The following is a 57,671-nucleotide window of genomic DNA, read 5'->3' on the forward strand; positions in this document are numbered from 1 at the left end:
TCCCAAGGGCTCAAAAGTCTATTATCACGTTACGAAACTTTGCGTCATCAATCTTAGTTGAACCGCCGTATACCGAACGGTACGTACGGTGGTGTGAGAGGTCGGGAGTTAATCACTCCCTCCTACTCGATTTATGGAATGCGTTTTGCGATTATCATATTTATGGACTATGCGCTCTATAGAATACGTTGAACGCTCTATCGGACGGCTTAAGCGCTCTATGCGACACGCTAACCGCTCTATCGCACGTGTCGACCGCTCTATGCAGACGTTCAACCGCTCATACGATTATTCCGTTCGACTTAATAATCCGGCATTCATTCCCGCCAGGCGCCCTGTTACAAGAGCGGCGGTAATATTATAGCCACCCGTATAGCCGTGAATATCTAAAATCTCTCCACAGAAGAACAATCCGATTTTTTTACGTGAAGCCATCGTCTTTGGCTCTACTTCTTTTACTGAAACGCCGCCGCCCGTAACGAATGCCTTCTCAATCGGTTGCGTGCCTGTAATATGTACAGGGAACGTCTTAAGAAGTTTTGCGAGTGTACGTATAGCCTCACGCTTAATATCTATGCCGATTTCGGTTTCCTCGATTTCCGCTTTCTTCAATAAAAATAGCAACCAACGTTCAGGTACGAGACCTTTCAATGAGGTTTTTACTTGTTTCTTAGGTTCGTCTTTTAAAATTTTCGCGATAGTTTGTGTCAATTGTTCTTCATGTTGATCAGGTAGTGAATCAATTTGCAGCAAGACAGGCTGTTTGCCGTTTTTCATCTGCTCTTTGACCACATATTGGCTGCAGCGTAAAATCGCTGGTCCACTTAATCCGAAATGGGTGAAGAGCATGTCCATCTGATGGGTAACAAGCGTTTTCCCTTTTTTATTCAATACAGACACTTTGACGTCACGTAACGCCAGACCTTGTAAATCTTTCGAGACAATAAATGGTTCGCGCGACAGTAACGGAACTTCTGTTGGATACAATGTCGTTACGGTATGGCCCGCCCGTTCAGCCCAAGGGTATCCGTCACCCGTGCTGCCTGTTTGTGGAACGGCTTTGCCTCCGACTGCAACGACTACTGCATGAGCACGTACTTCTTCACCGTCTTCTAACCGAACACCGAGAACCTTTTCATCATCCATTAATAATTTCTGAACTCGACTTTCCAAGCGTATGTCCACGCCTAGTTCATCCATCTGATTTAATAGGGCGTTGATGACATCTTTAGACTTATTTGAAACGGGAAACATCCGTCCGTGATCTTCTTCTTTTAACGGAACGCCAAGGCCTTCGAAGTAGTGGATGATATCTTGGTTGTTAAAGACAGAGAACGGTCCATATAAAAACTTACCGTTTCCCGGAATATGTTTAATGATTTCTTCTTGTGACAGTCGATTTGTGACGTTACAGCGACCACCGCCTGAAATGGCTAGTTTATTGCCAAGTTTACGTCCTTTTTCAATCAATAAAACCCCCTTTTTTTGTTCGGCTGCTGCAATGGAGGCCATTAACCCTGAAGGTCCGCCACCAATTACGATTACATCATACATTGTAGAACCACTCTTTCATTTCATTTTGTCTTTCATTATACACCATATGGGCATCGTTGCTTTTTGATTTGGACTTGAGATAAAGATTGTGCAAAAGCGTGTCGAGGGGTAAACTATACAAGAATCTCTTTAGGAATGGAAGGAATCAATTATGGCATCCAATTTATTGAAAGGCACGGCCATTTTAACGATTGGCTTATTTTTATCGAAGGCACTCGGCTTACTCTATGTAATTCCGTTTTATGCAATCGTTGGAGAAAAGAGTGTCGGTCTCTATCAATATGCATACATACCTTACAATCTAGCACTGGCGGTCGCGGTATCCGGGGCTCCGCTCGCCATTTCAAAGTTTGTCTCTAAATACAATGCGTTAGGCGATTATGCGACCGGACGGAAATTAATGAAATCGGGCATGCTCGTCATGTCTTTAACGGGCCTGCTGTCATTTCTTGCGTTGTTCTTCCTAGCGAATCCGATTGCGGAACTCGTCATCAAAGATGAAGAACAGATTTTCACGGTTCAAGATATTGCAACTGTCATTCGTTGGGTCAGCTTTGCTTTGCTGGCAGTACCGTTACTTAGTATCGCCCGTGGATTTTTGCAAGGTTATCAAAAGTTCGAACCGACTTCTGTTTCCCAATTAATTGAACAGATTGTACGCATCATTGTTGTGCTTGTCGGAGCTTTTGTGGTCGTCAATGTACTGGATCTATCGCCGAAAATCGCTGTCCAGTTTGCCGTGTTTGCTGCGTTTATTGGAGCACTCGCCGGGTTATGGAGTCTTTACTATTACTGGAGAAAATATCAGGATGAATTTGATTATTTGTTATCGAATAGTCCGCCAGCGAGTTCGGTGTCGTTGAAACAAATTTATACGGAAGTCCTCGCGTACGTATTACCATTTGTATTGGTCGGAACGATTAATCCAATTTATCAATTCGTCGACATGATCACTTTCAACGGCGCTATGAAATCAATCGGCCTTTCAAGTGTATCTGATTTATATTTAACAAAGCTGAATTTTTTAACACATAAGATCGTGATGATTCCCGTGATGGTCGCAACTGGATTTTCTATGGCGCTCATCTCCATTATCACAAAGGATTATACGTCTAACAATCAAAAGGGCGTCACACGATCACTCGATCAAACGTATCAGATCATGCTGTTCTTGACGATTCCAATGGTTATTGGGTTAATTGTCTTGAACAGTGAAGTCTATCAATTCTTATATGAGTACGATGTAGCGGGAGCGAGTGTCTTAGCTTCCTACGCACCGGTAGCGATTCTATTTGCGATGTTCACCGTAACGGCTGCCATCTTGCAAGGAATTGATCATCATAAATGGATTGTCTTCACTTCATTGCTCGGATTGCTAGTGAAAATGCTCATCAACATTCCGCTGATTAAATTGTTTGAAGTGAACGGCGCAATTATCGCCACCGCCATTGGCTACTCGGTAGCAGTGTGTATCAATTTGTACGTCATTAAAAAAGCCTTGAATTATAAATCTGAAATGGTCATCAGACGCTTGTTTTTAATATTGGCTTTCAATGCAGTAATGTTTGCTGGTGTTTGGCTGACGAATAAAGGCTTGAATATGGCGCATATTCCAGTGGGACGTTGGCAAGCTTTGTTGTATGTCATGATAGGATCAGGTGTCGGAATGGTGATTTATGGATTCTTGGCTATCAAATCAGGACTAGCACAACAATTATTTGGAGATCGTCTAACACGTATGATGAGACGCTTTGGACTTGGAGGATAATCAATGAGACTGGATAAATTATTATCAAACACAGGCTATGGTTCACGTAAAGAAGTTCGACAACTCTTGAAAAAAGGAATGATTCGGGTCAACGGGGCAGTGATGAAAGATCCTGCCCAGCACGTGGATCCAGATTCAGACGCGATTTCATTGCTAGGTGAAGAAGTCGTCTATAGAGAATTCATCTACTTGATGATGCATAAACCGCCTGGCGTCTTATCTGCGACGGAAGACAACCGTGATCAAACAGTCGTTGATTTGCTTGCGAGCGAAGATCGGCATTTCGAACCGTTTCCGGTAGGTCGCTTGGATAAAGACACAGAAGGGTTATTACTTCTGACAAATGACGGGAAACTGGCGCATAATTTATTGTCACCGAAGAAAGAAGTGCCGAAAACGTATTATGCGAGAGTGGCTGGAATAGTAACAGAAGAAGATGCAGAAGCTTTTGCGCGCGGGGTGATTTTAGATGATGCCTATGAAACGAAGCCTGGCATTCTACACATATTGCATTCTGCTGAAGAGTCGGAGATTGAACTGACGATTACAGAAGGTAAGTTTCATCAAGTGAAGCGGATGTTTGAAGCGGTAGGGAAAAAAGTGGTGTATTTGAAGCGGTTAACGATGGGACCGCTTGAATTGGATCCAGAATTGGAACTAGGTGAATACCGTGAGCTAACAGAAGCGGAATTGCTACAACTAAAAGAAGTAGATCGTTCCAAGCAAAAGGGCTGATGCAAAAGCATCAGCCTTTTTGCGTTGTAAATTTGTATATAGGAGGCTACATCAGGAAGATAATTTCACTTTCTTGGACGTCGTCGTCCATTCGCCGCGGACTGAGCTCTTAATCAATTCATTGTACTCCAGAACATTTAAGTCACGTTGTGCAGTGCGGGGTGAAATATTGAATTCCTCCGCCACGGCCTCCGTTGTTACTTTTCCGTTATCCCGAATGAACAGATAGACATCTTTGATACGAATTAACATGCGATCGGTAGCTGGGTTCATTTAAGAAACCACTCCTTCATCTTCATATTTTCACGCCAACATTTCAAAGGAAGATTGTTGGGGTATTCTTTGATATTACCTTTCCTGATTCGCTCCTTTTATCTACGCTATGCCAGAATAATAAGTGAATGATTCTGACAATAGTAGTATAACGTATTTTATATAAAAGCGCACATGTTTTCGCTTATACTTTTGAATAAATTAGAATAAATAGTTTACTAGTTACTGAGTTAGCTGTTCTTAAGAGATGAATAGAAAAAATGGCTCTCACTCTAATAAGGTCTAATTGATTTTATGTCATAAACATGTGAAAATAGAAAAAGAGGAAACTGGCGGTAATTTGGCTTGAGGTTTCATATAGGAAGGGTGGCGGTTGTGTGATCTATTTCAAAGATGGGGAATACCTAACAGAAGATAAAATGAACGTCTCGGTGAATGACCGTGGGTATGTTTTTGGCGATGGCGTCTATGAAGTAATTAAAGTATATGATGGCGCATTGTACACAGCGAAAGAGCATTTGGAGAGATTACTTGAGAGTGCAGAAAAAATTCGTGTGAGCCTGTCGTATACTATCGATGAGCTACTCGAAATCGTACAAAGGCTACAGTCGGATAATCAAATATCTGTCGGACATATTTATATACAAGTCACTCGCGGTGTGGCGCCACGTGCGCATCATTTCCCGGAAGACAGTGTCCCTGTCATGATTGGCTATGCCGTAGAAAATGCACGTCCTATGCAATTTCTTCAACAAGGCGCTGCGATGAAGTCTGTTGAAGATATGCGTTGGCTTCGTTGTGATATTAAGAGTTTGAATCTCCTCGGCAATGTCATGGCGAAACAAGAGGCGTTTGATCATGGATGTCAAGAAGCGTTGTTCGTACGGGACGGGTTGGTACGTGAAGGCTCTTCTTCCAATGCATTTGGTATTAAGGACGGTATCCTGTATACACATCCTGCTAACCATTTCATACTTAACGGAATTACTCGTCGTGTCGTATTGCAAATAGCAGAGAAGTTAGCGATTCCAGTTAAAGAAGAAGAATTCACATTGCCACAAGCGTTAGAAATGGATGAATTTTTCTATACGTCTACGAATGCTGAAATCACACCGGTTATCACTATAGATCAGCAACCTATAGGACAAGGAGTTCCGGGGCCGTTGACGAGAAAGTTACAAGAAGCATTTGAGGCGCAAATTCCGAAGTTAGTGGCGGCTGGTCATCATAAGGAAAGAGAATCAAATGGCCCAGCTAATTAAACTTGCGGATTATATTTCGCGGTACGAGAATGATCTAACCCGTTATCCGACACAATTCATCCGTCTGAAGCGCTACCAATGGAAACGTATTAAAAAACAATGGGAGCACGGTGTGGATATATATGCGGAGCAAGCGGCTACTTTTTCTAAGGATGTGGAAGTGCCTTCGAAATGGTATACGGTATTATTCAAAAAATGGCGTAAACAACCAGATGTGGAATTGACACAAGCGTCCGCTATTTCTGAACAAGCGGTAGAAGATCAAGAGAATGATTGGGATTTTCAAGCTTCTATTTCAAGTCAACCTTCGAATGTTGAACAGTTAAAAAAGGCTTATCGTGATCAATTGTTTCAATTCCAATTAAAGTGGGCTAGTTCTACATTGTATGACCGATCCCGTGTAGATCCAAAGTATTTCTCTGATCCATTGTTGAAGCAACTGACACTGCGTTTACCTGATAGCTTCTTGTTGCTTTATTATCCAATCGTCAAAGTCAATAAGGCACCTGTCGAGTTGGACATCATCTTATTAGCTCCTACTACATGCTATTGCATCACAGTGCTAGAAGATGAAAGAATGGCTGCGTACATAGGTAGTGGCGAAAGGTTTTGGCTGAAGAAGTTCGGTGAAGAACAAGCGAAGGTGCTGAATCCAACGATAGCGCTTAGTAGAATGGAGAAAGTGGTTTCATCATTTTTCAGAGCAGCGAAAGTGGAAATCCCGATCAAGAAGCTGATTGTATCGAGAAATGGCTATATTGACTATCCTGGTACTCCGTTTGAGGTTACAACCATTGATCGCAAAACATATGACCAATGGCTGACAAAGTTATGCAGTAATCCAAGTCCCATGAAACATACGCAATTTAAAGCCGCACAAGCAATATTGGATCATGCACAAACTACAGCGATGAGTCGGTTGTTTGATGCAGAAGAAATCATAGAAGAGCAATAGAAAAGAATTTACTGAAAAAGAGAGAGTGTACTGATTATGCGTTTACGAAATAAGCCTTGGGCTAAAGATTTCATGGCGGAGCATCCGGATGTATTGATTTTGGATCCGGAAGGCAAAAAGAATCGTTGGACTGAAGAATTCGGGAACGATGCGCCAATCCATATTGAAGTGGGTACAGGTAAAGGTCAATTTATCATTGGAATGGCATTAGCTAATCCGGAGATTAACTATATTGGCATCGAACATTTCGATAATGTCATTGTATCCGCCTTAGAGAAAGCGATTGAAGCGGAAAAACCTTCGAATCTACGTTTGATGCGTGTTAATGGAGAAGAGTTGGAATCCATTTTCGCGGATTCGGAAATTCATCGTGTCTATTTAAACTTTTCTGATCCATGGCCAAAAGATCGCCATGAAAAGCGTCGATTGACACATCCGAATTTTTTAGCGAAATATGAAGGTGTTTTGAAGACGAATGGAGAAATTCACTTCAAGACAGATAATCGTTTGCTGTTTGAATATTCCCTTGTTTCCATGACGAATTATGGGATGAAATTACTATCCGTTTCACTCGATTTACATGCAAACATGCCTGAAGACAATGTGTTAACCGAGTACGAAGAAAAGTTTTCAAGTAAAGGTCAGCCGATTTATCGTCTGGAAGCACAATATCAAAGCGAATTCTGATTGATAAGAGATTAAAAGCTGTTGGACATTGTACTTTTCTGCTGGAGCTCTAGGGCTCAGTGGAAAAGTACAATGTCCATACAACAGTTACTAAAGGAATGTAGGGAGGAATTATTTTGGATCAACTAACTTTTCATGATATGAAACTAACGTGGTTAGACGGAGGCGTAAACTTTTTAGACGGAGGTGCGATGTTCGGTGTCGTTCCGAAGGCTCTATGGTCAAGGCGCTATGAAACAGATGAAAACAATTTAATTGAACTACGAACAGACCCCATCCTCATTCAATATCAAAATAAAAATTATTTAATTGATTCCGGTATCGGAAAAGGTAAGTTGGACGACAAGCAAAAGCGTAACTTGGGTGTCCGTGCCGAAACGCGTGTAGAGGAAAGTTTAGAAGAGCTTGGCATGACGCCTGATGATATTGATGTTGTGTTAATGTCCCATCTTCATAATGATCACGCGGCAGGTTTGACACAGTGGGAAGATGATCAGCTGGTGTCTGTATTTAAAAATGCCAAGATCTATACTTCACAAGTTGAGTGGGATGAAATGAGAGAACCGAATATTCGCTCACGCAATACGTATTGGAAAGAAAACTGGGAGCCAATTCAAAGTCAAGTTGAGACATTTGAAGAGGAGATTGAAGTAGCACCAGGTATTAAGATGATTCATACGGGCGGTCATAGTGACGGCCATTGTGTAATTAAGCTAGAGCAAGGCGGCGAGACGTTAATTCATATGGCGGATATTATGCCGACGCATGCACATACGAATCCTTTGTGGGTACTTGCGTATGATGATTATCCAATGGACTCGATTTTTGCAAAAGAGCGCTTAATGAAGGAAGCGCTTCCAAATGAGTATGGGTTTATTTTCTATCATGATGCGGTGTATCGCATGGCGAAGTTTAGTGAAGATGGGAAGACTATTGTAGATAGCTTGCCTCGTACTCGGTGAGAATCTGACGTTTGGGTTTAAGTACGAGGTAAAGTTCAAGTTATTGGTGAGCTAGAGGGCGCCGTTGATCTACGTTCCAGGCGGACGCTTTCCGCGGGCACGGCTTCAATCTCCTCGTCACTGCGTTCCTGCGGGGCTTTCAGCTCGTGCTGTTCCCGCAGCAGTCGCCGCCTGTAACGAAGATCAACTAGTATTGTTTTCTTTCTTTAGAACGCTGATTTTATAGTAGTGATTAGAGATAAAAGGCAAACCCTAAAATTCGTAGGGTTTGCCTTTTTGCTTAGGAAAATAATATTTGAATAAATAGTAATCCAGCCAAATACTACCTGAACTGCTTTTCTCACAAATCTTAGAGAAGCGTTATACGATTCGCACTCAACATGCATCCAAATAAAAAAGGCCATCGCAAGAAGTGGAAGCTTCTTGGATAGCCTCTTCGGTTAAATTAAGAAGTTGATTACTGACGAACTAGCTCAACGACAGTACCTGTTTTCGCATCGGCTGCGAATTCAAATTGCTCTAGCTTGCCGTCTTTCATGCGAGAAACGCCACCACGGTAAACATCCATAGAAATCACGTGATTTGTGTAAGGTTCTGGTTTCATAACAATCCACGAACCGTCGATTGGTCCTTCTTCTTTAAATGCATCTTTTACTTTTTTCAATACGTTATCAGCAGGTACTTCTTCATTGTAACGATTAAATGCCTCATTCACTACTACGCCTGCAGCAACACCAGTTAAAATTCCAGCTAAAAAGTCTTTTACTCTCATGGCTAATTGCAGCCTCCTTCGCAAATCTTTTCTTATAGTGTAACATAGTTTAAAAGTACATGGCGATTCAAAAGCGTTTCCAATTTTACTAATCGGCAGAATATGGCACTTTTGTGTAAAGTACATTCTTAACCTAATTAGTATTCATCTGTTTGCTATGTGGATATACTACACATAGACAATAAAAAAGTGAGGGATTTAGATGAAAAATGAAACATTGGCGTTATTTCGTACATTGACTGAACTTCCGGGCGCACCTGGTAATGAATACCGTGTCCGGGCTTTTATGCGCGAGCAGTTGGCACAGAACTCGGATGAGATAATTCAAGATGGTCTCGGTGGCGTGTTTGGTGTTCGGCACGGAAAAGAAGACGAGCCGAAAATTATGGTTGCTGGACATATGGATGAAGTCGGCTTTATGGTAACAGGTATTACAGATAACGGAATGCTTCGTTTTCAGCCGTTAGGAGGCTGGTGGAACCAAGTATTATTGGCACAACGAGTCCAGATCATCACGGAAGATGCGGAAATTCCCGGTGTGATCGGTTCGATTCCACCGCACTTGTTGAGTGACGCAGAGCGCAGCAAACCAATGGATATCAAAAACATGCTGATTGATGTTGGCGCTGACGACAAAGCAGATGCTGAGCGTTTCGGCATTCGTCCCGGTCAGCAAATCTTGCCGATTTGTCCGTTCACACCGATGGCTAATCCAAAAAAGATTATGGCCAAAGCATGGGATAACCGCTATGGTTGCGGTCTTGCCATAGAGCTTTTGCAAGAAGTAAAAAATGAGACGTTGCCGAATACATTGTATTCAGGGGCAACCGTTATGGAAGAAGTCGGCTTACGTGGCGCGCAAACGGCAGCACGTATGATAGATCCTGATCTATTCTTCGCACTCGATGCAAGTCCTGCAAATGATGCAAGTGGCGATAAAAAAGAATTTGGTCAATTGGGCCAAGGAACGTTGCTACGTATTATGGACCGCTCGATGATCACACACCGTGGTATGCGCGAATTCATTTTAGATACTGCTGAAACTCACAATATACCGTATCAATACTTTGTATCCCAAGGCGGTACGGATGCAGGGCAAGTACATGTAGCCAATAACGGCGTGCCAAGTGCTGTCATCGGTATTTGTTCTCGTTACATCCATACTGCGGCTTCCATTATCCACACAGATGATTATGCAGCAGCGAAAGAATTAATTACAAAACTAGTAAAAGCATGTGATAAAACAACTGTGGAAACTATTAAACAAAATTGCTAAACGACTAGAAATGAAATGAGGATGTGGAATGGAATTTGTTCTGGGCTCTGAAAATCAGGCGAAAAAACGTGCGGTAGTTCGGGTCGTTGAACGTTACGTGGAGAACAGTACCATTTCTTTTGCGTCCGTTCAGTCAGGCGTCAGCGCACAGCCGATGAGTGAGGAAGAAACGCGGCAAGGTGCCATCAATCGTTCGATCACTGCAGCAAAGAATGCTTTTGGTATAGGTTTAGAAGGCGGGGTTCATATGCTTTCCGGCACGATGTATCTCTGCAATTGGGGCGCCCTCACCACGCCGGAAGGCAAAATGTTTACTGCCGCGGGCGCACAAATCCCTTTACCGGACGAATTAGCTGATGAAATTCGCCGTGGCAAAGAGCTAGGTGATGCAGTGGATGCCTATTTCAAAAAGCAAAATGTACGCACGTCAGAAGGGGCTATGGGTATGTTGACGGCACAACTTGTACCAAGGGATGCGTTATTTGAACATATCATGCAATTATTGATTGGCCAGCTCTTGTATAGCACGTCGCTACAAAGCTGACGATTGCAATAGCGTCGGGGTGCGATTAGAATAGGACTGATAGAAAATTGAACGAAAGTAGAGAAGGGGGGAACCTGAATGTTGCGAAGTGGAAAGGTTTTCTTGCTGTTGCTACTGGCTGTCGTGTTGGTAGGATGTAATCAGAAAGTGGAAGTCCGTACTGACGATGCATTTGTTTCAGCGAAAAAAGTATTTGAACTAAATAGCAAGAAACCAAATCAAACGGTGGGCGATATTGAATTCTATAAACCGCCAACTCTACGAATGGATAAAGAATCAACTTCCCAAAAGATTGTTTTAACTAAACGAAATGATTCATTTTATCTAACAGTTAATCCGAATGAAAAGAAAAATAGTCAAGTCTATTATGACGTACTGTTAACGGATGAACCGGATGATTTAGTAGGTGCACAAACATTTTCTAAAGATGAAGCATTTGGCTTTGTTGCGGTCATACAAAAAGGTGAGAAACAAGTAGAGTTAATCGCTAACGTAGGCGGAGCGAAAGTTGAAACTGTGACGGATGAAGAAAACACCAAAGCGTATTTAGAAATGATGATGGAAATTGCTCGTTCGGTTCAACATGACGACCAGTAAGTAATTTTGAGTAGTGAAGGAGAGGGTTAACGAATGGAAGCTGAAGATTTGGTAGAAGAACTAAAGAAACGCTTACCTAAAGAGAACTTTGATTGGCAATTTGACCGTCGGGCTGACAAATTGCGGATTGTCCACCATACTCTTCATAAAGGCATGGATATTTCATTACCTGAAATTCTATCCAAGTATGAACAGAAAAACGAACGTGCAATCGATGAAGTGGTGTATACCGTCCTAGAGACATTTCGCGCCATGGAGCAAGAACAGGCAAAAGGCTTCGCAGGAGAAAATACAATTTATCCTGTCATCCGTTCGACTTCATTTCCAACTGAAAGTTCCGCAGGACAAGCTTTCTTAACGAAAGAGCATACAGCCGAAACACGAATTTTCTATGCGCTAGATTTAGGAAACACGTATCGCCTGATTGATCAAGGGATGCTGTCCGATCTGCAGATGACAGAACAGGAAATTCAGGAAGTCGCAATGTTTAAAGTGAAGTCGTTACCGACAACGTATAAGCAAGATGTCGTCTCTGATAATATATTCTACTTCATCAACAATAACGATGGCTATGATGCGAGCAGAATATTGAATCAGCCATTTATGAGAGAAATGGAACAGAAAATACAAGGGCATATGGTCGTTTCCGTTCCTCACCAAGATGTGTTAATCATTGGAGATATAAGGAATGAAACAGGCTATGACGTCGTGGCGCAGATCGCGATGCAGTTTTTCACAACAGGTGCCGTACCTGTTACATCATTGTCTTTCATTTATGAAGATGGTAAGCTTGAACCGATTTTCATTATGGCGAAAAATAGATTGGCAAGAAGGGATCAGAAAAAATGAATATATTTTATAATCCAGAAGGTGTTGGCGACGTATTGTTCGTTCAACTTACAACTGAAAGACCGGCAGCAATTATTGTGGAAAGAAAAAATAATGTCGCTTTGATTAAAAATGAAGAGACAGAAACTGTAATCGCGTTCAATTTATTTGATGCATCCAGTTATTTCACTGTTTCAACAGTAGGTCAAGTAGAACTGACAGAAGAGCTTGGCGAACAAATACAAGAAGCTTTAGTGAAAAATGACATTGCGTTAGAATTGGAATTGGACTTCACTCCGAAATTCGTTATAGGCTATGTTGCTGAAAAAGAAAAGCATCCAAATGCAGATAAATTGAACATTTGTCAGGTAGACGTAGGGGAGGAAACATTGCAAATCGTTTGTGGCGCCTCTAATGTGGAAGCTGGACAGAAAGTGGTCGTAGCAAAAGTAGGCGCTGTAATGCCTTCAGGTATGGTCATTCGTGATGCGGAACTTCGTGGAGTCGCTTCGTCTGGTATGATTTGTTCTGCTAAAGAACTCAATCTGCAAGATGCGCCCGACGCAAAAGGAATTCTCGTATTAGAAGATGATAAGAAAGTCGGAGAGGCTTTCGAAGGTACGTTGTAAATATATCCATAGGAAAAAGCTTTTGCATAAGCCTCATTAGGCTTGTAGCAAAAGCTTTTTTGTATTATTGTTACAAAGGGTTACAAATCATCATTTTATACAGAAAGAACATAGAACTGTTTGATTTCCTCCTAGGTAACCTGTTAAAATGAAATGATTGATATGAAAAGAGTGATATATTTGAGCTGGCTACGGAATATGAAAAGACGCCTTCAGCAAATGCAAGAAGGCACTGAAAAAAATAACCCATTATTTGAACAACCAACTACTGAAAATATTAATGATAAAAATAACCTAAACCAAAAACCAAACGAAGGTCTTGATGAAGATAAAAAAACAAACTTTCGGTTTCCGATAGTTTCTGACTACGAAATTTATGGATGGGAACCACAGATCCATCATGATGAATATACGAAAGACTATTTACTAGAAGATGAAGCAACAGAAGAAGCATTTGAAATACTTCCTTTGGAACAGAATGAACGTTGGCCAGGTCGTTATGAGCGAGGTGGAAATGTCTACCGTGCAGAAGCAAAAAGAGAATTTGCCCAAATCATTCCACCTACATCGAATCCATTGCCTCTACCGTTTACCGGAAGAAAGCAAGAACGTACAATGCACTCGGAGCCGCAACGGATTGAGCCATATGAATCGCGACGTCCTGAACTAGAAGTACCATCTCGTCATCAAGAAGAACCTGTGAAAGTAGAGAGGCCTAAGATATTCAGAAAGCCATTTTCGCCTACGCACGTGCCTTCACCTATCTACGGATTGAACACTAGTTCTCCAATCAGTGAGGCTATGGAATCGGTCATAGAAAAGAAAGATGTGAAAGATCAAGAGTTACATGATCAATTTGAAGATCAAGACGAAGAATTGCCATTGTCCTTGATTTCCAACCAACAACCAAATAAAGCACCATTGTTTGCTAGTTCATCAGAAAAAAGACAGTCGGAGATGACCTCAGCGGAAGAACATACACAAGAAGTAGAAGAACCTAAATTGGAAGTATCTGAAGAACCTACGCAACTAGTGGAACAGACTGAAGAAACACAAGTGGAAGAGTCACTAGAAGTAACTATACACGACGATATACATGATGAAATCGAAGAAGCTGAAGTAACGATTGAGGAATCAGAAGAATCAAAAGAAGTCTTTGCACAAACGAGAAATATAGAGCAAGCGAAAACAGAAGTAGAAACAGAAGTAGAAATGTATGACGATGTTGCAACTGAAACAGAAGAAATTGTAGTAGATTCGGAAGCGCTTGTAACCGTTACGATAGAAGAAGAACAGGAAGAAGAACAACAAGAACAAGTAGAAATAGAATCCAATGAAGTAGAATTCGAAATGGATGATCAAGAGGGGCCAGTACAACCAGTTAAGAAAGAAAAAGTTGTGCCTTTTAATGTATTGATGCTTAAATCCGATAAAGAAAAATTAGCGGCTAGAGTAGAAGAACTCATTGCAGCTAATGCAGCGAAGAAAGAATTAGTAAAAGAAGCGTCAGTCGAAATCGATGCGGATCACCCTGTCGCGGAACAAACAGAATCGCTGGAAGATACACAATCAGTACAGCTAGAACAACAGAAGAATAGTGTAGAAATGAACGTGGAAGAACAGGATTCCATTGAAGAACCAGAATCTATTGCAGTAGAATCTCACGTTGAAGTAACCGAAATGGTCGCTACAACTTCTGAAACGATTGTAGAAGAACCTGAAGAGGAAATCATCGAAGAAGAACCACCACATTACGGATTCCCGACGATGCAATATTTGGCACCTCCGGAAGAAGAAATCGTTGATGAAGAGTGGCTTGCGACGCAGTCCGCTACGTTAGAAGAAACTCTTTCGTATTTCGCTGTACAGGCGACGGTTGAACAAGCTGTGCAAGGTCCTGCCGTCACGATGTTTGAGTTAACGGTGATGCAGGGGACAAAAGTAAGTAAAATTCGAAATCTTACCGACGACTTAAAATTGGCGTTGGCGGCTAGAGATATTCGTATCCAAGCGCCGATTCCAGGTACAAGTATGATTGGTATTGAAATTCCGAATCGCAAAACACGTGCAGTTCGAATTTCAGAGGTTATTGATAGTGATTCATTTATGAAATCAGACTCGCCCCTTGAAGCTGTATTAGGGCTTAGTTTGACAGGGGAGCCGCAAACAATTGATCTACGGAAGATGCCACACGGAATGATTGCGGGTGCTACAGGCTCCGGTAAATCCGTTTGTATCAACTCTATACTGATCAGTTTGTTGTATAAAGCATCACATCATGATCTGAAACTATTGCTCATTGATCCGAAAATGGTGGAATTGGCACCATATAATGGCATTCCACACTTGTTAAGTCCGGTTATTACAGATGTAAAAGCGGCGACTGCGGCATTGAAATGGGCAGTTAATGAGATGGAAAGACGCTATGAACTATTCGCGCATTCCGGAGTACGTAATATTGAACGCTATAACGAAATGGTCATGGCATCACGACGTTTCTCTTTAAAGATGCCTTATATTTTAGTAGTGATTGATGAGTTAGCAGATTTAATGATGATGGCACCTGCGGATGTAGAAGTGTCGATCAGCCGAATCACTCAGAAAGCTAGGGCGTGTGGCATTCATCTAATCATCGCAACTCAGCGACCTTCTGTTGATGTCATTACCGGAACAATTAAAGCCAATATCCCAACTCGTATAGCATTCGCTGTGTCTTCACAAGTAGATTCAAGAACTATTTTAGATTCAGTAGGGGCAGATCGTTTACTTGGTAAGGGGGATATGCTGTATTTAGGCAATGGCCAATCGGCTCCTGTCCGTCTTCAGGGGACATTTGTCACGGATGATGAGATCGAGCGTATAATAGAACATGTTCGTAATGAAGCAGAACCGAATTACTTATTCGGCCAAGATGATTTGCTAGCAGCCGCTGTCCGAGAAGAGGAATCGGATCCATTATTTGAGCAAGCCTGCAACTTTGTCATTGAGCAGGGGAGTGCATCCACTTCGTCATTACAGCGCCATTTCAGCATCGGCTATAACCGGGCGGCAAAGTTAATCGACCGAATGGAAGCAAATCAATTTATATCTGAGCAAAGAGGGAGCAGACCGCGCGACGTCTTTTTGACTGAACAAGCATTTGAAAGCTTCATGAAATAATGAATGCATAGTTCCTATCTAAAGGTTTGGTCGAACGCATGGTATACTATGACAAGAAATAATCTTCTTGTCCATTTCGGGACAATTGAAGATAAAAAGTGGGATGAAAGAACTCCCGGGAGGTTTCAATATGACATTGTTACATTTTACTGGTATCAAAGGATCGGGAATGAGTTCCCTTGCCCAGTTGCTACATGACTCTTCGTATGAGGTTCAAGGTTCTGATGTGGAAAAGTACTTTTTCACTGAAGACCCCTTACATGAACGAAATATAAAAGTACTGCCATTTGATGAAAATAATATTCAGCCGGGCATGAAAGTGATTGCAGGAAACGCATTTAAAGATGATCATCCTGAATTACTACGGGCAGCAGAACTTGGTATAGAAGTTATTCGTTACCATGAGTTCTTAGGCGACTATATGGAACAATTTACTTCCATAGGTGTTACGGGTACACATGGCAAAACGTCTACAACGGGCTTGCTTGCGCATGTATTGGGTGGCTTTGCGCCAACTTCTTACCTAATAGGGGACGGTACAGGTAAAGGTACCGAGAATGCGGAGAACTTTGTATTTGAAGCGTGTGAATACAAACGACACTTTTTGGCCTACCATCCAGACTATGCCATCATGACGAATATTGATTTCGATCATCCGGATTATTTCACAAGTCTGGACGATATTTTGAGCGCTTTCGGACAAATGGCGAGTCAAGTAAAGAAGGCATTAATCGCTTGTGGTGACGACGACAATCTTCAGAAACTTCAATGTCAAGTTCCGATTGTCTATTATGGCTTGGATTCATCCAATGACTTTTACGCAGCAAATATTGAAAAAGATCAAAACGGCTGTTCGTTTGATGTGTTCATTCGAAATGAATTCTATCACCGTTTCACCATTGTATTAACAGGCGATCATGCTATTAGAAATGCGTTGAGTGTTATTACACTATGTCATTATGAAAATATTCCAGCTGACATTGTAAATGAACGCTTTGCGACGTTTACAGGCGTAAAAAGACGTTTTTCTGTCTTGGAAGTAGATGACCGTGTCATTGTGGATGATTATGCACATCATCCTACCGAAATCCGTGCAACATTGGATTCGGCACGTCAAAAATATCCGAATCGTGAAGTGATTGCGGTATTCCAACCGCATACATTCAGCAGAACAGCAGCGATGTTAGATCAATTTGCAGAAAGTCTGTCTGAAGCAGATCATGTGTACTTATGTGACATCTTTGGTTCTGCACGAGAGAAAGTCGGTAGTTTAACGATTCACGATTTGATAGATAAAATCCCTAATTCTCAACATTTGAAGATAGAAGATATGTCAGATTTAGCAGCGCATAAACATTCTGTCATTCTTTTTATGGGAGCCGGAGATATCCAATTATATTTAAAACAATTTACTTCTGATATTACGAAAGAAGAAACAGCCTAATCTCTTTTATGAGAGGGCTGTTTCTCTTTTTTTTTTAGGTTTTTTGGTTTCGATAAAGGATATCACCCAGTTATGTCGAACAGGAGTATAGGACGAAAAGTTTAGAAACTCTCAAAGAGGGGTAAAGTTTTCGTAAGAATATGCTCTAGGAGGATAACGTAAGTGATCAATTTACTTTACGTTGCAGCAGTGATTGCCGCAATCGCATTTCTTATTCTTTGTGTAAGTCTGGCTATGACACTGGGGTCGTTAAAGACATCTTTACAGAGTGTCTCGCATACAGTAGGTGACTTATCAAAGCAATTAGAGGGAGTGACAACAGAAAGTACACAACTTCTTCAAAAAACCAATCAGCTGGCCGAAGATTTACAAGGAAAAGCGGACAAGCTGAACACTGTGGTGGATGCGGTAAAAGGAGTAGGTGACTCGGTGAACACTCTCAATCAATCAGTTCATCGGATCTCGAGCTCAGTAACTACAAAAGCCGAACAAAACAGTGACAAAATCGCGCAAGTCGTACAGTGGGGAACCGTTGCAGTTAATCTATATGATCAAGTAAAAGAACGGCAACCTAAAACGTCCGCTGGTTGGACAGTATACAAATCGCGCTCCTAGTACAAGCATTTTCCTTTAAAACATACAAAAATAGTTAATTCACAGGAGGAAGAAAAATGACAGAAAACAAACCGAACTATAACGACAACCAAGGTAACTACTCAAATACGTATGGCCAACCACAATATCCAGCGAACTACACGTATCGTTCAACTCATGATCTATATGATGAGGATAGCAACGGTACAGGTAGTTTCATTGCCGGCGCAATCATCGGTGGGGTAATCGGCGCTGCGACTGCGTTGTTCTTAGCGCCGAAGACAGGCCGTGAAATGCGTGAAGATTTCACTACACAGGCTTCACAATTAAAAGACAAGAGTATTGAATTGAGCTCAACGGCAAAAGATAAAGCGGTAGAGTTATCTAGCACAGCAAAAGACAAAGCAGTGGAATTTTCAAGTGCAGCAAAAGATTACACAGCTGACTTTACGGATACGGCAAAAGAAAAAACTGCAGCGTTCACTACAGCTGCAAAAGAGAAGACTTCTGAGTTGTCTCAAAACTTGCAAGAACAATCAGAACAGCTAGTTGACAAAGTGAAGTCTGTTAAATCAAAAACAAATGTTCCAATGGACGATGGTACTGTATCATCTGAAGGTGAAGAGGCAACTGATTATAAAAGTTCAAAAGAAAACAATGAAAAATCAGGGGAACTTTCAAAAGTAAAAGAAACAACAAACAAAAATGCAGATCAGGTTAAAACTGACAAATCTGCTAACCAAAAAAATGAGACTAAATCTCCTAATACAAATGCTTCTGCTAAAAAGAATACGAATCAATCTAAAGCTAACAACTCGTCTTCAAACAACAACAACAAAATTCATTCTAAATAATAGCGAAAACCTTCCTTCACGGGAAGGTTTTTTCTATGTGTACGATAAGTTAGAACAGCCATAAAGAAAAAGCTACGCCATGCGTTATTTCCGCACAGCGTAGCTTTTAAACAAATAGAATACGTAGTTGATCTCCACCGAATATCAATTCATTGAAGCCAATGGATTCGCCATTACGCATTAATTGATAAGCAGTGGTAGATTGAGACGGTAAGGAAAAATCAGTGAATGAAAATACATCACTGAATAGTATAGGAGAAGTGGGCAACGACTTGAACTCCACTTGGTCGTTAGCTTGTACTTGGTAGTCAAGACTAGCTCGTTGTCCATTTACATAAACGGCGGTTCGTGGTTTTTTGATCGTCACAGGCTCATCATTAAATGTTACATCGGCACGCTCTTCTAGAACGATATCTAAATCTCTTGCTATTTCCTTTAAGGAAAGGGAGGCAGGTTGACGCGTTTCAATGATATCGTTTGCGTGAATTTGATAGTCAGCAGAGACTTCTTGTCCGTTTGCGATGTAGAGGGTCTCGCGTTTCTTTAGGCGGTGGGGAGTTCCGTTCCATGTCACAGTGAACGAATCTGTCCCTGAACGGATAGGAGACGTTAGTACGTTTTTTATTCGATTCGCCGGATTCACCGTCAGTTCATCCCGATCCGCAATCTCAGTATCCATTGTAACCGTCTTTCCATTGAGCAAAATTTCACCCGTAACTGTCTGCGTCACTCCGTCGAGCTGATAACGTATCGGTTCAGGCGCATCTACTAAGTCTCTGACAGTCGCTGTGGCGTCTGTGCCATCTTTACCAAACAATAGCTCTATGCGGTCATGATCGTTAACAGGATCCTTAGTGCTGGCTTCAGTGCCGTTTAATAGGATGGTTGTAGATGAGCCGTGCTCGCCAGGAAGTGTTCTCCATCGCCCGTTTACTTTGACAGTTAGTGCGAGTCCGGGTCTACCGTATAACTGACGAGCAGTAACGCGGGCGGCAAGCAATGTATCGCCCACTGTAAGCTCTTTTAGTTCAAATAATCGAATGGCTTGGTCGTTGACTGTTAAGGTAATGTAATGAATGGGAGCTCTTTGTGCTGCAATCGCAATACCGATTGGCGTTACGAGTGCAGGAGAAGCTTCGATTTGGTCTGAAAGTGTAACTCCTGAAAGCGCATCGAGACTTCGAATCGCCACGCGGTTCTCAGGAAGGTCTAGCTGCATACTCACTTCTTTCGTCAGAGTAGGAGTTAACCCACCACCTCCCACAATCATTACGGCTTGTGGGGAAGAGTTGAGATTCAATCGTTTGATTTCATTTGCGATCGACAGTGCTACATGTTTCACTGAAGGTTTAATTACATCAATTACTTCTTCTGAAGGGATTTCTTGTTCAAATCCTAAAATATCTTGAAATGTCAATATGTCTTGATTATGAATTTGTCGTTTCATTTGTTCAGCAATAGGAAAATCGAGCAAGTAATGTGCACTTAGCGCTTCGGTCATTTCGTCTCCCGCAACGGGTACCATGCCATATGCTGTCACGGTATTATCTCTAACAATCGCAATGTCTGATGTACCAGCTCCAATATCGACCAATGCGATATTCAATCTTCTCATGGAAGGGGGAACGAGCACATGAATAGCAGCGATTGGCTCGAGTGTTAAAGCCTCCATTTCCAAATCGGCACGCTTTAACGCGGCAAGTAAGGATTCTACAACGACTCGTGGTAAAAATGTAGCAATGACTTCTACAGTCGCTGATTTCCCTTTTTGATCAATCAGACTACCGATCTTTTCATCTTGTAATTTGTAGTATAAAACAGAATACCCTACGCAATAATAGTGATCATCCTCTTGTGATTGATGAGCGGATAGTAATTTTTCTTGTGCATTTTGTACAGCGGCTAATTCCAATCGATTAATATCTTCATTGGACATTAATGTGCGATCTGAAATATCTACTGTCACAGTTCCTTCTGCTGTTTTCAATGAACGACCAGCTGCCGCAACACTGACGCGATGCAGAGGGCCATGAATGTGTTCCAGTTCTTCTTTTATTTCTTGAATTATAGACGCCACGCTTAAAATATTATGTATTTGTCCATCAATCATCGATCGCTCTTTATGTTCTTTAGAAATCAAGTCCACAATATGGAATGAATCGTTTTGTTCTTCTAGTACAATCCCTACAACGGTGCGAGTTCCGATGTCAAGAGCGAATAACTTAGTAGCCAGGATTTCCAACCTCTTTTCAAGTTTTTTTCTATGTGAAAATAGTGAATATATAATTATTCGATGAAATTGCGTGACTTTTCTAAGAGTATTCATTATACTAGGTCTATTATATAAAAATGTACCATAGATTCCGGTGTTAGAAAAGGAAGATATGTACGGGGAGGAGACAGGTATTATGAGCAAGCAAGATTTAGGTGAGTTGAGAGGTACTATCGATCAGTTGAACTTAGATATTCTAGAATTGATCAATGAACGTACAGGCGTTATCCAAGAAATTGGTAAGTTAAAAGAAAAGCAAGGTGTAAATAGATATGATCCGATTCGCGAACGCGAGATGCTCAACGTCTTAAAGAAGGCAAACCATGGCCCTTTACCAGACGGTATCCTTGAGCAGGTATTTAAATCTATTTTCATGTCGGCACTTGAAGTACAGCAAGATGAGCAGAAGAATGCATTACTCGTATCCCGTACTAAAAAACCTGAAGACACGATTGTTGACGTAAACGGCCATAAAATCGGAGACGGACATCCATCTTTCGTATTTGGACCTTGTGCAGTAGAATCTTACGAACAGGTTTTGGCAGTAGCCAAGTCCATTAAAGCAAAAGGATTAACGATGATTCGTGGAGGAGCTTACAAACCACGTACATCTCCATATGATTTCCAAGGTTTAGGTCTTGAAGGCTTAAAAATTCTAAAGCGAGTTGCAGATGAAACTGGACTTTCTATCGTCACAGAAATCATTACACCATCGCACTTAGAGGAAGCACTCGAATATGTCGATGTGATTCAAATCGGTGCGCGTAACATGCAGAACTTTGAACTGTTAAAAGAAGCTGGAATGGTCAATAAGCCAGTCCTTCTAAAGCGCGGAATGTCTGCAACGATTTCTGAGTTCGTCAATGCAGCTGAATATATTATTTCTAAAGGTAATACGGAGATTATGCTATGTGAGCGAGGAATTCGTACATATGAGACGGCAACTCGTAACACGCTGGACATCTCTGCTGTTCCAATCTTGAAGCAAGAAACACATTTACCGGTATTCGTGGACGTTACACATTCCACTGGCCGTAAAGACTTATTGCTTCCAACAGCGAAAGCGGCAATTGCAGTAGGAGCAGACGGCGTTATGGCAGAGGTTCATCCGGATCCAGCCGTAGCATTATCGGATTCAGCGCAGCAAATGGATATTGAGCAGTTTGACAAGTTCTACGAAGAGATGACTCGCTTCATGAACACACACCAAACGATCTAAAACATCCAACACCGACCCTTTATTAGTAAAGGTCGGTGTTTTTCTGTATAGAATGACAGATTTCTACACAGAAAAACACAAAAATCCAGTAGAACACGGTATACTAGTAAAGAATAAAGACAGGAGGAGCAAAAATGGCTATCACTATTTACGATGTAGCAAGAGAAGCAAACGTATCGATGGCAACGGTTTCACGTGTAGTGAACGGCAATCAAAACGTGAAGCCGGCGACTCGCAAAAAAGTATTGGACTGTATTGAACGATTGGGGTACCGGCCAAATGCCGTCGCTCGTGGACTGGCTAGCAAGCGTACGACGACGATTGGAGTAATTGTCCCCGATATGTCCAAGAGTTACTATGCAGAGCTATCCAGAGGGATTGCAGACGTTGCCACGATGTATGAGTACAATATTATCATTTCCAATTCGGACAAGAGTACCTCTCGAGAAGTGGAGTTGTTTGAAGATCATTTAGGCAAGCAAGTAGATGGATTGATCTTCATGAGTGATTCTATTTCACCTGAAGTACGAAAAGAAATGAAGACAGCGAACGTTCCGATCGTCTTGGCAGGAACATTGGATTTTGAAACCAATTTACCATCTGTCAATATTGATCATGAACAAGCCGCATATGAAGTAACAAAAAAATTGATCGACAATGGCCATAAGCGTATTGCATTTGTTTCGGGACCTTTTACGCGTGACATTAATCGTGTATGCAAACGTGTTGGGTATATTCGTGCGTTGGAAGAAGCAGGGGTGACGATCGATGAGTCATTGATCGTGGAAACTGACAATACGTATGATGATGCTTACGAGAGCTGGAGTGTACTAGGTAAGCTGTCTGATCCTCCAACGGCTGTCATGACGAGCAGTGACGAAGTGGCCATAGGTATTATGAATGGTGTGCGTGATGAGAATCTTAGAATTCCTGAGGATGTGGAGATTATTTGTTTCCAGCATTCTATTCTTGCGCGTATTGTTCGTCCACAGTTGACCGCGATTGTGGTGCCTTTGTATGACCTCGGTGCCGTATCGATGCGTTTGTTAACGAAGTTAATGAACAAAGAAGAAGTAGAAGAGACAGAAGTTATTCTACCGTATTATTTGGAAGAGCGGCAATCGGTTAAGAAGTAGGTCGGAGTCGCTGCCTGTAACGTAAGTAATGCGTGTTTTGAATCAACAACACTCATACGTTGTTTTTAAAAAGGTATAAATGCAAAGAGCAACTTATCTGAGCGATAAGTTGCTTTTTATTATGATTTTCGGATGACGTGCAAAGCTCTCGTTAGCATTTGCTCATTTTTTTCGTTGATGTCATATTTACGAGGAACTGGTTCATATAGATCTTCAGGATCTTCCCACGTCTCAATTAGTGAAACAGGTGACTCGGGTTGCCATTTATTTAGCCAGGCTTCTGGAAGTCGTCCAGTAGGTGTTGGGATGTCTTTCATAGTAAGCCATAGGTGCGACCACGCACGTGGTACTACGCGCCAGATGTCGTATCCGCCGCCGCCGATTGCAATCCATCTTCCGTCGCAGAATTCTTCCGCGATATCTTTTGCTAGTTTTGGAATTTCTTCGTAGATCTTCATGGTGCCATATAGATGCGTGAGTGGATCGAAGTAGTGTGCATCTGCTCCGTTTTGAGTAAGAATGACGTCGGGCTTAAAGTGTTCTGCCACTTCACGCAAGGCAGTCTTATAGATATGTAGGAACGATTCATCTTCCGTAAATGCGTCGATAGGGAAGTTGAATGAGGTGCCGTAACCCGCTCCATTTCCTCGTTCTGTCACATTGCCTGTCCCGGGAAACAAGTAGCGCCCTGTTTCATGGATAGAGAATGTACAAACATTCGGATCATCGTAAAACGTCCATTGCACGCCGTCGCCGTGATGCGCATCGGTATCCACATATAATACGCGAGCTCCATATTTTTGCTGTAAGTATTTAATGGCTACAGAACTATCGTTATAAATACAGAAGCCAGAAGCTTTCCCTTGGAAGCCGTGATGCAGGCCGCCGCCTAGGTTCAACGCATATCTTGAACGACCTTCCATTACTTCTTCAATCGCTGTAAGTGTACCGCCTACGAGCAATGCACTTGCTTCATGCATGCCAGTGAAGAAGGGTGTATCTTCCGTACCGATACCGTAAATACTACCGATATTTTCGCTGACATTACCTGTACTCGCCTTTTTGACGATTTCGATATACTTTGCGTCATGAGCGAGAAGCAATTCTTCGTCTGTGGCTGTGCGCGGAATGACGACTTCATGAGGCTCGATCGTATTCATTTCATCTAGTAAATCTTTTGTCAAAATGATTCGCTTTTGATTAAAAGGATGAGTATCCGAAAATTCATAGTTTAGTTGGTCAGGAGAAAAGATAAAACTCGCTTGTTTTTTCATACGCCCATCTCCGGTTCACTTGGCCATAGAACTTCGAATCCTTGCTTTTTCAATCCTTCGATGATCGGAAGGGGATTCATTCGTTTAATGCGGATAGCGAGAATTTTGTACTCTTCGTTATCTTGATAAGGATAGACAAGTACACTAAGCACGTTCGTATTGTGTTCGTGAAATACTTTAGATGCCTCATATAAAATACCGGGCGTGTTCGGCACGCGGATCTGAATGTGTGAACTGGGCTGATTGGCACCTGTTAACTCAATATAGTTATAGAGTAAATCTGTTTTCGTTAGAATGCCGACTAGCTGATAATTAGAAACAATGGGTAGGCAACCAATTTCATACGTATAAAACATTAGCGCAGCTTCCTCCGCAAAGTCCCGCGGATGGCCAATCAATAAGTCAGTTTTCATAATTTTATCAAGCGTGGTTTCATAAAGTGAAGGTTCCAATCTCTTCGAAATACTTGAAGGAGAAGCTTCTTTGACGTCACGGTCTGTAACGAGTCCTTCGATCTGCCCATCTTTCACGATGGGGATGTGGCGAATTCGTTTTTCTTTCATCAGTTGTACTGCATCTGCAATCGTATGTGTAGAATTAAGCGTAATCACGTCTGTTTTCATAATATCTTGTATTAGCATGATTATTCCTCACTTTCAGTAATTAACACGATTTTTGAAACGCACACGGTCAAAGCGTTCAATGGATTCTTGATCGACTCGTTTTCCGATTCTCGCCATTAGTGCATTGGCAGGGTGGGAACAAATTTCAGGATCATCAGTGGAGAAGAATTCCAAGCCACCTGCACGCATCATTTTCTCCATCATTTTGCGATAATCCCATACTGTCAAACCAGTACCTTTTAAATCCCAATGCCAATAATATTCAGTCGTAATAATAATATAATCTTCCATCGCATCATCCAACATCGATAATTCCAGTAAGGATTTACCGATACGTGCGCCGCGATAAGCTGCAACTACTTCGACGGCGCCTAGTTCTATTAAATTGGCCATGTCTGCTTCATACCAGCGTTCGAGTGGATCGGGATAGAGAAACGTAACATACCCAACAATCCTATTATCGATTCTCGCTACGTTGATCCGACCTTCAGGAAACGCGGCGATTTTCACCAATGCTTCTTGTTGTTGTGTAGATGGACGAAATGCTTTCAGTCCTTCGTGAAATTCAAACGATGCCAGTCGTTCTGATGAAACAGGGCCTTCTATGACCAGTTCACCTTCGTTATGCGGGAATGTTCTGGAAAAGTAGGTCTTTTCATGTTTCACATAGTTCACCTCTTCCTAATATATCTACCCTTTGTACGCTCAAATACTCGCTGTGAGTTCGGTAATTGCTTCTCTGTGTTAAGTATACAATTTATAGTGAGGAAAAGTATATTATTATCATTAAATCACGGAATTGTCGGTAATTATCTATGTGTAGTAAAAAAATGGTGAAGTTAGAAGGAAGAAGGGAGGAGGGGTTGTTATTCACTTTGATGAAATTCTTCATAAAAAACCGGATGACAATTTAGAATGGTCATCCGGCTTGTTAGTTATTCTTTTGCTTCTGGAGCTGCATCCGGCTTTGGTTCCGGTGTCGCTTCAGGTTTAGTTTCAGGTGTAGGTTCTGGTGCAGTCTCTGGTTTAGCATCCGGTTTTGATTCAGACTTGGTATCCGGTTTTGCGTCCGACTTTGCATCCGACTTCGTTTCTGGAGTTGTCGTACTTGGTTTAGCCCCAGTATTCGTCTCTGATTTCGGCTCTGCTTTTGGTGCAGGTGCCGTATTGGTTACAGTGTTGGAAGGTCCCGAGAGTAAGCCAGTAATATCAACTGCGCGTACGTAATATGAACCATATCCGACTTTATACGATCTAGAAGCCCCATCATGGACCGTACCGATTTTGGCACCGTTCTGATAAATGTAATAACCGATTACATCATTTGAAGAAGAAGCAGTCCATGTAAGAGCGGATCCATTTTGTCCTGTTGATACGGCTGCAGGTGGTACGTTGTCTGCAGGGAATGTGGATCCTGCAACAGTGCTTGCATATCCGCCACGACCTGCAAGCAGTTTGGAAGCATCTCCGCCTAAGCGTCCAAGCATCCGCTTACCATATTCAGAAGTTACGCCGATACCGCCGGACGTGACAAATTCACGAGGAGTAGAAGGTAATGCCTGATATAGTTTGCCATTCACTCGAACAGCTGCGGATGAAACGATACTGTCATCCACTTTGGTAGGAACCATCTTTTTCGAATTAAATAAATCTGATCTAACGAGTCCTGCCGATGCACAAGCAGCAGAAGGAGCAAGTCCTGAAATGCCACAGAATGAACGTGTTACGACGCCATTCGGGCGTTTAAACGTATCTCTTGCTTTAATGGTTTCCGGTATGACCGTATTGGCTACATTCATCAATTGTCCGTACAATCGTGCAGTCCGTTCTGATGGATGCATTTGACCGCTGTTGTAGCCGTGGTATAACGGCGTATTTCGATTTTTATAACCCATCCAAACACCAAGCGATATATTTGGATTATAGCCGACTAGCCAAGCATCACCGTAATGCTGGGATGTCCCTGTCTTCGCAGCTAAATCGGGACGGAAATTCATTAAGCCAGGTAAACGTGCAGCTGTACCGTTACCTTTTAGTACATCACGCATCATATCGGTGATGATATAAGAAGTTTCTGGACTAAACACTTCCACAGGTTCTGCTTTGTGTTCAAATACTATGTTACCTTTCATGTCTTCAATCCGTTCAATCATATACGATTCGATGAATTGACCACCGTTAGCGAATGTAGCGTAAGCATTTGTGTTTTCTTCTACAGTGACATCCATAGTACCTAATGATGCAGAAAGACCAATGCCTGCCTTATCGGTAGCATTTGCAAATTTCATTTTCTTTAGAAAATCAATAGGGTTTCTATCTATTATTTGGTCATATAGACGTATAGTAGATAAGTTTTGTGAACGTGCCAGAGATTCACGGGCTGGCAATACGCCGAACTCGCGGTCGAAATAGTTGCCGGGTGCGTAACTGCCTCTTCTAAACTTCACATCCACTAGTGGACTACCTGCACCAATTACACCGTATTCAATGGCAGGTGCATAAACCAGTAATGGTTTCATGGAAGATCCGTTTTGTCGGTAAGCTTGAGTAGAATGATTCAATGCTTCCAGTTCGTAATCACGTCCACCGACGAATGAAAGTACTTTCCCTGTATGGTTCTCGATCATCGACACACCGACTTGAACAGGATTTTCTTTCGTAATCATTTTACCTGATTCTTCATCCAGTGTTTCCGTAGTATACGTATAACCGTAGTACTGGAAGCTGTCAGCGACTTCATTCATTTTGTCATACAACTCTTTGTTGATAGTAGAGTAGATACGATAGCCGTCTGTTCGCATGGAACGGTCTGCCATGATTTCGTATTTTTCCTTAATCTTGGAATCTCCTTCAAAACGATCCGCGTCAATGCCATCTTTTTCAGCCAAAACTTCAGCTAAAATTTCAATTGTGCGATTTTGAATTTCCTGTGTGACATACGGATAACGTTCTGTAGCGCGACGTGAAGGTTGTCTGAAGTCTTTCGTCACATCATACGCAAGAGCTTCCTGATATTCCGCTTCCGAAATATAGCCTGCATCACGCATACGGAACAGTACGGTCTTCATCCGGTTTACACCATACATCAGCTTTTCGCGTTCCTTAATGCCTTGGTTCTTACTGTAGAAAGGCGTGTATGTATACGGTGCTTGTGGAATACCCGCAATATATGCAGCTTGCGGCAAACTTAAATCATTGGCTTTAATACCGAAAATCCCACGCGCGGCTGTTTCGATGCCTGCGATATTCTGCCCCATCACATCACGACCATAAGGAATGATATTCAAATAGGCTTCTAGAATCTCATCCTTCGTCATGAAGTGTTCCAAGCGCATAGCCAGCAAGATTTCTTTAGCTTTACGCTCATAAGAAACTTCGTTCGTCAAAATCTGGTTTTTCACTAACTGCTGAGTGAGTGTAGATCCACCCGTTTGACTGTCTGAGTTCGTAACATCTTGGAACACTCCGCGGAATATCGCTTTTGGCACGATGCCTTTATGCTCTTCAAAATATTCATCCTCAGTAGCCAGCACAGCGTCCAGTGCATACTGTGAAACTTTATCCAGCGTAATTTGTCGGCGCTCGATGTCTGAGTTGATCTTGCCTAGATAAATACTGTCTGCAAAGTACATTTCAGATGTCTCTTCATAATTAAACACCTGATCCCGAAGTTCTTCTTTGGAACGTAACGGCTCTTTCGCAACAAGAGAAGCGAAATAACCTGCACCAACTGAACTCGCAAATACGGCCCCGATGACGGCGAAGATAATGAGTAATAAAAACAAGTTCCAAAGTACGCCGGTTCCGATGCGAAGTTTTTTGGCCCAAGGCTCTTTTTTCGCTTGTTCAAACTTATCTTCAAGTTGCTTAATTCTATTATTCTTTTCGTTGTTCAAAGTTTTTCTCCCCCCAAAAATCTTACTCATTATATCACAGAATCAGAAGGAAATATGCAATAAATGTTGACTTTCATAGGAAGTTGGGTAAAATTGAACTCATACGAAATTACATGTCGAAAAAACCGAAGTAATGATAGTGAGTTCCGTTTAAGAGAGACAGCGGTTGGTGGAAGCTGTTCGGTGCACTATACATGAATTACAGTTTTGGAGTGTACGTTTTGCGCAACGTTACTAGCGCCTAAAAGCCGGAGAGTATTTACTCTCAAGCCGGGTGGTACCGCGTTATAATTAATCAACTAACGTCCCTGCATGATCATTTTTTGATCGTGTGGGGACTTTTTACGTTGAAAATAGGGGGATATAGAACATGTCGAATGAATTAATGGACGATTTACGTTGGAGAGGCTTGTTATACCAACAGACGAATGAAGAAGGTCTTGAGAAACTTCTAACAGACGAGAAGATTTCACTATACTGCGGAGTAGACCCAACCGCGGATAGTATGCACATCGGCCATATCGTACCGATGCTGACCCTGCGTCGCTTCCAGTTACACGGACACCAGCCTATTCTATTAATTGGTGGCGCTACAGGAATGATCGGGGATCCATCTGGACGCTCTGAAGAACGCCAATTACAGACGACAGATCAAGTAGACGCGAATGTTCGTGGAATCAAAAAACAACTAGAGATGATCTTTGATTTCCAAACAGAAAATGGTGCGAAACTTGTAAACAATAATGATTGGATCGGTTCCATGTCATTGATCGAATTCTTGCGTGACTATGGCAAATTGCTAAGCGTCAATTACATGCTAGCAAAAGACAATGTTGCGTCTCGTTTAGATCAAGGAATTTCCTTCACGGAATTCTCATACATGTTGATGCAAGGTGCGGACTTCAACCACTTATATGATAACTATAATTGCCGTGTGCAAATTGGTGGATCAGATCAGTGGGGGAATATCACGACAGGCCTAGAAGTCATTCGCAAAAAGCATGACGAAGAAGTACAAGCATACGGATTTACGATTCCATTGGTAACAAAAGCAGATGGTACGAAATTCGGTAAATCTGCTGGCGGTGCGGTATGGCTCGATGCGAAGAAAACTTCTCCATATGAGTTCTACCAATTCTGGATCAACGCAGCAGACGCAGACGTTGTGAAGTACTTGAAAATCTTCACATTCTTAAGCCGTGAAGAAATCGAAGCGCTTGAAGTATCCGTACAACAAGAGCCACATTTACGTAAAGCACAGAAGACGTTAGCAGAAGAAATGACTCGTCTAATTCATGGTCAGGACGCACTTGATCAAGCATTACGCATTTCTGCAGCGCTATTTAGCGGAGATTTAAAAGCATTGACGGCTACTGAAATGAAAGATGCGTTTAAAGATGTGCCGACTGTCGAAATGGAAAAAGTCGATCAAAACATCGTGGATTTCATTGTGCAAGCAGGTGTATCTCCATCAAAACGCCAAGCTCGTGAAGACGTAACGAACGGTGCGATTTCCTTTAACGGAGAACGTATTACAGATACAGCGTTCACAGTAGGGGCAGAGCAACGTTTGGAAGATGCTTTTACCATTGTGAGACGTGGGAAAAAGAAATATAGTATGGTGAAGTTTGTTTAACTGGGAGTTAGTGAATTGAAAAAAGAGTATATGATGTACGCTCAGACATTAGGGTTTCTTGGTTAGTATCAAGGATCGAAAATATGGTAAGTTTCGTAATTCATAATGGATGAAAAGGCATCTCTTCGGAGGTGTCTTTTTATATTAGAAATAACATACATAACTAATAGTGGGAATCATAAAAAGTGCCTATGTAAAACAGTCATATTCGTTTGAACGAACGAAGAAGTTGGTTACATAAGCACTGTAAAATAATACGTTTTTATTTAGTTAACAACTTTTTGATAATGCGAATATCTGTGTCGTGGTCGTTTAGTAAGCGCTGGGTTTTACGCATATCATCTGATTTTGCTTTGTTGTAAAAGATTTGTTCAGATAACGCATCAACTTTCTGATTGGGGACAATGGGGCTTATATCTAGTTCTGAAATTGCCTGTTTCATAAATTTTTGTTCCTCTTTTATAATAGAAATATCGGTCTTTAGTGTAGAAATATTTCGCTCCATATTGCTAACTTTGTCGACCAAGAGTTCAAGTAGTTCACGATCTGTCATAAAAACCCTCATATTTTTTATATTTGTTTTTTATCTTACCATGTTTCAAATGACTTGTACGGAACGTACATTCTTATTTTTCTTTCTAAAGAAGTTATTTAGGAAACGACAACTGTGAATGTTTAAGAAAACACGAAAACTTAGTGCTCATATCCTCGCAAAAAAGGGTTTTCTTTCTTTATGTTGAATACTGTAAATAGAGGGAAGTGAGAAGTTTGAAAAAATACAGAGTACAATACCACTTTGCAGGCGCTGAAAGTATTTTAAGAACAGTTGAAGCAGCGAATCAAGAAGATGCTTTAGGAATCGCAACAAATTCTCGAAGCAATGATATTGTTTTTACCGATAGCAAAGGAACGTTATATTGTTTCTTTTATAGAGACGTACAATATGTTTCAGTTACGGAAGATAGAGCATAAACGGAAGAAATAATAATGCAGGACGTCCTTTCTCTAGGGACGTTCTTTTTTTTGACTTATTTACTGATCATAATGAAGTCTTGCCTCCTAATATTTTGTAATAAAAAACAGTAAAATATAGTTGATTGCACGTTTCTAAGTGGTACAACGGACGTATCACATTGAAACGAAGGAGCGTACCAATATGAAACGACACACCGTGTCACATTGGTATGGCCTATAACCAAAGAACTTATAAGAATATAAAGAATAAAGATATTGTCGAGAAGCATCTCGACGACGAATATTTCGTTGGTCATTATTTGCAGAGAAAAGTTTTCGCACCTAGTATCCTTTTTGCTTCTCAGCTCTATATAGTGTGCAAAGCTAACCTGGTGTTATTTTGTAATTTGAAACCAAAATCTACGTCTACGTTCAAAAGGAGTGAAAATTATGAGAAAACGAATACTGCTATTTCCCGTTTTATTATTGCTGACAGCTTGCTCTTCCAATCCATCCAAAACGCTTCCGTCCCCGCAGAATACGATCATTGACTGGGTAGATTTTGTGAAATGGAATGATGCGACGTATGAAGCGAACTATGAAATGAACGAGCTTGAAAAGGACTGGGAAACTACTGGCGAAGTAGGAGAAGTAAAATATATGTTGGATGGCCATGCGGGAACGAATCATCAAACGAAAAATGGAGATGCAGCTTATTTGCAAAAAGGTACAAAATTATTTGCGATGAAAGGTTATGATCCGGCATTCCGAATTATAGCGGACGGTAAGGTATACGAAGTATCTGAATCTGATAAAGCTGAAACGGTTGGAGATTTTTTAGACATTAAAGGGAAAGTACAGCGAGTCATTTTGCAAAGTGAGCAAGATTTATCGTTCATTGGAGAGTTTACGGATGAGCATGCGGAGCAACTGATTGAAGAGTTGTTGGTTATGCCGTATGAACCAGAAAGACGTGCGACTGAAGGAAAGCGTGTGTTTTTCGGAATTGAATTAGTAGATGGGAGTTTGACTAGATCAGTTTATTGGCCGGAGACGGGTTATATTAATTATGGTGGGGTGGCTTCTCAAGAGATTAAAGACATATTTGAGGTTGAGATGGATAAGTATGATTACTGAAGAAAATTGATAAATATAAAATAGGGTGAAGAGCGATTGTGATTGTTTAAACAAATTAGGAAAGTTTGGTATGCGGGTACGCTATATAAATAGATAACGCCTTGGTCAAAGGGGACATAACTGAAATAGGGAATTAAGATACAATTGCATATACCACACCGAAAGAAGCATCTACAAAGTAAAATGTGTTTTCATAAGAAAAAGAGCCATTCAAGGCTCTAGTGATATTCTTTAGATTTCTTTAGACACTCTTCAAAATGCAATACGATATCGTTAAAGGAAAACTCGTTTTCTTCAATGGTGGATTAATGGCTAGACCAAGAAAATTAAGCGCGGTATGGACTGGAAATATCAGCAAAGCGGAAATAGCTAAACGGCAAAAAGAAGAGGAGTCCTTACACGACTTTGAGCCAGTGTCACAAGAGCCTCCAGAATGGCTAAATGTCACAGCGAAAGCTAGTGATTCCACTTTTGAAAGATTTGCTTATTGCGGCACTGGATGAAGCGTCTGTTGCTATGTATTGTGACTACTATTCGATGTATGTGGAAGCATCCCGAAGCGTGGAGCGTGAAGGGCGTACTATTTCAGAAATTGCTTCACAGGGGAATGACAAGTGACGGATCAATCCCGAATTTACTGTTATGACAGAAGTGGCTCGTATGGTTAGAGCGGTTGCTGGCAATATCGGACTTACCATTGATAGCAGGATGCGGATAGTCGCACCAAAACCAAACAAAGTGAAAGATCCTTTTGCTGAAATGTTGGGGAATTATTAAACGGTAGAGAATGAAGGAAATAAGTTGAATCTATTGATAGTGTGATTGTCGAAATACTTATTGCAAAGATCACGTATATGATTGATTGGAAGGCAGCCTACTTGATGTAGGCTGCCTTTTCCTTATACTCTGAAAGTTTAATTTTCTCTCTATTAAAATCATTTCAACTAGGAAGATATGTCGAGTATTGATATAGTGGAGCTACTGATCAACGGAGTGTGTGGACTATTTGAATATGACGCATCAAGGGAAAGTCAGATGGATACGGAGGGGAGAGAGGAAGAATTTTGAATGAACGAAAAATAGAAAATAGAATCCTTTATTTGATTGTATTTATTTTAATTGTCGTTCTATATATTTTATTAATAAGTATGCAGTCTGTGACGTACAACTTTAAATTACCATCCGCTGTAAAAGTTTTTGAAGAGTTCTTGAATTATATTAATAAATGGATTCCAACCATCTTAGGGATATTTGCGATTTTTCTAGCTAAAAGCTCATTGGATCATAGTAAACGATCATCTCTTGTAAAAGATAGCTATGGACCAATTCTTGAAGAAATTAATAAAAATAAAAATATTAAATGTGATAGCTTTGAAATGTTTAACTTTAAGTATCTTGAAGAGTTAAAGAGTAATTATTTATACACGGCGTTAGAGAAAGAGAATCAAATATGTATAGAAGATATTATTGAGAGATGTATAAAGGTCAATAGGTACAAGAGAGAATCGCATACCTATGTAGAAAAAACTATTTGTGACATTCTTAATCAAGAATTAGGGAAAAATAAGTATCCCTATAGGGTGGGCAGTATATACGAATGTGACAAACATTGCCAACCTATATATAAAGACAGGACAGATTTATTTAATCAATTATTCACAGGAAATCTTGGCTATATTCTTGTTAGCGGACAAACCCAAATAGCTTGTTATACAGCAAGTTTTAAAGAGGCTTTATATATTGGTAGGGAGGAATTTATAGAAGAATTTATTCACGATCCTGATATTTTTTTGGTAGACTTAAAAAAAATGGTGGATGATCTTTATAACAAACCTGAAGACTGGCATCCAGACGATGAATTTTATCCTACCTTAGAATTTTTTGTTCATCACCAATCAGCAATGATTAAGATATTCAAAGACCAAACTAAATATCCTCTTTACGAAACGCGATATGAGGGGTTAGTAAGTGAAATTAACCAGTTAGAAAAGCAAATAAATGAAACCATAAAAAAATTGTTAATACCAAATTACAGTTTGAAGAAGTTTTTTAAATTGAAGTAGTCCGCCCTGGCCAACCAGAGGACAACATTTGATTGCAACATTGCGCTGTGTCCCGTGTTGTCCACTTTTTATTTCTTGATTTATACCCTCGAGTTAAAGTTGGGGTGAAAATAATGTAGAACTTATCGAAGCGTTTGGTTAAAAAAGAGCCTCTACTATCCTTGTAGTAGATCGAAGGATAAAAGGTGCAATGATATAGATAAAGAGAAACGAGCAACTGAGCGAGTGGGAACTATACGAATTGATGGATACACGGCGGCCGACATATGTACGAGCGATAAAAAGAGGAAATTCACCTTCTTTGACGAATATTGTCAGTGGGAGGTGAATATCTATGTATACTATAAGTAATTTCAAGTATCTAGCAGACTTGCAAGAAGAGTTAGATAGCTTGGAGCAAGCATTAGAAGAAAAGTTGGAAACTACAGTTCGTCCTGCAATGAAAAAAGCCATATGTGATCTGTATGACATGCTCAAGGTGTTTCTGGAAAAAGGCGATTTGGATGTTGTTGAAGGTGAAGGTAGCTTCAATGCTGCATACAAAAAAATGAGCATTGGTGTACTTATCGTCGCTGAAGGCTTCGCATTAAAATTATCAATCAATTCAGAAGAAGTAGACATAATTAAAGTCATTACTCGTCCGACTAAATATAGTTCTCCAAGGAAAACTGTTAAAAACGACTTGCTGAGTAAAAAGATAGAAGAGTTACAAAACGACACTGATGAAATTAAAGGAACGTTATCTAGCTATGACAACTTACAAGTAGTTTATACGAATGACAACAATCAACGATTTAACGCTCCGGAGAAAGTGATAGAAGCGTACTTTAAATAACAGAAAGCATCTCTTCTGAGGTGCTTTTTCTATGCCGGAAAATAAAGAAGGCGGCAGACCATGGAAACCTTATCCTTATGGTAGTCACTTAAATCACACGCATATCTCATTAAAAGGCAGTAAAGAGCAAGGTGGTCGTATTGGATCGTCTGGTCGTTACTTAGTTGGTAAGCGTCAAAACGGTTCTCCATTGCGTGTGTTGATTTCACTTTATGGAAGGATTGATAATATGTACTTCTTGGCATATCTAGCACGTCACATAAAACTTGAATCGGATGGTTCTCCTTTTCCTGTTCGATATGGACGATAATCTCTTGGTCGGTCACTTTTTCGCGAATATGGTCATAGCCTTTTTTAGGATTTCGACCTCCTATTGAAGGCGAAGGTTTCCTTTTGAATCTCTGCAATTTCAGCAGGAGTTAAATCGCCTCCGTTTTCAATTGGGGAATGAGCTTTGATCCATTTATAGATTGTTACTTCAGATTACCATATTCGTGGCTGAGATCACTCACAGATGTGCCAGACCTGTAGAGTTCGACGATTGTTTGTTTGAATTCCTGTTTATAACGTTTTTGTTTCATTCCGGACACGTCCTCTCTATTTATTAGGATAGAGAGTTAACTAACTTGTGTCCATACATCTATACTAGCTTCAACGGGCTGCTTTCTTTATGGCTGAATGGAAAGGAGCTTTATACGCATGTAGGGCACAATTACGAAGAAAGAGAGGCTAACAACGAAGTATGGTGTCTTCTACCCTTCACAATTACAGTAGATCGCATTGGGGAGCAGATTATAAAGTGTATGTGATTGATGATGAATTAGTTCTTAAAGTAAGCACTGGCCATCACTTTCAGAATCACGGAATCATTTTGAAAGAATTGGCAGGACGTCCATTCATTCCGAAAGTATGCGATTATTGCAGTTTCGGAAGATGGTACATTATGCACCAAATTCATGGGAGCGATCTATTTTTCAGGTCGTGGATTCCCAGGTTTGAAAAATAGATCGATTATGAGAAATTTCGGGGAGATATACATGAGTTTTCTGAGGTGTTTGGGGAGTATGATTTGGTGAATCATGGTTTAAGTCGAGATAATGTGATGATTGATCGGAACGGTGGGTTCTTGATTGTGAATGTGGGTGGGTTTCGGCAACGCGATGAATACCATTGTAAAAATGAAGTAAGTGAGCTACTTGAACGTAGGAAGCGGCTTCTGGATATGAAACATGCTCCTTGGGGTGTACGGCAGTGACGGTGGTTGTTTGCTAATCGTTAAATAATGATAAATAAGTAGTCTGGTTGTTAAGTAGATTTTCTCATTAATACAGCAGGATGAATATAGAATAATTACGGATGCTGTTAAAAGCTATAAAGTCTATTTAATAAAGGTAATCGGTTATATGCTTTAATGAGATATTTTTATATTCAAGATTGTGAATTTGTATATTTAATATTAATCCAGATTGTATGATTGTATCTAAATAAGGGCGGACCTTTCCAACATAATCACTTTTCATTAAACAAGTTGAATCTTCATTTAAAAAGACTTCAAATTTGCAGATAACTTTATATTGAATTGAGGAGTCTCTTTTTTGTTCTTGAATGTCCAGAATTTCTATTCGGTCGTGACTTTTTGTTTGATATGAAGTTCTAACTTGATTGGTCGTATACTCAACTGTGCCAAACGCTCTATACATGATTTAACGTCCCCTTCTTTATTTATGAGGTACTATTGTATTATAGCATGTTTAGTTTATTGCGCATCAAGTAGAAAATAAATCAATTAATGAACATGTAAAACATTTTAGTTAATCAATGATGCATAGAACAAGAAGGTTGAAGAACCGAAGTCATGAAATTCTGTAGATTATAAGGTCGTCGCAGGGTGAGAAAAAATAACAGAATTTAGCTGTCGTTAATATAGTTAAGAATGGTGATAGATTGGAAGGTAGTCTCCTTGATGTGAGCTGTTTTTTGTATTGATAAATGGTTGCCCTATCTATTGTGTAAAGGCATGTGGAACATTGATATAATGGAACTGCATACAATTTTTTATGGTAATTTCAGAATTGGTTGCATAGGCGAGGGAATGACTATAGCATCGTAAATAAAAATGTAACGCACCAGAGTAAAGTTTGGCGGATGCGGAGGGAAGAAGGGGAAGAGTTTTGAAAGATAAATTATTTAGTATGATAGTCCAGAGTGAAAAAGAGTTGATGGAAAGCTTTGATAATTATTCATTGTTAATAAATGCGAGTGAAATCGCGAAAAAATATTATCAGGGAAAGCCAAATAACACACAAGTGGACCCAACGGGAAATATTCCGTATAAGTACAAGCTAGGTGTAGAACAAACAAAGATTTATAGAGGGAAGCAGTTAGTCAGGGTTTATGATACTCAGACAAAAACAAGCGCCACAGAAGATTATTTCATTCGAGGCGTAAGTATTTGTGATGCCCTCCTAGAAGATGTCTACGAGTTATTTTTAATGAATGAAGATTTGCAAATTACAGACAGAAGATTGGATAGCCAGATATCTTTTTCCGAGGATAAACTTCCGATGGTTTTATTGTCATATATGCCGAATTACAAGAAAAACAATGGTTGCGCATCCGTAGACATCGAAGACTATTTCCTACAATATAATATATACCGACAATTAAGACATGCAATAATTCATAACAAAGGAAGGCTGAAAGAAAGGCACTTAATAAGAATAGAGAATATTTGCAGAGAAATTGAAAGCAGAACAGGGAAGGGATATATTATCGAAAATATACCATTTATAAAAAATAATGAAGTGAATGTAAATATGGAATTAATGTGTATCTTCAGAAGGTTCCAACTAGAACTGACTGCTCAATTATACATTAATTTAACTTAATAAGTCCGCCCTGGCCAACCAGAGGACAACATTTGATTGCAGCATTGCGCTGCGTCATTTGTTGTCCTCTTTTTTATTACCTGATTTATGTCTTCGAGTAAAAGAATGCATACGTTAGAATGACTCCCACAAGCACTATACATAATGAATATTAAATTAAAGGTTATTCAATTATTTTAGCGAATATTGTCAGTGGGAGGTGATACTTTGGAAATTAAAAATGACTGGACTACAAAAATAGTAATTACCAGGAGTAACTTAATGGATTTAATTAGTAAGGTTGATAAAACTCTAAGTAAATTAGCAAAAGAACTAGAACAACAATTTAAAGAAAACGGCAATAGCATTAAAGTTTCTTCAACAAAAGAGTCTAATGAATTTTCGACATTTTGGAGCTTTAACGTTGGCTCTACAAATATTAAATTAGATATCAGAAATGTAGAGAATTCGTTGAACGCCTATGATTACGATCCTGAAACAGGTGGTATGAAAGAACCTGTCCAAAAAGACGTAGAAAAAACACTTAAAGATATGCTAGTTCTGAGATATGAAAATCAAATAAAATTATAATGTTTAAGCGCTCGCATGATGAGCGCTTTTTTCTATGCCTGAAAATAAAGGAGTGAGTGGTGATGTGACAAGCCGAATTGTGAAAGTAAAATCGACTTCTCTTTCTAAATTAACCAGCAGGGTATTAAGGGCTTTTTCAAGTGGGTTGGGGAATATTTCCAACTACTATGGATATATTAAGATAGCATCAAAAAAGGCCCAGCTAGAAAGACTGATAAGAGAGGCAGAAGAGTAGATATAGCACGTGTTCTTTTATTTTGCCAACATCCTGACTGCTCAGGACAGCGTAAACGGGATGGTAAGCGAGTAAATAGAGCTGATATTCATGAATGTCATAGAAAGCCGTCACGGGTATTTTTGTGGTTGTGGGAGTGAAGGACAGAATTGTCCGTTATTTGATAGCTGTTGTTCAGAGACTTTCGATAGCTGTTTCCCAAAAATGAGTAGCAGCTTGAGCAGTCATATGGGTAGATGTTTAACGAAAGGTCAAATTGGAATGTTCGTTCATATATCAATAAAAGATGTCCTCAATTTTGAGTAGATGTTTTTTTATCCACTTCTGTCCATAGCCCGCCTAAGTTATTTGTTAGCCCCAAACTAGCCCCAAATCAGCCCCAGATACATGCTTTTTAATGGGGTTAATTGCATAATTGAAATAAACAAAAAAAAGCCCGAAACCCTGACTTAACAAGGTTTCTAAGGCTTTTAATAATGCACACTTATTAACGAGAGTAGAATTCAACGATCAATGCTTCGTTGATTTCAGCAGCTAATTCGCCGCGCTCTGGAAGGCGTACGAATGTACCTTTTTTCGTCTCTTTATCAAAAGTTACGAAATCTGGAACGAAGTTGTTCACTTCTAGTGCTTCTTCGATAGCAGTCAAGTTTTGAGATTTCTCACGAAGAGAGATTTCAGAACCAGTTTTCACTGCGAATGAAGGGATGTCAACGCGCTTGCCGTCTACCAAGATGTGACCGTGGTTGACTAGCTGACGAGCTGCACGACGAGTGCGTGCAAGACCCATGCGGTATACAACGTTATCTAAGCGAGCTTCAAGAAGAATCATGAAGTTTTCACCGTGAATACCTTGCATTTTACCAGCTTTGTTGAAAAGTGTGCGGAATTGACGTTCGTTTACTCCGTACATAAAGCGTAGTTTTTGTTTTTCCTGTAATTGCATTCCGTATTCGGAAAGTTTTTTACGTTGGTTTGGACCGTGTTGTCCTGGTGCGTATGGACGCTTTTCAATTTCTTTACCAGTGCCTGTTAGTGAGATACCTAAACGGCGTGACAATTTCCAAGATGGACCTGTATATCGAGCCATGAGAGACTCCTCCTCTGTTGGTTTTATTTTGTTGTAAAATAAGACCAGATATGTTCAATCCATCTGCCATTCTATAATCTTGCAACTTCGCCCCTGCAGCCTCGAGGTTACGTGGTGCACCTTAAAAAAGGAATAGACTGGACAAAACAGAACACATAACTGCTGCGAATATTTTACACAAAGCATAGCATACCAAGTTATTGACTATTGGTCAAGCATTTCAGTTTTATAAGTTGCAGTAAAGTAAATCACTTCAGTTTTTAAAAATGATATTTACCTAGTACTGCAACACTTAGCAGATTTTCGTTACAGGCGGTGACTCCAGCTAGAACAGCGCGGGCTTGAAGCCGTGCCTGCGGAAAGCGCCCGCCTGGAACGGAAATCAGCGTTTCTTAACTAGTTATAGATTTCTTTATTCTATTTAAAATAGATTGAAGTAATTGCTCTTTCGTTTTGCAAACAATCGATGTACACTAGACTAAAGCGTTTTCATCATAATATGAATAAGCTATAAAAAGGAGGAATCAGCATGAAGAACACTAACAACTGGCACAAAGAGACGGCCGTGATTCATGAAGGATACGACAGTAAAGATCATCAAGGAAGTTTATCTGTGCCGCTGTATCAAACCTCAACTTATGTATTTGATTCGGCTGAACAAGGAGAGCGACGTTTTGCTGGTGAAGAAGCGGGAAATATTTATTCTCGTTTAGGAAATCCGACGGTCGCTGTGCTGGAAGAACGTATTGCCAAGATGGAAGAGGGCGCAGCAGGACTTGCATTTGCTTCTGGTATGGCCGCAGTTAGTGCGGTGCTCGTTCATTTGACAAAAGCAAATGACCATGTGATTTGTTCGCGTGGGATTTATGGTTGCACATTCGGATTCTTAAAAATATTAGAAGAGAAGTATAATATCACGCATGATTTAATCTCCATGAAAACGGAACAAGAAATCGAAAAAGCTGTGAAACCAGAAACTACATGTATATATATAGAGTCGCCAATTAATCCGACGATGGAGCTAGTTGATCTTGAAGCGGTAGTTAATGTAGCGAAGCGCCATAACTTGAAAGTAGTAGTGGATAATACTTTCTGCTCTCCTTACATACAAACACCTTTAACATTCGGTGTAGACTATGTACTTCATAGCGCAACGAAATACATTAATGGACACGGTGATGTGATCGCAGGGTTGCTCGTCGGTAAAGATGCAGACGAGATGGCAAAACTCCGTGGGACCGTGTTAAAAGACTTCGGTGGTATCATTTCGCCATTCGATGCGTGGCTATTGTTACGCGGTATTAAGACATTACCTATCCGAATGGAACGTCATTCAGCCAATGCCGAAATTATCTTTGAGTATTTACAGAAGCATCCGAAAGTAGAAGAAGTATTCTATCCATTTGACGATCAGCATCCGCAGTATGAGATTGCGAAGAAGCAGATGAAAATGGGTGGCGGATTGATTTCCTTTACAATCAAAGGCGGAAAAGAAGAGGCGCAGAAGTTGCTGAATCATTTATCGCTCGTCAAGTTAGCAGTGAGTTTAGGAGATGCAGAGACGCTAATGCAACATCCAGCGACGATGACACACTCTGCTGTGCCGAAAGAAGACCGTGAGAAGATGGGTGTGTCTGATACGTTACTACGCTTATCTGTAGGGCTAGAGCATATGGAAGATATCATGGCAGACTTGGATCAAGCATTTGAAGCGATCTAAATTGAAAAAAGCGAGCGTCCCCTATTGGGGAGCTCGCTTTTTATATAGGATAATAAATGTTACGTTTGACAACGATTATATGTGTTGATTTATATAGCATGTAGATTCTGATTGGACCTCTTTTGCCGCGGTCGTGTTCTACTGGTTGTTTCCCTTAAGCAACGCAAACCCTACCTACTTTTGCGTCCTTGCGACCCTATAGTCGCGCCAGTGATGAATAAGTGTTCCGAATAAACATCTGCAGAACGCCTTTTTTATGTCAGATCTGTTATCAATCCCAATCAATAACTATACATGAGTTACAGTTGTTTGTCAATAAGCTTCTACACTATCGGAATCGTAAAGTTTATAAATAAGTGAATAGGGAACAAGTTGAATAGAGCCTGTTGTATGCAGGAAAATTTATATTGGAGGGATTAGGATGAACGTAGAGATTGTAAACGAATTTCCTCATGAGTTTTTGAAGGAGCAAGCGGAGACATGCATCTCCATTTATCAACCGACCCACCGGTATCGACCTGAAAATCAACAAGACCCGATCAGATTTAAAAACTTATTACAGAAAGTAAATCAAGAGTTGTCGAAAAAACATGCAGTGAATGAAGTGAAGAGTCTATTGGCTCCTCTTGAGAAACTAGAAGGCGAGCGTCCTTTCTGGGCACATGCAGGAGATGGACTCGCATTATTCGCAACGAAAGATCGCATCATTGCCTATCGACTGCAACGTCCTGTACCTGAATTGGCGATTGTGTCGGACAGTTTCCATATCAAACCGCTTATTCGCGTATTCCAATCTGCTGATCGTTATCATCTGCTTGGTGTGAACAGACAAGAATTCAAACTTTTTGAAGGGAATCGATATGGTGTAGAGGAAGTAGAAATCCCTGAGGAATTAGCGAAAACCAAAAATGAAGCGATTGGAGATCAAGTGACCGAATCGCATTTGGGCGCTGGTAACACAGGTGGCGCTGCTGGAACGGCGATGTTGCATGGACATGGTGGTAAAAAAGATGAAATTGATATCGATATTGAGCGTTATTTCCGATACGTAGATCGAACGGTTGCAGAGAATTACTCTAAGCCGATGGAGATCCCTCTATATCTAGTAACACTTTCAGAATACCAGACGCAGTTCAAAGAGTTAAGTCATAATCCATACTTGCAAGCCGATGGAATTAAGTCCGACTTTGATGCCTTAAGTCTTGAACAGTTACGTAAAATGGCGTGGGAATTAGTAGAACCCACGTATTTACAGAAAACAAAAGACTTAGTGGAAAATTTTGAAAATGCTAAAGTGAGCGACCAAGCTTCCGAAAACATTGAAGAAATTGCTAAAGCGGCAAGTGAAGACCGAATCAGACGACTCATATTGGAAGACGATTATCAATATCCAGGTAGAATCAACCTAGAAACAGGAGAAATTCAGACGGAAAATCTGGAGGGATCTGCAGTGGACGATGTACTGGATGACTTAGCAGAAACCGTCTTTAAAACCGGAGGCGAAGTAGTGGTTCTTCCAAAAGAACGGATGCCTGTTGGAACAGGGGCAGCTGCCATCTTTAGATGGTAAGAAGAAAATCCGGCCCAGAGATATCTCTTGGCCGGATTTTCCTGTCATTTTTCTTGTTCGAAAACTTCTTTAGCTACAGTCAACGCGGTTTGTACACGTGGAAATCCGACGTAAGGAATGAGTTGCATCATGCTCTCCACGATTTCTGTTTTAGTAAAACCGACTGTTACTGCACGCTTTATATGCGTTTTTATTTGTGTAGTCGCTCCTTGCGTGACAAGTGAAGAGAGTGTCACTAATTGTCTTTGTTTACTATCAAGCCCCGGTCGCGAATAAATCTCACCATACGCGAACTCCACTATGTATTTCCGTAAATCTGGCGCCAATTCTTTTAATGCGTCGGCCGTCATCAGGCGTTCGGCTTCTTCCTCACTTACATACTCCTTAATCTTCTCTAAACCTGCTTCAATGCGTTCTGTTGACAATGAAATAACCCCCTGTTTTTGCTGTGTTATAAAGAAAGTATAGCATATTCTGACTATTGCTTTGTTTTTCAAGTTAGGAATTATGTAATTTCTATCAGTTTAAAACAAGATAATGGTTCGAAGGATGTGAAATTCATCGTTATTGTTTAATAATAGCTAAGAATAGGTATAGATGAATAGAGCAGAAAACAAATATATAATGGAGGTAATAATAAATGGATAAGTTTTTCCTAGAGAACGCAGTACAAGCTAAAAAGAAGATTGAAGAATTGGTAGGGCAAGGCTACACGCATGATGAGATTTATGTTTTCGCACATAGTGAAGATCGTGAAGACAAAATTTCAGACGCCCTGGATTCAGAACAAGTAGGTATGGCAGAGATGGGCTTCCTCAATACAATGAAGAACATGTTCACCTCTCGCGGCGATACATTGCGCGCACAGATGCAAGCGATCGGCCTTTCAAAAACAGAAGCTGAAGAAGGCGAAAGTGAACTAGACAAAGGTAAATTATTGCTAGTTGCTAAAAAGTAAGACAGTAAATAAACCGGTTAAAGGAGATGACTCCTTTGACCGGTTTTGTTGTGTATACATACAGATTAGAAAGATGTAACTCCCGAGCCGTTCTCTGTCACATACTTTTTTCCTTAGCCATTGCCTCGTAATAAGCATCTACAGGAATGAACAACCCTACCTTACCATGCGTTTCCTCATCCAATGTAGCAAAGACAATGCCAATCACTTTGCCTTCTTTATTAATAACAGGACTCCCACTATTCCCTCTATAAACAGGAGCCTTGATCATCACAACAGGAATGTCCCAATCTGTTAGCTGTATGTAGTCAATCGTGTGACCATTATTCGCTATTCCTGAAAAACTCAATGGATTTCCAATAAACGTAATGGGCTCATGATCGTAAAAAGTCGTTTTCTCCGCTAGAGTTAAGTGAGGAAGATCCGTTCCGTTGACCTCGAGTACTGCTAGATCGATGTCTGGAAACACGTGTGTGACATCTGCGGTAAATCGGTCGCCTTCCGGGAAAGAGACGATCATCGATTCATTTCCTTCTACTACATGAAAATTCGTTAGTATGGTACCTTGTTCATTAATGGAAAAGCCTGTACCTTTCGTATTTTCTGTGGCTACGACAACTACCGACTCTTTAAATTCTGCTATTTGTGGATCGGAAGATAACTCTGAAGATGCTTTTAGAAACTCCAATGCTGGAATGGAATATATCTGAAAAACGATAGCGAACGTACTGAGTGCTAACGTAGTTGCCATAATCCAAAACATCCACTTAGGAAAAGGACGATAGGTGCGGCGGACATTTTTTTCGGCTGCTGCTTTCTCTAAAGCTTCCCGTTGTGCTTCGAGTACGAGATCTTGCAGCTCATCATCGTCCAAATCTTCTTGGTACGGATCTTTGCTATCCACTAGTACCACCTCTTTCTCGTACATAGTTTATCAGATAATGAATATGAAGGAAGCGAACGGAGATTTCGTAATAGAGGTTATTAGAAAGCTCTGAATAGTCTTGGAGAATAGTTAAAAGGAATCTGTTTTATGCTATACTATACATGAAGATAAAGGGCTATATAGATGGGGGTGCAAATATGACCAGATCCATTACAACACAAGCTGAAACGGTAGGAGAGGCGATCAAAGATGCGCTTGAAATTCTGCAATTGACAATAGATGACGTTCACATCCATGTAAAAAGACCCGCGGGTACCTCAATGTTCGGACTCAAAAGAGTGTTAGCAGAAGTAACAATTACTGAAAGAGAAAAAACGAATAGCATACAAGAAGAATCAGAAGAAATTCCTGCGGGTGTCCGTATTCATGATGGACAATTGGAAGTTCGATTTGGTAAGCAAGCCTATCCGATTATTGTGCCTACGCCTGGCGTCGAACTGCTGATCAACGGAATCGAATGTACAGGACGGACGATCTTAGAGCCGACAGATCGTGTAGAGTGTGAGGCAATTACCGAAGAAGTGAATACTCAACTCGTCATTCAACTGAGTGATGATCAGATGATTGCGACTGCTTTAGTGACGCCTGGAAAAAGAATCACGCGTACAGTGCAGAATACGCCTTGGAAACAAGCTCTCAAAATCCAAGCAAATGAAAAAGTACATGTTTTCAACGAGTTGACGATAGATTCGCTAATGGAAGAACTGCATCGTATGGGGATTGATTCTTCCTACATATCTATGAATGGTATTCAGCAAGCTGTAAATACACTTGAGTTCTCAGAATTTGTCGTTGCTCGAGGAATTCTTCCTATTGAAAGTCAAGATGCACGTTTGGACATTCATTTGAATTTCAAAAAGCCAGAAGGTGATGATGATGCTCCTATTGATTTCCGCGAGCATAACTTTATTCCGACCGTGAAAGCGGGTCAGCTGATAGCTACGTATATCCCAGCGGTACAAGGGGTCAACGGCATAAATGTACTAGGCGTAACGTATAAAGTGAAACCACCTAAAGACGTGATCGTCCGTCCAGGTCCTACTGTAGATAGTATACTGCATAAGCTCTATGCGAAAATTGATGGAAGACCCGTTATTGAGTGGCGCAGTAAACTCGCAAAGATTTATGTGAATCGAGAATATCGGCATGCTGCAGATGTCAGCTTGGAAAGTGGCAATATTCATTTTGAAGGAGATGTATGGATTGGCGGGAGTGTGCATCCTTCCATGTTCATTGCGGCTTCCGGCTTCATCACGATTATGAAGAATTGCACAAAGGCCTCCATTCGCGGAACGAAGTCTGTATTCATTCAAGGGAGTATTTTCTCATCCACTGTTACAGTAGGCATTCAGGAAAAGGTTATTACGATGATGATCAATGATTTGAAGGAAATTCTCGACTACTTACGCAATATCGACTCAGCACTCGTTCAAATCTTTGCATTACGTGGTGAGAATCCCGAAGAGGTGCCGCCATTTATATTGAAGCAAGTCATTCAGTTATTATTGGAGCAAAAATACGCGGCGTTTACAGACATGAATCGACACTTTATACAAGTAGTGAAAAATCATACGAGAAGATTGGATCAAGAATGGCTAGGTTTAGCTGAGCGTTTATATCAGTTATTTGTCGACCCACTTAGAGAGGAACATACGAATGTTCTCTATTTACGAAGTTTGATCGACAAAGCGAATCAATTAATTGAAATTTACGGTGAAGAAATTCGTCCGGAATCTGTATTACAAGCGGCCTTCGCATTGAATAGTATTTTGTACAGTAACGGAGATATCCATATCCGCTCAAAAGGAGTCTATAATTGTTCTCTTACAGCGCTTCAAGATATTACTATTAAAGGCGTATGTCGTGGCGGGGAAGTCATTGCGGGGAGACATATAGAATTGGATGAAACGGGATCGCCCGCAGGAGTGAAAACATGTATTCAGACAAATGCAGGAGGAATCATACAAATTGGAAAGGCATATCCCGGGACATGGATTCAAATTGGTTCGCAACACCATGAAATCTTGCAGATTCGCCAGCATGTAACAGCAAAATTAAATGAGGAAGGCCTTTTATCTATTAAGTAAATGAATAATTCGCCAAATTTACAAATAGAAAATGTGGAAATAGAGGAATTCATCTTGAAATATCCTAAGATATGATAAAAAGTTCGTAGTTTTTTAAAAAAGATGTGAATAGAAGACGAAAATGCTTTAAACATGTTACGATATACTATAATATCTAAAGTAGTCACTTTATGCGCGAAGTGTGGGATAGGGGGATCATAGTGAGATGATATACGTCATCATTCCATTAGTTATCATCATTGTTCTAACAGTGATGGCATTTCTGTCTAGGCGAAAGCATATACAAGAAATCAGTGAAATGGAACAAGAAAAATTACAAATTCAAAACGAGCCAATATTTGAAGAAATGACGAAAGTAAAGCAGTTGAACATGACTGGCGAAACAGAAGAAATGTTCGAGAGATGGCGCAATAATTGGACAGAAGTAGTAGATGATCGCCTTCATAATGTAGATATGCTTTTACTGGATGCTGAAGGGCAAGTTGATCGTTTCCGCTTTAAGAAAGCAACGGAAACAGAAAAACAGATCCGCGAAATCTTGAACGAATGTGAAAAAGAGATGCGAACGATCTTGCAGGAATTAAACGAACTGATCGGCAGTGAAGAAAGAAATCGGTTCGAAATAGAAACGGTAAAAGAACATCACCGTGCCGCGCGCAAAAAGATCTTAGCTCATCAGTACGCATTTGGACCGGCAGTGGAGTCTTTAGAGAAAGAGTGGGAGTCCTTCAATCCAAGGTTTGAAGAATACGACGCACTTATCGACAATGGCAACTACTTACAAGCGCGTGAAATTGTGATTGTACTAGGAGCAAAAGAAGAACGCTTTTCGTTTTTACTCGATGAGATTCCTGCATTACTTAATGAGTTGCAGACGAAAATACCTGCGGCTTTGCGAGAATTGCGTAAAGGAATTATCGAAATGGAAGGTCAGGAGTATTATTTAGGACACCTGAAAATGCCTTCTCGTTTCGAAAAAATCGAACAACAAATTGCGGATCTTCGACAGTTATTAGCACGCTTGGATGTGGAAGAAGTAGCAGCGGAAGTAAATGAAATTCATGACGAAATCGAATCATTCTATGATGTATTGGAAGAGGAAGTTAGTTCCCGTCATTACGTAGATGAGCATTTGGATCAAATGTTGGATCTGTTTGAAGAACTTCAATATGCGATTCCGGATACGATTGAAGAAGTGAAATTCGTTCAACAAAGTTACCGTCTTGATGAAAATGAAGTCGTTATTCCACAAATGGCATTGCAAAAATTGAACGCATTGGCGAAGCGAATTGAAATATTCATCGAACGTCAAGATGCGAAAAACTTGGCATACTCCGCTCAACAAATTGAGTTGCAAGAGCTAGTGGAAGAATTGGATGCCATTTCTGATGCGCATTCCAAGTTCAGTAGTCGTATTAAGAATCTTCGGATCGACGAAAATCTCGTACGTTCCCGCATTGTGACTCTTGCACAGCAACTTCAAATTGCGGATCGTAATTTACACCGTGCCAATATCCCGGGAATTCCCGATGATATGGAGGTACAACTTGAAGAAGCAGATGAACAAATCTTTATTGTGAAGCAAAGTTTGGAAGAAGTGCCACTTAATATGGCGTTGGTTGAATCATATGTTGAAAAAGCAGATACAGTAGTCACTGATGTTTGTGCGAAAGCTGCAGATATGATTGAAAATGCATTGCTTGTAGAACGAATCATCCAATACGGTAACCGTTACCGTGCATCTCATCCGGACGTTCACACTAAATTGTTGAAAGCTGAAGAGTCCTTCATGCAATGCCGCTACTTAAGAGCATTGGAAGAAGCAGGTACTGCGGTGGAAGAAGTTGAACCAGGCGCCTTGAAAAAGATTCAAGGTATGATTCAAGTTAAAGTATAATTATATTCCGACAAAGCCACCGGTTTTCCGGTGGCTTTGTTTCGCTCATTCATATAGAAAGGAGAGAGTACGTATGTATTTTGATCATAGCGCCACAACCAAGCCGGATGAAAGAGTTCTCCGCACGTTCATGGATGCTTCCGAAACGTATTTTGCCAACCCTGCATCGCTACATGCGGAAGGAAAACGTACAGAAAAATTATTGGAACGTGCGCGAACACAACTGCTTGGAACGATCGGACTAGGATTGACGGAAGGAATCTTTACTTCAGGCGGAACAGAATCCAATAATCTTGCCATACTAGGTTATGTATACGCCAACCAACATAAAGGTCGTCATCTAGTTACGACATGTATCGAACATCCTTCTGTATTGAATGTTTTCAAGGAATTGGAAAAACAACACTTCATTGTGGATTATCTAACTGTAGATGAAGAGGGAAGAATTTCATTGGACGAACTCCAAGCGAAGTTGCAAAAAGATACGATTTTAGTTAGTATCATGCATGTTAACAATGAAATTGGTACGATTCAGCCCATTGAGGAATGCGCGAAAATCATTCATTCATCTTCACGTGCAATGTTCCATTCCGATTGTGTGCAAAGCTTTGGAAAACTCTTGCTTACTGATTTTACGGATGGTCCCGATCTTGTTTCATTATCGGCCCATAAAATTTATGGAATAAAAAATAGTGGATTTCTAGCGTATCGTCACAATATACGACTGCAACCCATGGTCTTTGGTGGCGGACAAGAACATAAATTGCGTAGCGGAACCGTATCGGTGCCACATGCGGCGGCACTTGCGAAAGCGGCCCGTTTACTTGTAGAAGAAATAAATATGCAGCAGTTCCAGCAATGGCGCCATGAACTGGTTGCGTTTTTCTCGGAAATAGATGAATGCAAAGTATTGGCACCAAACGCGAGTGCACCTTATATACTATCCGTTGCATTTGCACGGATAACAGGGGAGATAGCGATTAACTTCCTGCAACAACAGGGAATAATCGTCTCGACTTCAAGTGCTTGTTCATCCAAGAATTCGGATGTAAGCCACGTGGTTGAAGCGATCCATGTACCCCGAGCGTTTGAAAAAGGCGTCATTAGAATTAGCTTAGGTAAAAATCAAACAAATGAAGAAATTGAACAATTGAAAGTAGCGGTTCGTCAATTAGTCGAGCTGATTAGAAAAGGAGTGGGGAAATGAACTGGAATACCATTTTAATTCGATATGGTGAAATGTCGCTAAAAGGAAAGAATAAAAGTAAATTTATACGTAAACTAAAGGCGAATATAAAAGCCGCTTTGTCCGATTTGGGAACTGTTACGATGCGTGCAGAACGTGACCGGATGTTCATTTATGCAGAAAAACCTGAAGAACTAGATCGTGCTGTTGAAATATTGCCGTCGATTTTTGGCATTCAATCATTCAGTCCGATTGTAATTTGCGAACCTACAGTGGAGGATATTAAAGAAACTTCATTAAAAGTTCTAGGTAAAACGGAAACTGCTGGCAAGACATTTAAAGTAGATGTCAAACGTACAGACAAACGTTTCCCACTCAATACGGGGGAATTGCAACAAGAATTGGGTGGTCATGTATTGAGGGCGTTCCCTGATTTGATCGTTCAAATGAAGAAACCTGAAATTTTATTATATGTAGAGATCCAGCAAGAAGCAGCATATATCTCTTCACACACCTATAAAGGCGCAGGTGGCATGCCAGTTGGCTCCAATGGCCACTCATTGCTATTATTGTCGGGAGGAATCGACAGTCCAGTAGCAGGCTATATGATGATGAAGCGCGGAGTGTCATTTGATGCCATTCACTTTGCCAGCCCGCCGTTCACGAGCGATTTGGCGTTAGAAAAAGTGGAAGACATTGTCAGACAACTAACGAAATTCGGCGCTGTCATTCGCTTGCATGTTATTCCGTTTACGGAGTTGCAACAAGCGATTGTTAAACAAGTACCAAGCAATTTGTCGATGACGACTACAAGACGAATGATGATGAAAGTTGCTGAACAAGTACGGAAAGACACGAATTCCCTTGGTTTGATCACAGGTGACAGCCTAGGGCAAGTAGCAAGCCAGACACTGGAAAGTTTGACAGCTATTAACGAAGTCACGAATACACCTATCTTGCGTCCGCTCATCGCAATGGATAAATTAGAAATCATCCAGATTGCTGAAAAAATTGGCACGTACGATATTTCTATCCGTCCATATGATGATTGCTGTACCGTATTTACGCCACCGAGCAATAAAACGAAACCGCAAGTTGAAAAAGTGGCATATTACGAAAGCTTCCAGGAGTTTGATGACATGGTGACAGAAGTGGCAAGCCGACGTGTTACGACGATTCCGAGCAGGCAGACAGAAGAAGACTTCGAAGACTTGTTATAAAGAAAAAATTACCTATTATCTTCCTTGCATGATATTTTGAAAAGTGACCATTCTAATGTCACAAGGAGGTGAACGACATGCCAAGTAGCAACAACAACAACTCAAACCAATTGTTAGTTCCCGGAGCGCAACAAGCACTTAACCAAATGAAGGAAGAAATTGCTTCTGAATTTGGAGTACAACTTGGGCCAGATTCCACATCGCGTGCCAACGGATCCGTCGGCGGAGAAATTACAAAGCGATTAGTGCGTCAGGCTCAATCACAAATGAACAATTCTAATCAGCAATCGTAAGACATGGGATGCCTCGGAAGCCATAGTGCTTCTTGGGGCATCTTTTTTGGATTGATTTTAAGTTAAAGGGGTGAGTTCAAGTGCTAAATGGAATAAGATAAGTGAAGCGATGATTAGTGTGATGGGATTGAAGCATCCCCTCCGAAGCGCCAATCCCACCCCAACAACAGTGCAAGCTTCATCATTCATTCCAACTAGCATTCCGAAAAACCCGGTATACTATACGTTTCGTACCAGTATAATGAAGAAAAGTATATAAAGTTTTGAAATTTCACCATTCTATTTGTATACTTGTAGTATTACGCAAAAAGGGGGAATGGAAATGAACCGAGAAGAACTACTTGCGCCGGCTCGCTACAATATTGTTTCGGAATTCGAAAAATACGCAACGGGTGATGGCAGAAAAGCATTAATTTATGTAGATGCGCAAAATCAAGAACAGCAAGTAACGTATGACGAACTCATCCAAGCAGCTAACCGTACAGCGAACGTGCTGACATCGAATGGCTTGAAAAAAGGGGATGTAGTGCTGGTCATGGTGCCGCGCATGATTGAAGCGTATGTGACATACATTGGTGCACTAAAGGCAGGACTTGTTGTAATCCCTAGTTCTGAAATGCTACGTTCCTCCGAAATTGAATATCGAATTGAACACAGTAACGCAAAAGCAATTATTGCATTTGACGCTTTTACTGATCAACTTGAACACGTAGAAAATCTTGAAAAAGTGACAGTCTATATTATCGGTGAAGCAAAAGAAGGGGAAGTCTCCTTGACTGCACAAGAAAAGAATGCTTCGTCAGAGTTTACCGCTTGTGATACCGCTAGTGACGATATGGCGTTTCTGTCGTATACATCTGGTACGACAGGCAAGCCGAAAGGTGTAGTACATACACATGGCTGGGGATATGCACACTTACGAACGACTGCACCCAACTGGTTAGGTATTGAAGAACATGATATTGTATGGGCTACAGCGGCACCAGGATGGCAGAAGTGGATTTGGACACCGTTCTTATCTGTTCTAGGAAGCGGTGCGGTAGGTTTTGTCTATAGCGGTAAATTCGATGTAGATAAATACTTACAGTTCCTGGATGATTACCAAGTCAATGTTCTTTGTTGTACGCCGACTGAATACCGATTTATAGCAAAAGCTAAAAATTTAGATGCGTTTTCACTAGCCTCTTTGAAAAGTGCTGTCTCAGCGGGAGAACCATTAAATCGTGGTGTCATTGATATTTTCGAAAAGCAGTTTTCGCTTTCTGTCCGTGATGGATATGGACAAACAGAGAATACGTTGCTTGTTGGTACGATGATTGGAATGGAAGCGCGTCCTGGATCAATGGGTAAACCTACACCGGGAAATATCGTAGAGGTCATTAATGAGGAAGGTAAACCGGCAGACGTAGGTGTAGTGGGCGATATTGCCGTTCATAAATCAACACCTGCACTGTTTCAAGAGTACTTAAATGACCCTGAACGCACGAAGATGCAATTTAGAGGGGATTATTATATTACCGGAGACCGAGCGAAAAAGGATGAAGAAGGCTATTTCTGGTTTGAAGGGCGAGGCGATGATATCATTGTGAGCTCGGGTTATACGATTGGACCGTTCGAAGTGGAAGATGCTTTGATCAAGCATCCTGCAGTTCGTGAGTGTGCGGTAGTAGCAAGCCCTGATCCTGAACGTGGAAACGTCGTGAAAGCATTTGTCGTCTTGCGCGATGATACGGTAGAATCAACTGAGAAACTCGTAAAAGAGTTGCAAAATCATGTCAAAGAACTGACGGCACCTTATAAATATCCTCGTAAGATTGAGTTTTTAGAAGAGTTGCCAAAAACATCTTCAGGAAAAATCATGCGTATTGAGTTGCGTAAAAAAGAGCAAAATCAAAATTGATGTGGTCGTAAGGGGTTAAAAAGGACTGTCAAGAGTCGTTTTGTTCTGACTATTGACAGTCTTTTTCGGTTCATTTCAGAAGAACGTACGTTGGACTTTTTCGAAGAAAGAGTTATCTGGAAGTTTTGCGGTACGAATGACTTTATGGCTTAGTCGTGCTTCTACTTTCCCTACTTGTTTGATACCGAGCGCTTCGTTGTCTGCTGCAATGGAAGGAAATTCATTGCCTTCTTGTTGGATATTGAGCGTCAATGTTCGTTCATTGCTTAGGATGAACGACGTGCCGAGCGTACGGTACCGATTATTGTTAACCGATGCAAGCTCTGTCACTTGGAAAGAAGGTAGCCGCGGATCAATTACAGCGCCTTTAACAGATTTATTATACGCTGTACTACCTGTTGGCGTGGAGATGATCATACCGTCGCCGAGGAATGTTTCGAATAATAAGTCATCGATGTAAATATCCATGACAAATGTTCGAATAATAGTAGAACGTATACTGAATTCATTCAGGCATAAGAACGGATTCTGCTCGTTAATCGACACTTCAAGGAGCGGATAATGGCGCTCTTCGATCGTTGCTTGTTGTAGTGTGTGTATAAGGGAACTAATGTCATCATATTTGAAATCACAATAGACGCCGTGTGCCCCTTTTACAGATGCTCCAAGGTAAAGAACATCCTGGCGAAAATCGGTTTTACGAACAGCTTGTAGGAATGTGCCGTCACTGCCGATACTGATGACTACATTGGCTTTCGTATGATCTTCTGTTAGTTTGAAACCTTCTTTTTTAAGGCGTTGTGTAATCACATGTTTTTTATGGACGGTGTCTTCGTCCAAACGGCTAAAGAGAAAAATGGTATGTAGAGAATCCATTTGAATCGTCTCCTTTTTCAGATAATAAAATAATTGTAACACGAATGAAACATTTGGACGATTAGGAACGTATAGGTAGATGTGAACAAAGGAGGAAATATAGTATGAATGCAAAAAGATGGATTGCTGTAGCAGTAGCCGCCACATTGATTATTGTGTCGGTTGGTATTAACGCGATGTCATGGGTCTTCACGAGAGACTGGAACAGTTTCGTCAATGAAATCAATTTGATGGAGACGAAAGTACAAGAAACAGTAGTAGAAGAAGGAAGCGTCAATGAGCGAATTGCAGTATTGACAGTGGATGGCGTCATACAAGACGTTGGTGAAGCGACACTCTTTAGTGGAGCGGAATACAACCATAAACAATTCATGACGCAATTGAAAGAAGTAGCGAATGACGACTCGGTGAAAGGAATTGTGCTGTCTGTTAATACACCAGGTGGCGGTGTATTGGAGTCATCTGATATTTATGATGCCATTACAGAAATTCAGGAAACGAAAGAAATTCCAGTCTACGCTGCGATGGGTGGCATGGCGGCTTCAGGAGGTTATTATATTTCAGCTCCTGCCGATAAAATTTATGTTCATCCTGAAACATTGACTGGTTCAATTGGTGTGATCATGCAATCGGTTAACTACGGAAAGTTGGCCGAAAAATACGGTGTGGAATTCCCGACGATCAAGTCAGGTCAATATAAAGACATGATGAGCCCGACTCGAGAGATGAAGCCTGAAGAACGTGCCATGCTACAGGAAATGATTGACGATTCGTATAAGCGTTTCGTTGATATTATTGTAGATGGACGCGGTATGTCAGAAGCTGCTGTCCGTAAAGTAGCGGATGGACGTGTTATGAATGGCCGCCAAGCAATTGAAGCGGGACTTGCAGATGATTATGGTAAGTTACCGGCAGTCATTGCTGCTATGAAAGAAGATTATCACTTAGAAAAGGCAGAAGTATTTGAATATGGAATGCCTACTAATTTAAAAGCTATTCTATCCATCAAAGCACATGATGTATTCAATGGCGATGTCGAATCACAAATCATGAAGAAATTACTGACTGAAAATACAGCACCACGCATGATGTATTTATACGGTGAATGAGAAGGAGGGAAACGATCATGACGAATGAACTGCTGGATACGCAACCAACTGTGCGACTTGAACAGACACTCGTACCAAAATATGCAGGTTTCTGGATCAGACTGTGGGCATTTTTAATCGACATGCTGATCATTTCGGCAATTAGCGGCATCTTTATCAAGCCCGTGTTTCGCGTACTTGATATTGCGATCACCAAGCCCTCTGCTTTTTTATTCAGTCCGTATAAAGTAACTGCCCTTGTCTTGTTATTGTTGTATTTTATCTTGATGACGAAAATAGCAGGGCAAACCGTAGGGAAAATGATCATGGGAATTCGTGTGATAAAATCAAACGGTGAGAAAGTAAGTTGGGGCTCCGTTATTTTTAGAGAAGGTTTCGGCCGTTTCATTTCACAAATGCTATGGATTCTATATTTGCTTGTTTTGTTCTTACCTCAAAAGAAAGCCCTTCATGATGTCTTTGCCGACACGGTTGTCGTGCATGAACGAACATTCGAGAGAAAAGAAGTGCAGAAAATCATTCATCCTGAACACCATCAGTTGCATGATGACCCTACGGTTTAGTACACTAGATTAAAAGGAGTGGTTAGGTATGGTACAAGTTACATTCAAAGATAATCCGATTCATCTGTTAGGTTCAGAAGTAAAAGTTGGAGATCAGGCACCAAGCTTCACAGTGCTTGCTAATGATTTGAATCCTGTTACACTTGAAGATTCAAAAGGTAAAGTACGTTTGATCAGTGTGGTCCCTTCTGTTGATACAGGTGTATGTTCCATCCAGACAAAGCGTTTCAACGACGAAGCAACAGCTCTCGGTGACGATGTGGAAGTCATGACAATTTCTTGCGATCTTCCGTTTGCACAAGGACGTTGGAAAGAAAATGAGAAAGTGGAAAATTTACACTTATACTCTGATCATCGCGATCTTTCATTTGGTACAGCATTCGGTACAGCGATTGAGGAATTACGTTTATTGACCCGTTCAATCTTCGTTGTCGATCGTGACGACAAAGTCACATACGTAGAGTATGTAAGTGAAGCGACTGACCACCCGGACTATGATGCAGCGATTAAAGCAGTAAAAGAATTGAATTAATTAAAAAACCCACCTGAAACGAGAGGTGGGTTTCTTCTTGGAGGAATTTCAAATGAACAACACAGAAAAAGTTTTTACGTATTACGATAATCA

53 protein-coding genes (1 of these 53 running past the window's edge) are annotated in these 57,671 nt (G+C 40.8%); 40 read left to right on the forward strand and 13 right to left on the reverse strand.

Annotation, left to right across the window (positions count from 1 at the left end):
• Positions 1 to 288 precede the first annotated feature (288 nt).
• Positions 289 to 1,554, reverse strand: coding sequence for a BaiN/RdsA family NAD(P)/FAD-dependent oxidoreductase (locus CSV60_RS06470; RefSeq protein WP_099636407.1), 1,266 nt, complete (start codon positions 1,552 to 1,554; stop codon positions 289 to 291).
• A gap of 151 nt (positions 1,555 to 1,705) precedes the next feature.
• Between CSV60_RS06470 and CSV60_RS06475 the strand changes: the two genes are divergently transcribed.
• Both CSV60_RS06475 and CSV60_RS06480 read left to right on the forward strand, forming a co-directional pair.
• Entirely contained in the window at positions 1,706 to 3,322 is a 1,617-nt protein-coding gene (locus CSV60_RS06475; protein WP_099636408.1) for a putative polysaccharide biosynthesis protein, read from the forward strand.
• Positions 3,323 to 3,325: 3 nt separating this feature from the next.
• Entirely contained in the window at positions 3,326 to 4,057 is a 732-nt protein-coding gene (locus CSV60_RS06480; RefSeq protein ID WP_099636409.1) for a pseudouridine synthase, read from the forward strand.
• Positions 4,058 to 4,108: 51 nt separating this feature from the next.
• Here the strand turns inward: CSV60_RS06480 and CSV60_RS06485 are convergent, their stop codons facing one another.
• The gene (locus CSV60_RS06485) at positions 4,109 to 4,330 is read right to left on the reverse strand and encodes a DeoR family transcriptional regulator (protein WP_099629597.1); all 222 of its coding nucleotides are present in this window, start codon (positions 4,328 to 4,330) and stop codon (positions 4,109 to 4,111) included.
• Positions 4,331 to 4,707: 377 nt separating this feature from the next.
• Here CSV60_RS06485 and dat point away from each other — a divergent pair, with 377 nt between their 5' ends.
• From dat to CSV60_RS06505, 4 genes are all read left to right on the forward strand, one after another.
• Positions 4,708 to 5,592, forward strand: a complete 885-nt coding sequence (dat, locus tag CSV60_RS06490; RefSeq protein WP_099636410.1) for a D-amino-acid transaminase — start codon at positions 4,708 to 4,710, stop codon at positions 5,590 to 5,592.
• A complete protein-coding gene (locus CSV60_RS06495; protein ID WP_099636411.1) occupies positions 5,576 to 6,547 on the forward strand; it encodes a nuclease-related domain-containing protein in 972 nt (323 codons plus the stop codon). Before dat ends, CSV60_RS06495 begins: the two co-directional genes overlap by 17 nt.
• A 36-nt stretch (positions 6,548 to 6,583) precedes the next feature.
• Positions 6,584 to 7,234: a tRNA (guanosine(46)-N7)-methyltransferase TrmB gene (trmB, locus tag CSV60_RS06500; protein WP_099636412.1), complete on the forward strand. Its 651-nt coding sequence runs from the start codon at positions 6,584 to 6,586 to the stop codon at positions 7,232 to 7,234.
• Positions 7,235 to 7,350: 116 nt separating this feature from the next.
• A complete protein-coding gene (locus CSV60_RS06505; protein WP_099636413.1) occupies positions 7,351 to 8,196 on the forward strand; it encodes a YtnP family quorum-quenching lactonase in 846 nt (281 codons plus the stop codon).
• Between the two features lie 457 nt (positions 8,197 to 8,653).
• Here CSV60_RS06505 and CSV60_RS06510 read toward each other — a convergent pair whose 3' ends face one another.
• Positions 8,654 to 8,968 (reverse strand): peptidase M4, encoded by a 315-nt coding sequence (locus CSV60_RS06510; RefSeq protein WP_029052835.1) that lies wholly within the window; start codon positions 8,966 to 8,968, stop codon positions 8,654 to 8,656.
• Between the two features lie 202 nt (positions 8,969 to 9,170).
• On the opposite strand from CSV60_RS06510, the gene CSV60_RS06515 reads away from it, so the two are divergent.
• The 9 genes from CSV60_RS06515 to CSV60_RS06555 all read left to right on the forward strand — a co-directional run bounded on the left by CSV60_RS06515 (position 9,171) and on the right by CSV60_RS06555 (position 18,893).
• Positions 9,171 to 10,244, forward strand: a complete 1,074-nt coding sequence (locus CSV60_RS06515; protein WP_099636414.1) for a M42 family metallopeptidase — start codon at positions 9,171 to 9,173, stop codon at positions 10,242 to 10,244.
• Between the two features lie 28 nt (positions 10,245 to 10,272).
• A complete protein-coding gene (locus CSV60_RS06520) occupies positions 10,273 to 10,788 on the forward strand; it encodes a DUF84 family protein (RefSeq protein ID WP_099636415.1) in 516 nt (171 codons plus the stop codon).
• Between the two features lie 78 nt (positions 10,789 to 10,866).
• Positions 10,867 to 11,385: a hypothetical protein gene (locus CSV60_RS06525; protein WP_099629604.1), complete on the forward strand. Its 519-nt coding sequence runs from the start codon at positions 10,867 to 10,869 to the stop codon at positions 11,383 to 11,385.
• Positions 11,386 to 11,418: 33 nt separating this feature from the next.
• Positions 11,419 to 12,234 (forward strand): DUF1444 domain-containing protein, encoded by an 816-nt coding sequence (locus CSV60_RS06530; protein WP_099629605.1) that lies wholly within the window; start codon positions 11,419 to 11,421, stop codon positions 12,232 to 12,234.
• Positions 12,231 to 12,842 (forward strand): YtpR family tRNA-binding protein, encoded by a 612-nt coding sequence (gene ytpR / locus CSV60_RS06535; RefSeq protein ID WP_099636416.1) that lies wholly within the window; start codon positions 12,231 to 12,233, stop codon positions 12,840 to 12,842. Before CSV60_RS06530 ends, ytpR begins: the two co-directional genes overlap by 4 nt.
• Before the next feature lie 198 nt (positions 12,843 to 13,040).
• The gene (locus CSV60_RS06540; RefSeq protein WP_233189558.1) at positions 13,041 to 16,001 is read left to right on the forward strand and encodes a DNA translocase FtsK; all 2,961 of its coding nucleotides are present in this window, start codon (positions 13,041 to 13,043) and stop codon (positions 15,999 to 16,001) included.
• Positions 16,002 to 16,131: 130 nt separating this feature from the next.
• Complete coding sequence (gene murC, locus CSV60_RS06545) at positions 16,132 to 17,445, forward strand: UDP-N-acetylmuramate--L-alanine ligase (protein ID WP_099629607.1); 1,314 nt, start codon at positions 16,132 to 16,134, stop codon at positions 17,443 to 17,445.
• A gap of 162 nt (positions 17,446 to 17,607) precedes the next feature.
• Positions 17,608 to 18,060, forward strand: coding sequence for a DUF948 domain-containing protein (locus CSV60_RS06550; RefSeq protein WP_099629608.1), 453 nt, complete (start codon positions 17,608 to 17,610; stop codon positions 18,058 to 18,060).
• Between the two features lie 56 nt (positions 18,061 to 18,116).
• Positions 18,117 to 18,893: a YtxH domain-containing protein gene (locus CSV60_RS06555; RefSeq protein WP_099629609.1), complete on the forward strand. Its 777-nt coding sequence runs from the start codon at positions 18,117 to 18,119 to the stop codon at positions 18,891 to 18,893.
• Positions 18,894 to 18,999: 106 nt separating this feature from the next.
• Here CSV60_RS06555 and CSV60_RS06560 read toward each other — a convergent pair whose 3' ends face one another.
• Positions 19,000 to 21,135, reverse strand: a complete 2,136-nt coding sequence (locus CSV60_RS06560) for a cell division protein FtsA (RefSeq protein WP_369823595.1) — start codon at positions 21,133 to 21,135, stop codon at positions 19,000 to 19,002.
• Positions 21,136 to 21,301: 166 nt separating this feature from the next.
• Between CSV60_RS06560 and CSV60_RS06565 the strand changes: the two genes are divergently transcribed.
• Together CSV60_RS06565 and ccpA are read left to right on the forward strand one after the other, a co-directional pair.
• Positions 21,302 to 22,384 carry a bifunctional 3-deoxy-7-phosphoheptulonate synthase/chorismate mutase gene (locus CSV60_RS06565; RefSeq protein ID WP_099629610.1) on the forward strand — a complete coding sequence of 361 codons (1,083 nt, stop codon included), beginning with the start codon at positions 21,302 to 21,304 and terminating at the stop codon, positions 22,382 to 22,384.
• A 134-nt stretch (positions 22,385 to 22,518) separates the two neighbouring features.
• Positions 22,519 to 23,520: a catabolite control protein A gene (gene ccpA / locus CSV60_RS06570; protein WP_099636417.1), complete on the forward strand. Its 1,002-nt coding sequence runs from the start codon at positions 22,519 to 22,521 to the stop codon at positions 23,518 to 23,520.
• Between the two features lie 119 nt (positions 23,521 to 23,639).
• Here the strand turns inward: ccpA and CSV60_RS06575 are convergent, their stop codons facing one another.
• The 4 genes from CSV60_RS06575 to CSV60_RS06590 all read right to left on the reverse strand — a co-directional run bounded on the left by CSV60_RS06575 (position 23,640) and on the right by CSV60_RS06590 (position 29,313).
• Positions 23,640 to 24,794, reverse strand: a complete 1,155-nt coding sequence (locus CSV60_RS06575) for an acetoin utilization protein AcuC (protein ID WP_099636418.1) — start codon at positions 24,792 to 24,794, stop codon at positions 23,640 to 23,642.
• Positions 24,791 to 25,435 (reverse strand): acetoin utilization AcuB family protein, encoded by a 645-nt coding sequence (locus CSV60_RS06580; RefSeq protein ID WP_099629613.1) that lies wholly within the window; start codon positions 25,433 to 25,435, stop codon positions 24,791 to 24,793. The genes CSV60_RS06575 and CSV60_RS06580 overlap by 4 nt, the downstream gene beginning before the upstream one ends.
• Positions 25,436 to 25,450: 15 nt before the next feature.
• Positions 25,451 to 26,083, reverse strand: coding sequence for a GNAT family N-acetyltransferase (locus CSV60_RS06585; RefSeq protein WP_099636419.1), 633 nt, complete (start codon positions 26,081 to 26,083; stop codon positions 25,451 to 25,453).
• Between the two features lie 269 nt (positions 26,084 to 26,352).
• Positions 26,353 to 29,313, reverse strand: a complete 2,961-nt coding sequence (locus CSV60_RS06590; protein ID WP_099636420.1) for a transglycosylase domain-containing protein — start codon at positions 29,311 to 29,313, stop codon at positions 26,353 to 26,355.
• 370 nt (positions 29,314 to 29,683) lie between these two features.
• On the opposite strand from CSV60_RS06590, the gene tyrS reads away from it, so the two are divergent.
• The gene (gene tyrS / locus CSV60_RS06595; RefSeq protein ID WP_099629616.1) at positions 29,684 to 30,949 is read left to right on the forward strand and encodes a tyrosine--tRNA ligase; all 1,266 of its coding nucleotides are present in this window, start codon (positions 29,684 to 29,686) and stop codon (positions 30,947 to 30,949) included.
• Positions 30,950 to 31,211: 262 nt separating this feature from the next.
• Here tyrS and CSV60_RS06600 read toward each other — a convergent pair whose 3' ends face one another.
• Positions 31,212 to 31,502 (reverse strand): hypothetical protein, encoded by a 291-nt coding sequence (locus tag CSV60_RS06600; RefSeq protein ID WP_099629617.1) that lies wholly within the window; start codon positions 31,500 to 31,502, stop codon positions 31,212 to 31,214.
• Positions 31,503 to 31,717: 215 nt separating this feature from the next.
• On the opposite strand from CSV60_RS06600, the gene CSV60_RS06605 reads away from it, so the two are divergent.
• From CSV60_RS06605 to CSV60_RS06650, 9 genes are all read left to right on the forward strand, one after another.
• Positions 31,718 to 31,921, forward strand: coding sequence for a hypothetical protein (locus tag CSV60_RS06605; protein ID WP_099629618.1), 204 nt, complete (start codon positions 31,718 to 31,720; stop codon positions 31,919 to 31,921).
• Between the two features lie 432 nt (positions 31,922 to 32,353).
• Positions 32,354 to 33,040, forward strand: coding sequence for a hypothetical protein (locus CSV60_RS06610; protein WP_099636421.1), 687 nt, complete (start codon positions 32,354 to 32,356; stop codon positions 33,038 to 33,040).
• Between the two features lie 441 nt (positions 33,041 to 33,481).
• Entirely contained in the window at positions 33,482 to 33,658 is a 177-nt protein-coding gene (locus tag CSV60_RS06615) for a P27 family phage terminase small subunit (protein ID WP_099636422.1), read from the forward strand.
• Between the two features lie 446 nt (positions 33,659 to 34,104).
• The gene (locus CSV60_RS06620) at positions 34,105 to 35,103 is read left to right on the forward strand and encodes a hypothetical protein (protein ID WP_099636423.1); all 999 of its coding nucleotides are present in this window, start codon (positions 34,105 to 34,107) and stop codon (positions 35,101 to 35,103) included.
• Positions 35,104 to 35,437: 334 nt separating this feature from the next.
• Entirely contained in the window at positions 35,438 to 35,938 is a 501-nt protein-coding gene (locus tag CSV60_RS06625; RefSeq protein ID WP_099636424.1) for a hypothetical protein, read from the forward strand.
• A 31-nt stretch (positions 35,939 to 35,969) separates the two neighbouring features.
• Entirely contained in the window at positions 35,970 to 36,248 is a 279-nt protein-coding gene (locus CSV60_RS06630; protein WP_099636425.1) for a hypothetical protein, read from the forward strand.
• Positions 36,249 to 37,010: 762 nt separating this feature from the next.
• On the forward strand, positions 37,011 to 37,193 hold the full coding sequence (locus tag CSV60_RS06635) for a hypothetical protein (RefSeq protein ID WP_099636426.1): 183 nt from the start codon (positions 37,011 to 37,013) through the stop codon (positions 37,191 to 37,193).
• Between the two features lie 916 nt (positions 37,194 to 38,109).
• Positions 38,110 to 38,826, forward strand: coding sequence for a hypothetical protein (locus tag CSV60_RS06645; protein ID WP_099636428.1), 717 nt, complete (start codon positions 38,110 to 38,112; stop codon positions 38,824 to 38,826).
• 207 nt (positions 38,827 to 39,033) lie between these two features.
• Positions 39,034 to 39,396: a hypothetical protein gene (locus tag CSV60_RS06650; protein ID WP_099636429.1), complete on the forward strand. Its 363-nt coding sequence runs from the start codon at positions 39,034 to 39,036 to the stop codon at positions 39,394 to 39,396.
• Positions 39,397 to 40,118: 722 nt separating this feature from the next.
• On the opposite strand, the gene rpsD is transcribed toward CSV60_RS06650, so the two are convergent.
• A complete protein-coding gene (gene rpsD, locus CSV60_RS06655; RefSeq protein WP_099629630.1) occupies positions 40,119 to 40,721 on the reverse strand; it encodes a 30S ribosomal protein S4 in 603 nt (200 codons plus the stop codon).
• Between the two features lie 529 nt (positions 40,722 to 41,250).
• Between rpsD and megL the strand changes: the two genes are divergently transcribed.
• Complete coding sequence (gene megL / locus CSV60_RS06660) at positions 41,251 to 42,441, forward strand: methionine gamma-lyase (protein ID WP_099636430.1); 1,191 nt, start codon at positions 41,251 to 41,253, stop codon at positions 42,439 to 42,441.
• Positions 42,442 to 42,862: 421 nt separating this feature from the next.
• Positions 42,863 to 44,011, forward strand: a complete 1,149-nt coding sequence (locus CSV60_RS06665) for a baeRF3 domain-containing protein (protein WP_099629632.1) — start codon at positions 42,863 to 42,865, stop codon at positions 44,009 to 44,011.
• A gap of 44 nt (positions 44,012 to 44,055) precedes the next feature.
• Here CSV60_RS06665 and CSV60_RS06670 read toward each other — a convergent pair whose 3' ends face one another.
• Positions 44,056 to 44,436, reverse strand: coding sequence for a carboxymuconolactone decarboxylase family protein (locus CSV60_RS06670; RefSeq protein WP_199173094.1), 381 nt, complete (start codon positions 44,434 to 44,436; stop codon positions 44,056 to 44,058).
• Between the two features lie 215 nt (positions 44,437 to 44,651).
• Between CSV60_RS06670 and CSV60_RS06675 the strand changes: the two genes are divergently transcribed.
• Positions 44,652 to 44,969 (forward strand): YflT domain-containing protein, encoded by a 318-nt coding sequence (locus CSV60_RS06675; protein WP_099629633.1) that lies wholly within the window; start codon positions 44,652 to 44,654, stop codon positions 44,967 to 44,969.
• A gap of 97 nt (positions 44,970 to 45,066) precedes the next feature.
• Here CSV60_RS06675 and CSV60_RS06680 read toward each other — a convergent pair whose 3' ends face one another.
• Complete coding sequence (locus CSV60_RS06680; RefSeq protein WP_099636431.1) at positions 45,067 to 45,873, reverse strand: S1C family serine protease; 807 nt, start codon at positions 45,871 to 45,873, stop codon at positions 45,067 to 45,069.
• Positions 45,874 to 46,052: 179 nt separating this feature from the next.
• Here CSV60_RS06680 and CSV60_RS06685 point away from each other — a divergent pair, with 179 nt between their 5' ends.
• The 6 genes from CSV60_RS06685 to mbcS all read left to right on the forward strand — a co-directional run bounded on the left by CSV60_RS06685 (position 46,053) and on the right by mbcS (position 54,498).
• On the forward strand, positions 46,053 to 48,002 hold the full coding sequence (locus tag CSV60_RS06685; protein WP_158233161.1) for a flagellar assembly protein A: 1,950 nt from the start codon (positions 46,053 to 46,055) through the stop codon (positions 48,000 to 48,002).
• Positions 48,003 to 48,207: 205 nt separating this feature from the next.
• On the forward strand, positions 48,208 to 49,899 hold the full coding sequence (gene ezrA, locus CSV60_RS06690) for a septation ring formation regulator EzrA (RefSeq protein WP_099629636.1): 1,692 nt from the start codon (positions 48,208 to 48,210) through the stop codon (positions 49,897 to 49,899).
• Between the two features lie 73 nt (positions 49,900 to 49,972).
• Positions 49,973 to 51,106, forward strand: coding sequence for a cysteine desulfurase family protein (locus CSV60_RS06695; RefSeq protein ID WP_099629637.1), 1,134 nt, complete (start codon positions 49,973 to 49,975; stop codon positions 51,104 to 51,106).
• Positions 51,103 to 52,305: a tRNA uracil 4-sulfurtransferase ThiI gene (gene thiI, locus CSV60_RS06700; protein ID WP_099636433.1), complete on the forward strand. Its 1,203-nt coding sequence runs from the start codon at positions 51,103 to 51,105 to the stop codon at positions 52,303 to 52,305. The genes CSV60_RS06695 and thiI overlap by 4 nt, the downstream gene beginning before the upstream one ends.
• Positions 52,306 to 52,382: 77 nt before the next feature.
• Positions 52,383 to 52,598, forward strand: coding sequence for an alpha/beta-type small acid-soluble spore protein (locus CSV60_RS06705; protein WP_099629639.1), 216 nt, complete (start codon positions 52,383 to 52,385; stop codon positions 52,596 to 52,598).
• Positions 52,599 to 52,920: 322 nt separating this feature from the next.
• Positions 52,921 to 54,498, forward strand: coding sequence for an acyl-CoA synthetase MbcS (gene mbcS, locus CSV60_RS06710; RefSeq protein ID WP_099636434.1), 1,578 nt, complete (start codon positions 52,921 to 52,923; stop codon positions 54,496 to 54,498).
• A gap of 75 nt (positions 54,499 to 54,573) precedes the next feature.
• Here the strand turns inward: mbcS and CSV60_RS06715 are convergent, their stop codons facing one another.
• The gene (locus CSV60_RS06715) at positions 54,574 to 55,374 is read right to left on the reverse strand and encodes an NAD kinase (RefSeq protein ID WP_099629640.1); all 801 of its coding nucleotides are present in this window, start codon (positions 55,372 to 55,374) and stop codon (positions 54,574 to 54,576) included.
• A 104-nt stretch (positions 55,375 to 55,478) separates the two neighbouring features.
• On the opposite strand from CSV60_RS06715, the gene sppA reads away from it, so the two are divergent.
• The 4 genes in view from sppA to CSV60_RS06735 are tightly spaced (at most 52 nt apart) and all read left to right on the forward strand, a layout consistent with a single transcriptional unit that may run on beyond the window.
• Entirely contained in the window at positions 55,479 to 56,483 is a 1,005-nt protein-coding gene (gene sppA, locus CSV60_RS06720) for a signal peptide peptidase SppA (protein WP_099629641.1), read from the forward strand.
• 17 nt (positions 56,484 to 56,500) lie between these two features.
• Positions 56,501 to 57,046, forward strand: coding sequence for an RDD family protein (locus tag CSV60_RS06725; RefSeq protein WP_233189559.1), 546 nt, complete (start codon positions 56,501 to 56,503; stop codon positions 57,044 to 57,046).
• A 28-nt stretch (positions 57,047 to 57,074) separates the two neighbouring features.
• Positions 57,075 to 57,578, forward strand: coding sequence for a thiol peroxidase (gene tpx, locus CSV60_RS06730; RefSeq protein WP_099629642.1), 504 nt, complete (start codon positions 57,075 to 57,077; stop codon positions 57,576 to 57,578).
• A gap of 52 nt (positions 57,579 to 57,630) precedes the next feature.
• Positions 57,631 to 57,671 carry the start of a class I SAM-dependent methyltransferase gene (locus CSV60_RS06735; RefSeq protein ID WP_099630000.1) on the forward strand. It continues 874 nt past the right edge of the window, so the window shows 41 of its 915 coding nt (coding positions 1–41); it begins with the start codon at positions 57,631 to 57,633; the stop codon falls past the right edge of the window.

The sequence above is a fragment of the Sporosarcina sp. P7 genome, assembly GCF_002743425.1.
Classification (GTDB): Bacteria; Bacillota; Bacilli; order Bacillales_A; family Planococcaceae; genus Sporosarcina.

Bases quoted from the DNA above. Each gene is read 5' to 3' on its own strand.
- CSV60_RS06470 (WP_099636407.1), bottom strand. From the start codon at position 1,554: ATGTATGATGTAATCGTAATTGGTGGCGGACCTTCAGGGTTAATGGCC.
- CSV60_RS06475 (WP_099636408.1), top strand. From the start codon at position 1,706: ATGGCATCCAATTTATTGAAAGGCACGGCCATTTTAACGATTGGCTTA.
- CSV60_RS06480 (WP_099636409.1), top strand. From the start codon at position 3,326: ATGAGACTGGATAAATTATTATCAAACACAGGCTATGGTTCACGTAAA.
- CSV60_RS06485 (WP_099629597.1), bottom strand. From the start codon at position 4,330: ATGAACCCAGCTACCGATCGCATGTTAATTCGTATCAAAGATGTCTAT.
- CSV60_RS06495 (WP_099636411.1), top strand. From the start codon at position 5,576: ATGGCCCAGCTAATTAAACTTGCGGATTATATTTCGCGGTACGAGAAT.
- trmB (WP_099636412.1), top strand. From the start codon at position 6,584: ATGCGTTTACGAAATAAGCCTTGGGCTAAAGATTTCATGGCGGAGCAT.
- CSV60_RS06510 (WP_029052835.1), bottom strand. From the start codon at position 8,968: ATGAGAGTAAAAGACTTTTTAGCTGGAATTTTAACTGGTGTTGCTGCA.
- CSV60_RS06515 (WP_099636414.1), top strand. From the start codon at position 9,171: ATGAAAAATGAAACATTGGCGTTATTTCGTACATTGACTGAACTTCCG.
- CSV60_RS06520 (WP_099636415.1), top strand. From the start codon at position 10,273: ATGGAATTTGTTCTGGGCTCTGAAAATCAGGCGAAAAAACGTGCGGTA.
- CSV60_RS06525 (WP_099629604.1), top strand. From the start codon at position 10,867: ATGTTGCGAAGTGGAAAGGTTTTCTTGCTGTTGCTACTGGCTGTCGTG.
- CSV60_RS06530 (WP_099629605.1), top strand. From the start codon at position 11,419: ATGGAAGCTGAAGATTTGGTAGAAGAACTAAAGAAACGCTTACCTAAA.
- ytpR (WP_099636416.1), top strand. From the start codon at position 12,231: ATGAATATATTTTATAATCCAGAAGGTGTTGGCGACGTATTGTTCGTT.
- CSV60_RS06540 (WP_233189558.1), top strand. From the start codon at position 13,041: ATGAAAAGACGCCTTCAGCAAATGCAAGAAGGCACTGAAAAAAATAAC.
- murC (WP_099629607.1), top strand. From the start codon at position 16,132: ATGACATTGTTACATTTTACTGGTATCAAAGGATCGGGAATGAGTTCC.
- CSV60_RS06555 (WP_099629609.1), top strand. From the start codon at position 18,117: ATGACAGAAAACAAACCGAACTATAACGACAACCAAGGTAACTACTCA.
- CSV60_RS06565 (WP_099629610.1), top strand. From the start codon at position 21,302: ATGAGCAAGCAAGATTTAGGTGAGTTGAGAGGTACTATCGATCAGTTG.
- ccpA (WP_099636417.1), top strand. From the start codon at position 22,519: ATGGCTATCACTATTTACGATGTAGCAAGAGAAGCAAACGTATCGATG.
- CSV60_RS06575 (WP_099636418.1), bottom strand. From the start codon at position 24,794: ATGAAAAAACAAGCGAGTTTTATCTTTTCTCCTGACCAACTAAACTAT.
- CSV60_RS06580 (WP_099629613.1), bottom strand. From the start codon at position 25,435: ATGCTAATACAAGATATTATGAAAACAGACGTGATTACGCTTAATTCT.
- tyrS (WP_099629616.1), top strand. From the start codon at position 29,684: ATGTCGAATGAATTAATGGACGATTTACGTTGGAGAGGCTTGTTATAC.
- CSV60_RS06600 (WP_099629617.1), bottom strand. From the start codon at position 31,502: ATGACAGATCGTGAACTACTTGAACTCTTGGTCGACAAAGTTAGCAAT.
- CSV60_RS06610 (WP_099636421.1), top strand. From the start codon at position 32,354: ATGAGAAAACGAATACTGCTATTTCCCGTTTTATTATTGCTGACAGCT.
- CSV60_RS06615 (WP_099636422.1), top strand. From the start codon at position 33,482: ATGTCACAGCGAAAGCTAGTGATTCCACTTTTGAAAGATTTGCTTATT.
- CSV60_RS06625 (WP_099636424.1), top strand. From the start codon at position 35,438: ATGTATACTATAAGTAATTTCAAGTATCTAGCAGACTTGCAAGAAGAG.
- CSV60_RS06630 (WP_099636425.1), top strand. From the start codon at position 35,970: ATGCCGGAAAATAAAGAAGGCGGCAGACCATGGAAACCTTATCCTTAT.
- rpsD (WP_099629630.1), bottom strand. From the start codon at position 40,721: ATGGCTCGATATACAGGTCCATCTTGGAAATTGTCACGCCGTTTAGGT.
- megL (WP_099636430.1), top strand. From the start codon at position 41,251: ATGAAGAACACTAACAACTGGCACAAAGAGACGGCCGTGATTCATGAA.
- CSV60_RS06665 (WP_099629632.1), top strand. From the start codon at position 42,863: ATGAACGTAGAGATTGTAAACGAATTTCCTCATGAGTTTTTGAAGGAG.
- CSV60_RS06675 (WP_099629633.1), top strand. From the start codon at position 44,652: ATGGATAAGTTTTTCCTAGAGAACGCAGTACAAGCTAAAAAGAAGATT.
- CSV60_RS06685 (WP_158233161.1), top strand. From the start codon at position 46,053: ATGACCAGATCCATTACAACACAAGCTGAAACGGTAGGAGAGGCGATC.
- ezrA (WP_099629636.1), top strand. From the start codon at position 48,208: ATGATATACGTCATCATTCCATTAGTTATCATCATTGTTCTAACAGTG.
- CSV60_RS06695 (WP_099629637.1), top strand. From the start codon at position 49,973: ATGTATTTTGATCATAGCGCCACAACCAAGCCGGATGAAAGAGTTCTC.
- thiI (WP_099636433.1), top strand. From the start codon at position 51,103: ATGAACTGGAATACCATTTTAATTCGATATGGTGAAATGTCGCTAAAA.
- CSV60_RS06705 (WP_099629639.1), top strand. From the start codon at position 52,383: ATGCCAAGTAGCAACAACAACAACTCAAACCAATTGTTAGTTCCCGGA.
- mbcS (WP_099636434.1), top strand. From the start codon at position 52,921: ATGAACCGAGAAGAACTACTTGCGCCGGCTCGCTACAATATTGTTTCG.
- CSV60_RS06715 (WP_099629640.1), bottom strand. From the start codon at position 55,374: ATGGATTCTCTACATACCATTTTTCTCTTTAGCCGTTTGGACGAAGAC.
- sppA (WP_099629641.1), top strand. From the start codon at position 55,479: ATGAATGCAAAAAGATGGATTGCTGTAGCAGTAGCCGCCACATTGATT.
- CSV60_RS06725 (WP_233189559.1), top strand. From the start codon at position 56,501: ATGACGAATGAACTGCTGGATACGCAACCAACTGTGCGACTTGAACAG.
- tpx (WP_099629642.1), top strand. From the start codon at position 57,075: ATGGTACAAGTTACATTCAAAGATAATCCGATTCATCTGTTAGGTTCA.